Source organism: Dyella acidisoli, from assembly GCF_030160295.1.
GTDB classification, from domain to species: domain Bacteria; phylum Pseudomonadota; class Gammaproteobacteria; order Xanthomonadales; family Rhodanobacteraceae; genus Dyella_B; species Dyella_B acidisoli.
In genome coordinates this window covers 100655-152447 of the sequence record NZ_BSOB01000025.1, presented here as the reverse complement: position 1 = coordinate 152447, position 51793 = coordinate 100655, and the positions used below count along the sequence as shown (strand labels likewise).

At 59.4% G+C, this 51793-nt stretch carries 41 protein-coding genes and 1 riboswitch; of the genes, 24 read left to right on the top strand and 17 right to left on the bottom strand.

Features of this window, described 5'->3' with window-relative positions:
- Positions 1-41: 41 nt before the first annotated feature.
- Both QQJ86_RS14025 and QQJ86_RS14020 read right to left on the bottom strand, forming a co-directional pair.
- Positions 42-956: a class I SAM-dependent methyltransferase gene (locus QQJ86_RS14025; RefSeq protein WP_423372850.1), complete on the bottom strand. Its 915-nt coding sequence runs from the start codon at positions 954-956 to the stop codon at positions 42-44.
- A gap of 208 nt (positions 957-1164) precedes the next feature.
- Positions 1165-1827 carry an NYN domain-containing protein gene (locus QQJ86_RS14020; RefSeq protein WP_284321579.1) on the bottom strand — a complete coding sequence of 221 codons (663 nt, stop codon included), beginning with the start codon at positions 1825-1827 and terminating at the stop codon, positions 1165-1167.
- Positions 1828-2005: 178 nt separating this feature from the next.
- Here QQJ86_RS14020 and QQJ86_RS14015 point away from each other — a divergent pair, with 178 nt between their 5' ends.
- Positions 2006-2851, top strand: coding sequence for an energy transducer TonB (locus QQJ86_RS14015; protein WP_284321578.1), 846 nt, complete (start codon positions 2006-2008; stop codon positions 2849-2851).
- Between the two features lie 7 nt (positions 2852-2858).
- Here QQJ86_RS14015 and QQJ86_RS14010 read toward each other — a convergent pair whose 3' ends face one another.
- Positions 2859-3776, bottom strand: coding sequence for a LysR substrate-binding domain-containing protein (locus tag QQJ86_RS14010; RefSeq protein ID WP_284321577.1), 918 nt, complete (start codon positions 3774-3776; stop codon positions 2859-2861).
- A 101-nt stretch (positions 3777-3877) separates the two neighbouring features.
- On the opposite strand from QQJ86_RS14010, the gene QQJ86_RS14005 reads away from it, so the two are divergent.
- Together QQJ86_RS14005 and QQJ86_RS14000 are read left to right on the top strand one after the other, a co-directional pair.
- A complete protein-coding gene (locus tag QQJ86_RS14005; protein ID WP_284321576.1) occupies positions 3878-4057 on the top strand; it encodes a hypothetical protein in 180 nt (59 codons plus the stop codon).
- An 84-nt stretch (positions 4058-4141) separates the two neighbouring features.
- Entirely contained in the window at positions 4142-5092 is a 951-nt protein-coding gene (locus QQJ86_RS14000) for an aldo/keto reductase (protein ID WP_284321575.1), read from the top strand.
- Between the two features lie 156 nt (positions 5093-5248).
- On the opposite strand, the gene QQJ86_RS13995 is transcribed toward QQJ86_RS14000, so the two are convergent.
- The 5 genes from QQJ86_RS13995 to QQJ86_RS13975 form a co-directional block, all read right to left on the bottom strand.
- Positions 5249-5620, bottom strand: a complete 372-nt coding sequence (locus QQJ86_RS13995) for a J domain-containing protein (RefSeq protein WP_284321574.1) — start codon at positions 5618-5620, stop codon at positions 5249-5251.
- The gene (locus QQJ86_RS13990; protein ID WP_284321573.1) at positions 5617-6339 is read right to left on the bottom strand and encodes a hypothetical protein; all 723 of its coding nucleotides are present in this window, start codon (positions 6337-6339) and stop codon (positions 5617-5619) included. Before QQJ86_RS13990 ends, QQJ86_RS13995 begins: the two co-directional genes overlap by 4 nt.
- The gene (locus tag QQJ86_RS13985; protein ID WP_284321572.1) at positions 6339-7199 is read right to left on the bottom strand and encodes a DUF2167 domain-containing protein; all 861 of its coding nucleotides are present in this window, start codon (positions 7197-7199) and stop codon (positions 6339-6341) included. Before QQJ86_RS13985 ends, QQJ86_RS13990 begins: the two co-directional genes overlap by 1 nt.
- A gap of 75 nt (positions 7200-7274) precedes the next feature.
- Positions 7275-8312 carry a TraB/GumN family protein gene (locus QQJ86_RS13980; RefSeq protein ID WP_284321571.1) on the bottom strand — a complete coding sequence of 346 codons (1038 nt, stop codon included), beginning with the start codon at positions 8310-8312 and terminating at the stop codon, positions 7275-7277.
- Positions 8313-8438: 126 nt separating this feature from the next.
- Positions 8439-10664: an NADP-dependent isocitrate dehydrogenase gene (locus QQJ86_RS13975; protein WP_284321570.1), complete on the bottom strand. Its 2226-nt coding sequence runs from the start codon at positions 10662-10664 to the stop codon at positions 8439-8441.
- 308 nt (positions 10665-10972) lie between these two features.
- Here QQJ86_RS13975 and QQJ86_RS13970 point away from each other — a divergent pair, with 308 nt between their 5' ends.
- From QQJ86_RS13970 to QQJ86_RS13955, 4 genes are all read left to right on the top strand, one after another.
- Entirely contained in the window at positions 10973-11338 is a 366-nt protein-coding gene (locus tag QQJ86_RS13970) for a hypothetical protein (protein ID WP_284321569.1), read from the top strand.
- 573 nt (positions 11339-11911) lie between these two features.
- Positions 11912-15082 (top strand): TonB-dependent receptor domain-containing protein, encoded by a 3171-nt coding sequence (locus QQJ86_RS13965; protein WP_284321568.1) that lies wholly within the window; start codon positions 11912-11914, stop codon positions 15080-15082.
- A 163-nt stretch (positions 15083-15245) separates the two neighbouring features.
- Complete coding sequence (locus QQJ86_RS13960) at positions 15246-15737, top strand: hypothetical protein (protein ID WP_284321567.1); 492 nt, start codon at positions 15246-15248, stop codon at positions 15735-15737.
- A 111-nt stretch (positions 15738-15848) separates the two neighbouring features.
- Positions 15849-18938 (top strand): TonB-dependent receptor plug domain-containing protein, encoded by a 3090-nt coding sequence (locus tag QQJ86_RS13955; protein ID WP_284321566.1) that lies wholly within the window; start codon positions 15849-15851, stop codon positions 18936-18938.
- Between the two features lie 89 nt (positions 18939-19027).
- Here QQJ86_RS13955 and QQJ86_RS13950 read toward each other — a convergent pair whose 3' ends face one another.
- From QQJ86_RS13950 to QQJ86_RS13940, 3 genes are all read right to left on the bottom strand, one after another.
- Positions 19028-22171: an efflux RND transporter permease subunit gene (locus QQJ86_RS13950; RefSeq protein ID WP_284321565.1), complete on the bottom strand. Its 3144-nt coding sequence runs from the start codon at positions 22169-22171 to the stop codon at positions 19028-19030.
- A gap of 107 nt (positions 22172-22278) precedes the next feature.
- On the bottom strand, positions 22279-25518 hold the full coding sequence (locus QQJ86_RS13945; protein WP_284321564.1) for an efflux RND transporter permease subunit: 3240 nt from the start codon (positions 25516-25518) through the stop codon (positions 22279-22281).
- Positions 25519-25642: 124 nt separating this feature from the next.
- Entirely contained in the window at positions 25643-26902 is a 1260-nt protein-coding gene (locus QQJ86_RS13940) for an efflux RND transporter periplasmic adaptor subunit (protein ID WP_284321563.1), read from the bottom strand.
- A 726-nt stretch (positions 26903-27628) separates the two neighbouring features.
- On the opposite strand from QQJ86_RS13940, the gene QQJ86_RS13935 reads away from it, so the two are divergent.
- From QQJ86_RS13935 to QQJ86_RS13900, 8 genes are all read left to right on the top strand, one after another.
- Positions 27629-28150: a c-type cytochrome gene (locus QQJ86_RS13935; protein ID WP_284321562.1), complete on the top strand. Its 522-nt coding sequence runs from the start codon at positions 27629-27631 to the stop codon at positions 28148-28150.
- 135 nt (positions 28151-28285) lie between these two features.
- Complete coding sequence (locus QQJ86_RS13930; protein WP_284321561.1) at positions 28286-28972, top strand: alpha/beta hydrolase; 687 nt, start codon at positions 28286-28288, stop codon at positions 28970-28972.
- 165 nt (positions 28973-29137) lie between these two features.
- Entirely contained in the window at positions 29138-30244 is a 1107-nt protein-coding gene (gene zapE, locus QQJ86_RS13925; RefSeq protein ID WP_284321560.1) for a cell division protein ZapE, read from the top strand.
- Between the two features lie 87 nt (positions 30245-30331).
- Positions 30332-30718 (top strand): peptidase C13, encoded by a 387-nt coding sequence (locus tag QQJ86_RS13920; RefSeq protein ID WP_284321559.1) that lies wholly within the window; start codon positions 30332-30334, stop codon positions 30716-30718.
- Between the two features lie 159 nt (positions 30719-30877).
- Positions 30878-31198, top strand: coding sequence for a metalloregulator ArsR/SmtB family transcription factor (locus tag QQJ86_RS13915; protein WP_284321558.1), 321 nt, complete (start codon positions 30878-30880; stop codon positions 31196-31198).
- Between the two features lie 26 nt (positions 31199-31224).
- Positions 31225-32643 (top strand): DUF2867 domain-containing protein, encoded by a 1419-nt coding sequence (locus QQJ86_RS13910; protein WP_284321557.1) that lies wholly within the window; start codon positions 31225-31227, stop codon positions 32641-32643.
- Between the two features lie 51 nt (positions 32644-32694).
- Entirely contained in the window at positions 32695-32991 is a 297-nt protein-coding gene (locus QQJ86_RS13905) for a hypothetical protein (RefSeq protein ID WP_284321556.1), read from the top strand.
- Between the two features lie 104 nt (positions 32992-33095).
- A riboswitch (cobalamin riboswitch) is annotated at positions 33096-33309 on the top strand.
- Between the two features lie 195 nt (positions 33310-33504).
- The gene (locus QQJ86_RS13900; RefSeq protein WP_423372853.1) at positions 33505-36012 is read left to right on the top strand and encodes a ribonucleoside-diphosphate reductase subunit alpha; all 2508 of its coding nucleotides are present in this window, start codon (positions 33505-33507) and stop codon (positions 36010-36012) included.
- Between the two features lie 50 nt (positions 36013-36062).
- Here QQJ86_RS13900 and QQJ86_RS13895 read toward each other — a convergent pair whose 3' ends face one another.
- Positions 36063-36359 (bottom strand): GIY-YIG nuclease family protein, encoded by a 297-nt coding sequence (locus QQJ86_RS13895; RefSeq protein WP_284321707.1) that lies wholly within the window; start codon positions 36357-36359, stop codon positions 36063-36065.
- A 178-nt stretch (positions 36360-36537) separates the two neighbouring features.
- Here QQJ86_RS13895 and QQJ86_RS13890 point away from each other — a divergent pair, with 178 nt between their 5' ends.
- From QQJ86_RS13890 to QQJ86_RS13880, 3 genes are all read left to right on the top strand, one after another.
- Positions 36538-37554 (top strand): ribonucleotide-diphosphate reductase subunit beta, encoded by a 1017-nt coding sequence (locus tag QQJ86_RS13890; RefSeq protein ID WP_284321555.1) that lies wholly within the window; start codon positions 36538-36540, stop codon positions 37552-37554.
- 15 nt (positions 37555-37569) lie between these two features.
- A complete protein-coding gene (locus QQJ86_RS13885; RefSeq protein ID WP_284321554.1) occupies positions 37570-38007 on the top strand; it encodes a GNAT family N-acetyltransferase in 438 nt (145 codons plus the stop codon).
- 78 nt (positions 38008-38085) lie between these two features.
- Positions 38086-38949 (top strand): class I SAM-dependent methyltransferase, encoded by an 864-nt coding sequence (locus QQJ86_RS13880; protein ID WP_284321553.1) that lies wholly within the window; start codon positions 38086-38088, stop codon positions 38947-38949.
- A gap of 93 nt (positions 38950-39042) precedes the next feature.
- Here QQJ86_RS13880 and QQJ86_RS13875 read toward each other — a convergent pair whose 3' ends face one another.
- A complete protein-coding gene (locus tag QQJ86_RS13875; RefSeq protein ID WP_284321552.1) occupies positions 39043-39711 on the bottom strand; it encodes a DUF2076 family protein in 669 nt (222 codons plus the stop codon).
- A 191-nt stretch (positions 39712-39902) separates the two neighbouring features.
- Here QQJ86_RS13875 and QQJ86_RS13870 point away from each other — a divergent pair, with 191 nt between their 5' ends.
- The 4 genes from QQJ86_RS13870 (at position 39903) to QQJ86_RS13855 (ending at position 44756) form a co-directional block, all read left to right on the top strand.
- Positions 39903-40289 carry a BlaI/MecI/CopY family transcriptional regulator gene (locus QQJ86_RS13870; protein ID WP_284321551.1) on the top strand — a complete coding sequence of 129 codons (387 nt, stop codon included), beginning with the start codon at positions 39903-39905 and terminating at the stop codon, positions 40287-40289.
- A 1-nt stretch (position 40290) separates the two neighbouring features.
- Complete coding sequence (locus QQJ86_RS13865; protein ID WP_284321550.1) at positions 40291-42114, top strand: M56 family metallopeptidase; 1824 nt, start codon at positions 40291-40293, stop codon at positions 42112-42114.
- Positions 42115-42231: 117 nt separating this feature from the next.
- Complete coding sequence (locus QQJ86_RS13860; protein WP_284321549.1) at positions 42232-43533, top strand: ABC transporter permease; 1302 nt, start codon at positions 42232-42234, stop codon at positions 43531-43533.
- 8 nt (positions 43534-43541) lie between these two features.
- Positions 43542-44756, top strand: a complete 1215-nt coding sequence (locus tag QQJ86_RS13855; RefSeq protein WP_284321548.1) for an ABC transporter permease — start codon at positions 43542-43544, stop codon at positions 44754-44756.
- Here the strand turns inward: QQJ86_RS13855 and QQJ86_RS13850 are convergent.
- Both QQJ86_RS13850 and QQJ86_RS13845 read right to left on the bottom strand, forming a co-directional pair.
- Positions 44750-45757 (bottom strand): DUF2268 domain-containing putative Zn-dependent protease, encoded by a 1008-nt coding sequence (locus QQJ86_RS13850; RefSeq protein ID WP_284321547.1) that lies wholly within the window; start codon positions 45755-45757, stop codon positions 44750-44752. The two genes, QQJ86_RS13855 and QQJ86_RS13850, sit on opposite strands and share 7 nt — an antisense overlap.
- A 4-nt stretch (positions 45758-45761) precedes the next feature.
- Positions 45762-48110 carry a S9 family peptidase gene (locus tag QQJ86_RS13845; protein ID WP_284321546.1) on the bottom strand — a complete coding sequence of 783 codons (2349 nt, stop codon included), beginning with the start codon at positions 48108-48110 and terminating at the stop codon, positions 45762-45764.
- A gap of 288 nt (positions 48111-48398) precedes the next feature.
- Here QQJ86_RS13845 and QQJ86_RS13840 point away from each other — a divergent pair, with 288 nt between their 5' ends.
- Complete coding sequence (locus QQJ86_RS13840) at positions 48399-49148, top strand: glutathione S-transferase family protein (RefSeq protein ID WP_284321545.1); 750 nt, start codon at positions 48399-48401, stop codon at positions 49146-49148.
- A gap of 7 nt (positions 49149-49155) precedes the next feature.
- On the opposite strand, the gene QQJ86_RS13835 is transcribed toward QQJ86_RS13840, so the two are convergent.
- Together QQJ86_RS13835 and QQJ86_RS13830 are read right to left on the bottom strand one after the other, a co-directional pair.
- A complete protein-coding gene (locus QQJ86_RS13835) occupies positions 49156-49686 on the bottom strand; it encodes a papain-like cysteine protease family protein (protein WP_284321544.1) in 531 nt (176 codons plus the stop codon).
- Positions 49687-49728: 42 nt separating this feature from the next.
- The gene (locus QQJ86_RS13830; RefSeq protein ID WP_284321543.1) at positions 49729-50457 is read right to left on the bottom strand and encodes a hypothetical protein; all 729 of its coding nucleotides are present in this window, start codon (positions 50455-50457) and stop codon (positions 49729-49731) included.
- A 355-nt stretch (positions 50458-50812) separates the two neighbouring features.
- Here QQJ86_RS13830 and QQJ86_RS13825 point away from each other — a divergent pair, with 355 nt between their 5' ends.
- Positions 50813-51553, top strand: a complete 741-nt coding sequence (locus tag QQJ86_RS13825; protein ID WP_284321542.1) for a Crp/Fnr family transcriptional regulator — start codon at positions 50813-50815, stop codon at positions 51551-51553.
- Positions 51554-51793 lie beyond the last annotated feature (240 nt).

Below are 51793 nucleotides of genomic sequence, written 5' to 3'. Positions count from 1 at the left end.
TGCGTTGGGTTACGCTGCGCTAACCCAACCTACAAACAGCCTCAATGGCGAACGGTACCGGTCGGCGCAGTCGTCGACGCCGGCGCCTTGTTGGCACCGGTCTTTACGAATCGCAGCGTCATGCGATCCGATTCGCCGATGGCCAGATACTTGTCCTTATCCTTATCGCCCAGGGTCAGCGTAGGCGGCAGCGTCCACACGCCCTTGGGATAATTCTTGGTGTCCTTGGGATTGGCGTTGATCTCGCTCTGCCCGTCCAGCTTGAAGCCAGCATCGGTCGCGAGCTTGATCACATAATCGGTAGGTAGATAACCGCTGTCCTTGATGGCTTCGAGGTTGGCACCCTGCGCTGCGCGATGATCCACCACACCCAACGTGCCGCCGGTCTTCAGCACGGCATAGAACGCTTTGAACATCGCTTCCGCGTTGCCAGCCATCGTCCAGTTATGCACGTTGCGGAACGTCAGCACCATGTCAGCCGAGCCAGGAGCGCCCAATACCGGCGCCTTAGGATTGAATACGACGACGTTGGCCTTGCCGTACTCGGTCGGATCGGCCTTGAACTTGGTGCGTAACGCGTCGGCATCCTGCTGGTCTTCACCGCCTTTTCCACCGGACACCGCGGCAATGTAATGGCCGTTGTCGCGCAGCAGCGGCGCCAGAATTTCCGTATACCAGCCACCGCCTGGGGTGATTTCGATCACCGTCTTGTCGGGCTGCAAGCCAAAGAACTGCAGCGTAGCCTTGGGATGGCGGTAAACGTCGCGCGCCTTGTTGTGATCCGAACGCCAGGAACCGGCCAGCACAGCATCGAGTTGGCCTGCGGTGAAGTCGCTGGCGCTGGTTGGTGGCACCAGATCGCCTGCGGGCTGATCCTGCGCCGCCTGCTGCGCATACGCCATGCCGGTGGCGAGCAACAAGGCAACGGATAATCCGAAGGCGAAGGTGGGTCTCATGACGACTCCTTGGTGGGTTGCACGACAGCTTGCCGCAAGCGCTGTACAGCGAGCTTGGACATTTTACGATTAGTTTACGAATGGCGCACTGTCTGCAAGTGCACGCTTGGCGGCAAGGCATAGCCATTCGGGCAGCCCTGCTACCCGGCATGGTTTGGCTACGGGTTGCAGCCGCCCCTCCATACAGGATCGGCGCGGCTACCGTACGTCAGAAGGGGCGTGGGCAGACCGATTGCAATCCGTCGATATGCTCGTGCAGATCCGGCGCAATGCCCTGCCACATCGGATCGAGAATGAAGTCGATGCCCTCATAGCGAGCCAGCTTGGCCGCGGGAATGAAATCCGCATCACCGGCCACCAGGACGATCTGATCCACCTGCTTCTTGTAAGACAGCGCGGCGATGTCGATGCCGATCTTCATGTCGACCTGCGTCTGGCGCATGTCCGGCTCGAAGTGCTCGTCGCTCAGTTCGTCCCAATACAGTGATTCGTCGCGCAACTGCTGATAAGCCTGATACTTGAGTTTCCACTCACCGCGATCGGTGAGCCGCCCCAACCGCAGTGCCATCTTGCGCTGGCGGCGCAATTGATCATGCAGATCGCGACGGAAGCTCGCCGCGCCGGTACGTGAGTAGTCGATGCTCTCGCCACTGATCGGCTTGGTCAATACCTTTTCCAACGGCGGACAATCGTAGAAGAAGATGCGGTAAAGCGCTTCACGCGGACGATCCAGTGCTTTGAGGTGTTCCAACGCCATGCCGAACAGCGTTTTGGCGACGGTACGCGCGTCATTGGCGTCGCGGTCGCCCCACACTTTGCGATAGCGGGCAAGAAAGAAAGCGCCGTCGACAAGGATGGCGGTACTTGGCATAGGGAATCCTTATGAGTGCCACGAAGATGAGATGGAACGCCGAAACGATAATGTTCGGCGATCAATAGTTTACGGTAAGTGTAAGAGAGCCGTAACCCTTGGAGAGCGCGTGAGCAGGCAGGCATGCGGGCATTTATTTTGCTGGCTATACTCGCCGCACCTTGCAAGGAGGTGCCGTATGAAACGATGGATTGCAGTAGCGTTCTGTACGTTGATGGCCGGCGTAGCGTTGGCAGGCGCCAGCGATGTACGCAAGACCGCTGAAGCCACCATGTTGGTGACGGGATGGATCGAAGTGGCTCCTGATGGCGGCGTCTATAACTACACCCTCGACCGGCCCGAAAGGATTCCTCCTTCCGTTACCGATCTCATCAAGAACAGTGTGCCTGGCTGGAAATTCAATTTCGCCCAGCGCGCAGATGCCATTCAAAGGGCAAAGATGAGTTTGCGCATCGTCGCGAAACCGATCGATGACCAACACGATGCGCTGCGCATCAACAGCGCCAGCTTCGGTGATGCAAATGCCGACGCAACCGAGCACGTTACGTACAAGGACCGGCAACCACCCCGATATCCGCAAGAGGCCGTTCAAGCACGTGTGGATGGCACGGTCTTTCTGTTCATGCGCGTCAACCGGCAAGGCCAGGTTCAAGACGTTGCGGTGGAACAAGTGAACCTGGGTGCATACGGGCGCGAAGCACAAATGCACCATTTCCGCGAAGTGCTTGGCAATGCGGCATTGGAAGCCGCCAAGAAGTGGACATACAACCTGCCCACCACCGGCAAGCATGTGTTGGACTCTTACTGGGATGTACGCGTACCGGTGAATTTCAATTTGCGGGTGGCAGGCACGCCGCGGGAAGACACTTACGGCAAATGGGAACCCTACATTCCTGGCCCGCGTGAAGTCATACCGTGGCAGCAAAACAAGCTACAACAGTCCTCACCCGACGCCATTCCTGCTGGCAGCATCTCGTCAGCCGATCAGCCGCTGCAGTTGATGACCGCACTCGGCGGAGCCTGACTGCTCGCTACGCCGCAGCCTCGTCCCGTTGAGGCTGCGGCATCTCCCGGCAATACGCCTCAGCTTCTTCGTGCAACCACGCACGAAACGTAGCCATGCCGCGATGATCTTCCGAACGCGGCGGATAGACGAGGTGATACGCCTCGGGCACCGGCAAATAACGATCGCCAAGCACTACCAGTCGTCCCGCATCAATCCATGATTTGGATGTGACCATGCGGCCAAGCGCCACGCCCAAGCCTTCCAACGCCGCCTGGCGTAACGCGTCGATCGTATCCACGTGTGCCACGTAGCGTTGCGGTGGTTCGCCGCCGTAGTGCGCAAACCAATCGTTCCAGCGGTTGTTGCGGTTTGGATCGCCGATCAGCGGCCACTGCGAGAGATCGCATGGATCGGCACCCGCCATGCGCTCCACCAACGCGGGTGTCGCCACCGGCGCGATCCATTCGCCGAAAAGATATTCGCAACGCAACCCTTCCCATTCACCCTTGCCATAACGCACGGCAGCATCCACCGCTTCGCGTTCGAAGTTCACCAGCAAGTTGGTGGATTGCAGGTTGAGTTCCAGCTCCGGATGCTTGGCAAGCAATCGCGGCAGTCGTGGCATCAGCCAACTGGAAATGATGCCCGGGCTTGCACTGACGGTAAGCGCGTCGTGGCGTCGCTGACGGTAGCGCGATAGCGCATGCTCGATGCCGTCGAAATGCTCACCGACCGCTTCGAGCAGGTCGCAACCTTCCGTCGTCAACGTCACGCCACGCGGGCCGCGTTCGAACAGGCGTCGTTCCAGGCGCTCTTCCAGTTGCCGCATCTGATGACTCAGCGCGCTGACGGTGAGGTTGGCCTGCTCGGCAGCGCGAGAGAGATTGCCCAATCGCGCCACTTGCACGAACTGTTGAAGAAGACTGAGCGGGACCCGAGCCATCTTGAATTTCCCTCAAATCTGGCTTGCGAATATATCGCTTTTTCCTGCAGGGCTACGCCATTACCTTGTGCCTACACCGTCCCCACCAGGAACCCGCCGCGATGCGTTCGCCATGGGTCGATCTGTTGTTCCTTCACGGCCACATCACCCCGTCCAATCTGACCTGGCACGTCGATGCGCCGGCTTGCGATGGCAAGACTGAGTCCCCGAAAGTCGACGCGGATGTGGCAAAGCTCCCGTTGCCGGTGCAGCCTCGTGACCAATCCACCTGCTGCGCTTGATTAAAACGGGCTCGCACCCACCTCGGCAGAGATTGAACGCCGCCGCAAGACGGCCGGCTCGTCCACCCTGTCGAGGATCGCTTCATGCAACTGCGCCAACTGGGCCGTTCCACCCTTTCCGTCGCCCCACTTGCCTTCGGCGGCAACGTGTTCGGCTGGAGCGTGGATGAGCAGCGCTCATTCGAACTGCTCGATGCCTTCGTCGACGCCGGCTTCAATCTGGTCGACACCGCGGACGTCTATTCGGCCTGGGCGCCCGGCAACCGCGGTGGCGAATCGGAAACCATCATCGGCAAGTGGCTCAAGCGCAGCGGCAAGCGCGACAAGGTCCTGATTGCCACCAAGGTGGCCAAATGGGTGGAGCATCGCGGCCTGTCTCCCATGAATATCCGCCAGGCGATAGAGGGTTCATTGCAGCGACTGCAGACCGATTACATCGACCTCTATCAGGCTCATGCCGATGACGCCACTGTGCCGCTGAGCGAAACCCTAGGCGCTTTCGCAAAGCTGATCGAGGAAGGCAAAGTACGCGTGATCGGCGCATCCAATTACGGTGCCGACCGTTTTGCCGAAGCCCTGAAGGTATCGCAGGAACACAACTTGCCGCGCTACGAAAGCCTGCAACCCGAATACAACCTGGTCAGCCGCGCTGGTTACGAACGCGAACTCGAACCACTGATACGCGAGGAAAACGTCGGCGTCATCAACTACTACGCGCTGGCCAGCGGCTTCCTCAGCGGCAAATACCGTAGCGAAGCCGATCTGGCCAAGAGCAGCGTACGCGGCGGCTCAGTAAAGAAGTACCTCAATCCGCAAGGTTTAAAAGTGCTTGCTGTGTTGGACAAAATCGCCGCAGCACATAAAGCCAAGCCTTCGCAAGTTGCGCTGGCTTGGCTCATTGCGCGCCCAGGCATTACGGCACCCATCGCCAGTGCCACTTCGGTCGAACAGCTACGCGAATTGATTGGCGCGGCGGAACTGTCGCTGACTCAGGATGAGATTTCTGCGTTGAACGAGGCGAGCATCGGGTTCTGATGAGGGTTGCCATGGAGGTACATACGCCCTCATAGCCGTCATTCCCGCGAAAGCGGGAATCCATTTTCAACGGTGCATCGGAGCAAGATGGATTCCCGCTTTCGCGGGAATGACGGCCATCGGCGTTTGTAGGTAGTGCGCAAACCCCAGCCTATCTCAGCGCCTTCGCACCTTGGCGGCAGCCTCGTACGCCGCATTGACTTCCTTGGACTTGGTCTCGGCAATTCGTCGAATATCCTCGCCCATTTGCGCGACCTTGTCCGGATGATATTGGCTGATCTTCAGGCGATACGCGCGTTCGATGTCCGCCCACTCCGCATGTTCTGGCACACCGAGTACGTCGAACCAGTTCGGCTTTGGCGGCTCCCAATTGCGCTGCCATTCCTGTCGACGCGGCTCTTCATTCCTACGATCACTTTCAGGACGCGGACGCTGCTGCTCGCTCACCTTGGGTGACAGATAGTTACTGACGAGCCGATAGCCGAACAGCAATCCTGCCACGATGACGACCACATCGACCGCTGTCATTTGCACAAGCCCTCGAAGTGGTCCAGGTATGCCGTCAATGCGTGGGTTGCGGTGTCATCGGATTCGATAAAGCCAAGGCTGATACGGATACGCTGGCGGAGAATGGTTAGCAGTTGGCTCCGTGCCTTCTCTGACAGCATGCTGCTCGCCACGGCACGCAGATCTATATCGAAGTGTTGCCGCAGCGCTATTTTGCGCACGACGTTCAACGCGAACGGCGCGCACAGCAACGCATCCAATGCGACGGCAGCAACAGCACGACGCGACAGGTTCAACGCCTTTCGGTATCGATAGACGTGCATCAGCATGATCGCGATGACGGCATAGACTGCTGCGATCCACACCAGCAGCAGATGCACATCACGCGCCACGAGCAATACATATGGCAAACCGACGGCGAACAACGTCAAAAGCAAAAGCAGCCAGTACGCCATAGCCGCCAGCGCCACTTGTACTCGCCGCATGCGAAGCGATGGCACCTTATGTGCCGGCGCGCCATGTTCCGGCCAGCTCACGCGAAACAAAGGCTGATGCGGAAAGAAGGGCGAAGGCATGAATACATGTCGCCCACCGAGCTCGAACGCGGACCCGGCGGAAACGTCGTAGCTACGGCGCTTGCTCAGCAACACAAGCTCGTTATGAAACAACAACAGAGCGGAATCGTAGAGATACAGCACTACGACTCCGCCCAACAGCAGAAGCCCGTCGTGCAGGGTCATCAAGCCTGCTTTTTCTTGAACAGATTCTTGAACCAGGCGCCCACGGCGGCGAGTCCAACCAACAGGAACTTCCACGCTGCCACCAGGAAGCTGCCTATCACCGCAAACACGCCCTTCTTCGCAGCCACCGCAACTGCCCCACCGGTAATCAGTGCAGCAAGACCATATTCGGCCACGTGATCGCCAGCACGATATTCGGCATAGCTCTCACCCGGCACATATTGGAACCCGGGCAAGGCGCTCTTGAAGTCGGCAATCGAGGTGGCCAGTTCTTTGGGCGAAGTGACCACCACAACATCCATCACACCATGCCGGCCCAGCAAGCGCGTGTTGTAATTGATGATCTGGTGATGGGATTTCGTGTCTTCGGCGAGGATGGACCAGGCCAGCGACTTGATCTGCGTATCGTATTCCGGCTTGGCGCTCCAGCCGAGAATATTCAGCTCATCCCAACCGCGCGACCTGCGCTCCTTGTTGGTCTCTTCCGTACCTTTGCGATACGAATCGAGAATTGCATCGGCATCGAGCTTTTCGTCATCCTTGACGTAACCGATGTCCTCATAGGAGAAGAACGCGATCCAATCGAGGCTCTTCGGCGCAAGCGTGTATTCGTCCTCATCGACCGGCGGATTATGCAGTATCTCGTTCAGAGATCGGCTGCCAGCCGGATCCAGGAAGGCGTAACCATCCGGGACATTAAGCGTCGCCTTGTTGCCTAACTGCACCGTGGTGGGACCGATCTTCCATGGCAGCGAATCTATGGGATTCGGCTTTTTCTGCGCCGATTGCTCCTGCGCAATGGCCATGCCGCCGGACAACATCAGAACCAGTGCGATAAGCACCGTAAACAAGCGTTTCATTTCCTTCCCCTTGCCGAGTAGTTTCCGTACACCCCGTATAACTGTATCAGGGGGCGACATACGTGTCAGTTCGGCTTAAGGATCCGATTCGTCCGGCGCCTGAATCGTATAGCCCTTGGCTTTCAACTCGGCCAAAAAGCCGTCCGAGTCCAGCACTTGCTCCATCGGCAACACGGCAAACGTCTGTGTGTTGTGGTTCAGCGCATCCTGTGCCGCATCAAGCCACGTCTGTTCCATTCGCTTAGGCAGATCGTGCAAGCCGAGCTGCTCAGCAAAATCCGCATTGACGACTGCGATCAAGCAGGATTGCTGGCGGTCATTCGCGGCAGAGCTGCGCAACGTTTGAATATCCCCGGTCGACCAAGCATTGGCGCGCTCGGTCAAGTTGCCCATATCGTTCTGAACGGTATCAAGTGTCTGATTGAAGCAGCTGATGTCATGTAGCTGGGTTTGCTTGATGGTGGCCAATGCTTCGCGCGGATGCTCCACCACCAGTTTGTATTTCACCGGCACACGCTTGACGCTGTGCTGGTCGGCCAGCTTGAACACCGCCTTATTGATGTCGTTGCGACCGGTAAGCCCCGCTCTTTCCAACGCCCTTTGATAGAGCTTGAGTGCGACCACGATCGGCCGCCAATACTCAACACTGTGATCGTTGCCGAAATAGGGTTGCTTCACCGTTTCCCAGCGTGCATACATGCTTGGCGGCAGAATCTGCTGCAAGCTGGCGCCATTGGGGTTCTTGCGTGCGCTGTAGGCCGACGGCAGCAGTGCCAGTTTGCCGAAGAATCCGGCATCCACTTTTACTTCCGCCGAAGGTGCTTCCAATACTTCTTGCGAGTGCGCGATCGTCTGCTCCACTTCCGCAGAACGCCACTCCATACCTTTCGGCAAAGGCGTGATTGTGCCAAGCACCCACATCACGTGATCGCCCTTGCTCACTTTCCACAAGCCTGGCCCCGGCTGCTCGCCGGTGACGATGACGGGCGATAGCAAGGGAGCCTTGGCGGAAGACGGATTTGGCGCACTGCTGGATGGAGCCGGCGCCGATTGCGACCATGCAGGCCCTGCCAAAGCAAGAGCCAACAATACTGATACCAGCCAAACACGCATGGGGATCATTCCTGGATCGCGAGGGGATCGGCGACAGCGATTCTAATGACACCTTGCAACAAGCAACGTTCAACGGACAAAAAAATGGGGCCCGCAGGCCCCATTCTTCTCCATCCAGCTGCTGGCTTACAGCGCCGCCAACGCCTGATTGAACGTCTCGCTCGGCCGCATCGCCTTGCTCACCAGTGACAGGTCCGGGTGGTAGTAACCGTGGATGTCCACGGATTTGCCCTGTGCACCGTTGAGTTCGGCGACGATCTTCGCTTCGTTCTCGGTCAGTGCCTTGGCGAGCGGGGCGAACTTGGCCTTGAGTGAAGCATCATCGTTCTGTTCGGCCAAGGCCTGCGCCCAGTAAAGTGCCAAGTAGAAGTGGCTGCCACGGTTGTCGAGTTCGCCGACCTTGCGGGCGGGCGACTTGTTGTTGTCGAGGAACTTGCCGTTGGCCTGATCCAGCGTCTTGGCAAGCACACCAGCCGCCTTGTTGTGATAACGATTGCTGAGGTGTTCCAGCGACGCAGCCATGGCCAGGAATTCGCCCAGCGAATCCCAACGCAGGCAATTCTCTTCCAGGAACTGCTGCACGTGCTTGGGCGCGGAACCGCCGGCACCGGTTTCGAACAGGCCGCCGCCGGCCATCAGCGGCACGATGGAAAGCATCTTGGCGCTGGTGCCCAGTTCCATGATCGGGAACAGGTCGGTGAGGTAGTCGCGCAGCACGTTGCCGGTGACGGAAATAGTGTCCTGGCCCTTGCGGATGCGTTCCAGCGAGAACGTAGTGGCATCCACCGGTGAGAGCGTGCGGATGTCCAGGCCACTGAGGTCATGATCCTTGAGGTAACGCTCCACCTTCTTGATGAGCTGTGCATCGTGTGCGCGATTCGCATCCAGCCAGAACACGGCCGGCGTGTTGCTGAGGCGCGCACGGGTCACGGCCAGCTTCACCCAGTCTTGCACGGGCGCATCCTTGGTCTGGCACATGCGCCAGATATCACCCGCTTCCACGCTGTGCTCCAGCAGCACCTTGCCGTTCGTGTCGGTGACGCGCACCACGCCGTCGCCGGCAATCTGGAAGGTTTTGTCGTGCGAGCCGTATTCTTCTGCCGCCTGTGCCATCAGACCCACATTGGGCACGCTGCCCATGGTGGTGGGGTCGTACGCGCCGTGCGCCTTGCAGTCTTCGATCACGGCCTGGTACACGCCAGCGTAGCTGCGATCCGGAATCACCGCCTTGGTGTCCTGCAGCTTACCTTCGGTGTTCCACATCTTGCCGGAGTCACGGATCATCGCCGGCATCGAGGCGTCGATGATGACGTCGCTCGGTACGTGCAGGTTGGTGATGCCCTTGTCGGAGTTCACCATCGCCATAGCCGGACGCTTGGCGTATTCGGCATTCACATCTGCCGTAATCTCAGCCTGCTTGTCAGCTGGCAGCGAACCGATACGTGCATACAGATCGCCAATGCCATTGTTCGGATTGAAGCCGATGCTCTTGAGCGTGTCGGCGTGCTTGGCGAGCACATCCTTATAGAACTCGGTAACCACCTGGCCGAACATGATGGGGTCAGACACCTTCATCATGGTGGCCTTCAGATGCAGGGAGAACAGCACGCCCTGCTTCTTCGCATCTTCAATCTGCGCGTCGATGAAACTGGCCAGCGCCTTCTTGCTCATCAGAGCGGCATCAATGATCTCACCTGCAGTGAGGTTAGCCTTCTCTTTCAGGACCGTGGTGCTGCCGTCCTTGCCGATCCACTCGATCTTGGCCACCGTGGCCTGCTCGACCGTGGTGGATTTCTCGCTGCCGTAGAAATCGCCGCCGCTCATATGCGCTACGTGCGTCTTCGAGTCCGCGCTCCACGCACCCATCTTATGCGGATGCTTGCGCGCGTAGTTCTTCACCGAGAGCGGCGCACGGCGATCGGAGTTGCCTTCGCGCAGTACCGGGTTCACCGCACTGCCCTTCACCTTGTCGTAGCGAGCGCGGATATTCCAATCGCTCACGTCCTTCGGCTCTTCCGGATAGTCCGGCAGGGCATAGCCCTGGGACTGCAGCTCCTTGATCGCCGCCTTGAGCTGCGGCATGGAGGCGCTGATGTTGGGCAGCTTGATGATGTTGGCGTCCGGCGTGGTGGCCAGCTGGCCGAGTTCGGTGAGGTCGTCGGGGACCTTCTGGCCGTCTTTCAGAATGTCCGAGAACTGCGCCAGGATGCGTGCCGCGAGCGAGATATCGCGCGTCTCCACCTCGACGCCCGCGGTCGCGGTATACGCCTTGATAATAGGCAGCAGGGACTGCGTGGCAAGGTAAGGGGCTTCATCCGTCAGCGTGTAGATGATCTTCGGCGTCTGGGACATGGGTCTGGCAACCTCTCTGGCAACGGCGTGTGCGTGGAAGAAACGCCGCAGAGCCTAAGGACGGGACATGCGACGCGCTCCAGGCTAGTGGCGTCGGATCCGCCGAAATCAACCACCGCAGTGGCGGCCGGATCCTTCAAAGTCGCCCATTGTCGCGTTTTCCCGGGGCTTGCGGAAGCGCGCGCACTGTCCCTAATGACCGGCATCCTTGCCTATAACTACGATGCCCCGGACTGTCGCCGGGATCTCACATGCACGATCCTCTTGCCATTACCATTCGCCCCCTTCATGCCCACAGGGGAAGTCGCATGGCAGGACTAAGCCAACGCATCGTCGACTACATCGCCGAACTGACGCCGCTGTACACCTTCCAGTTTGCCGACGGCCACGACTGCGCGCTGTCGCTGACAGACGGCACGTTGTATATGCCGGTCGACGAATCGGATCATGAAATGGAAGAAGGCTGGGTGGCCGTGCTTTGGCAAGGCGATGCGCACAAGCGCTCGGAGCTGCCCGGTCCGCTGCTTGCGCATCAGGCCGCATTGCGTTGTGCGGAATTGCGCGGCGTGGGGCATCCGCTTTCTGAAGTGGCCGCGTATCGGGAGATATTGCTGACGCGCCTGCAGACGATATGCGGCAGCCTTGCGCACGCCGAAGTGATGTTGCGTTCCTGAAGAATAGTCAGCGAGGGCAGCGCACCGGATTGCCCGGTCAGCACGAATGGCACCCGAGGCTATTTACGCTGATGAATGGGCAGTTTTGGCGCTGAAAGATTCGACGAATTAGCACGCAGCGAAGCACTCAAAATCTTTCGCTTCCCACACTCAACGATCGCTGAAAACATGCGATCGCAGATGCTTTATGACAGGCGACAGATACCTTGTTCAGGCCTACTCCCGCGCCCGATGGCCACGCCCCATAACGCATTGATTTTTGTACTCGCCCCTTTTCGCACCCCAAACATCGGGGGCAGCTCGCGTGCATTGCATAGTTCGCTAACGCGTATAAATTTCACACGCGAAAATACTGTCTCGTTTTATAGAAAATGTGAGGTGCGCAATTTTTTGCAGTGGCTTTTTTATTCAATAAATCTGCAGACAAATTGGCTCTTTAGAAGTCGTCGATTTCTTCATAAAACCTTAATAGGTTGCGCATTCCCCCACATGGCGCAACCACGGTAGCTCTCAACGCCAGGGAAGGAGTAGGCGTGCGTGTCCATACACCCAAGCACGCAGGGAGGATTTGTCGTGAACGCTCGATATCTAAACCTGGCTATTGCCATACGCGTGGCATTAGCGCTGGGAAGCTGTGTATTGACGACGGTTGCCATGGCCCAAACGGCAAGCACCGCGACACAAGCCACAACCCAGACGTCCTCATCACCCAACGCAACGGCGCCGACAAGTACGTCCCCGCAGGCAGCGCCCGCGCAAACGGCAACCGGACAGGCCGCAGCGCCTCCGCCCAAAACGGTCACCTTGCAAGGCATCACCGTCACCGGCTCGATGATTCGCAGCGTGGACGTTGAAACCGCGCAACCGGTGACGGAACTCACTCATCAAGCACTGCAGGAACAAGGCTTCGTCAGCGTCGGCCAGATTCTTCAGAACGTTTCCTCGGTAGGTTCGCCGGGCACAAGTAACCAAAGTTCGCTGGGCAACATCGTGGGTCAGTACGTGAGTCTGCGCGGCCTCGGTGCGCCACGCACGCTGGTGCTGGTCGACGGTCATCGATGGACTACGGACATCTTTGGCCAAACCGATCTGAGCACGATCCCCAGCTCGATCATCGATCGCGTTGAAATCCTGCAGGACGGCGCGTCGGCCATCTACGGTTCCGATGCGATTTCCGGTGTGGTCAACATCATCACCAAAAAGGATTTCGATGGTGTGCAGCTGGATACCTACAACAGCATGTACGCACCCGGGAACGACGGAAGAACAGGGCAATTCAGCCTGACGGGTGGCAAGAAGTTCTCTCGGGGTTCGTTCCTGGTCAACATGACGATCCAGAATACCGATGGACTGAATGCGAACGACCGTGCCTACAGCAAGTATGGCTATTTCAGCTTTGGCCCGAACTATCCGCAGAGCATGCAGCAGTCACCGTATGGCACGATCACCGGCGCCCTCAACCCGGCCACCGGCATGCCGGTGAGTCTGCCGCAGTTGGCCAACGGTCCACTCACCGTCAACATGGGCCAGAACGGATTGGACATTGCCAATTACCACGTCAACACGTTTGGCGTGCAATATCCGTCACCGTATTTCAATAACGATTACGCCAACTCGGCGTTCCTCGAAACACTGATTCCGAATAACCGCCTGAAATCCTATCTTTTCAAAGGCGATTACAAGGTCACCGATCACATCACGGCCAGCCTCACTGGCACGTACAACAGCAACAACTCCACTCTGGGCATCGGCGGCTATCCGCTGAGTTCACTGACGCCGGCCAATGGTGCACATCTCGCGCAGGCGCTGGGTCTTCCGCCGGGAACGTTTGCCGCCACGTATTTCCCGACGTTGTCGGCAAACAGTTATTACAACCCGCTACCGGGAAACAACCTGCAGTTCAATCTTCCGCTGCAATATCCCAATCGCGTGGTGGTGAACAACATCAAGCAATACGGCTGGCGTGCGGGTCTCGACGGCGACTTCTCGATTGGCGAAAGGCAGTTCAGTTGGGACGTTGGCTATAGCGACTATCGTTATACCCAATCGAGCTTTGGGCCGGGCAATCTGAACATGGTTCACTTGTATAACGCCGTCGGTCCTTCTTTCCTGGGGCCGAACGGTGTCGTGGAGTGCGGCACACCAGGCAATGTGATCGCAGGCTGTGTACCGCTGAATCCGTTTTCTGGCGCGGGCGGACTCACCCCAGCGGAGATCAACTACCTCAACATCGTTGCGGGCACACGCTCATACAGCGAGATGAAGATCGCCAACGCTGATTTGACCGGCGACATGTTCACGTTCCCGGGATCAATGGGCAGCGGCGATGCAACGTTTGCGATTGGGGTGGATCACCGCGGCGTGTCCGGTGGCGCTACGCCGGATCAATATACCCAGCTTGGCCTCAACACCAATCTGCAGCAAAACCCCGGACGTGGTGCGTATGGCCTCAATGAAGCGTACTTGGAAATCAACTTGCCGGTCTTGAAGGATTTGCCGGGCGCACAACTGCTGAACATCGATCTCGCGCACCGCTTCTCGCGCTACACCAATTTCGGCAACACCAACAACAACCAGTTCAAACTGTCATGGCAGCCGATCAACGACATACTTGTTCGCGCCAGTTATGGCACAGGCTTCCGCGCGCCGGCGATCGCGAATCTGTACGGCGGCACGATGCAGAGCTTTACGACCTACACCGATCCCTGCGATGTGAATTTCGGCCTGACGGGCAATCCGACCGTGAAGCAGCGTTGCTTGAACGGCTTTGCCGGGTTGCCGGCATTACCGGCCGGCTTCACGCAACTCACCGCCAATGGTTCGCCCGTGCCGGCACCGAACTTCACGAGTACCACGCCGTATTTCACGGGTGCCAACGCCTCGCTGAAACCGGAAACCTCCAGAAGTTACACGGCGGGCGTCGTCTACAGCCCGCATTACCTGAGCGGACTCAACGTCACGGTGGACTGGTATCGCATCAGGATCGCCAACGTCATCACCTTGCCGACTGCCAGCAGTATCCTCGACAACTGCTACCTGCTGGGCGAAACACAGCAATGCTCGCAATTCCAACGTTCAACGGCGACCGGTCCGGCCTACGGACAAGTGGTCAATCTGCTGCAGTCACTGGTCAACCAAGGCTTCGTGGAAGAACGTGGCGAGGACCTTAATCTCAGCTATCTGTTTCCAGAAACGCCCATCGGCCAGTTCAAATTCGACTCGACCAGCACCTACATCAACTCGGTGAAGGAACAAATCACACCCAACGGTCCAGTCATCTCCAACACGCTAGGGGCTTACGACACAGTGCTAGGTCCGATCTGGCGCTTCCGCTCTACCGTCAATCTGAATTGGAAGTACAAGAGCTTCGGCGCGACCTGGACGATCCGCTACTACTCATCGCTGTCGGAGTCGTGCATTCCGCCTAATGTCGGATTGAGCGAAGTGTTCCCCTGCAACAATCCCAACAAGGATCTGACCAACTCACCGACTGGATTGAACACGCAAGGTGGCCTCGCCTTCAACGATTTGCAGGTGAATTGGGATGCACCGTGGCATGGACGCATTGCGATCGGCGCAACCGATATCTTCAATCGCAAGGCGCCGTTGTCGTACACCGGCGTATTCAGCATAGCCGGTCCGCTGGGACCGACTGGAACGGATGGCTACAGCCAGTTTCCGTACAACCCGCAATATGACATCGGCCGTGTGGTGTATTTGAAGTACGAGCAGAAATTCTTCTAGTGCCAGCAACACCACTTGCGCGACTGCACATCAACCCACCTCCACCTACGGAGGAGGGTTTTCTCTAGTTACATGCGACAGTCACGATTTTCTCGATGAAACATGGGAGCACCGCACCGCGAAATAAGCCTGCACAGGCAAAAGCGAATGGTCACTAAAGCGCATGGATATTCCGCGCTGCGATTTTCAATGCAATTTGAAGCGTAAAATTTCGCGCCATCGAATTAGATGCTCTATAAAACGGCGCCTCAAGGCGCCGTTTTTATCCGCACGCAGTTTTGTCCACACAGCGCCTTCGCATCGCAAATGGTCCACGGATGCATCAACACTTTCGCGATGCAACGGCCACGAACTGACGCATGGCTTACAAACAGTTGCGCACAACATCCAATTCATGCGCGACATCATTCCTGATGCTGCCGTTTACGGTCAATCAAGCCACTTTTTCAGAAAAATCGCGAAATTGGCACTCGATTTCTCATACCACCTTCGGTATTTGGCTATGTGTGCACGACGCTTCGTTGCGAAGTGCACGACCGGCGCGAAGCCAACGAATGAAATTGCGATGCTTTTCTGGTTCGCAACGAGACACGTCTCGGTTATTCGCGTCACCTGGCTACATGCAGGGCAAATGGTGTTCATCCAACCCCGATGAACCAAGCGCATGAATTCCCTCACTCATGCAGCTTGGCGGGAATGTTCTGGTACAGGCGAGGAAAAGCCTGCAGGCGCTGGGTCCACTCATAATGAAAAAGGGGATTAAAACGTGAATTTGCAGCATCAAAACATCGCATGGGCAATACGCACCGCTTTGGCCCTGGGAGGCGGCGTACTGGCAACAGTCGCCACCGCACAAACCACCACACCGCCAGCGGCAACCAGTCAGCTGCCACAAGACAACACACCGTCGCCATCGAACGCGACACCACAGCAGAGCAGTACAAAGACCTTGCAAACCGTTACCGTCACCGGCTCGTTGATTCGCAGCGTGGACGTGGAATCGGCGCAGCCGGTTACCGAAATCACGCATGAAGCGCTGCAGCAACAAGGCTTCGTCAGCATCGGGCAGATCCTGCAGAACGTTTCTTCGGTGGGTTCTCCCGGCACCAGCAATCAAAGCTCGCTGGGCAATATCGTAGGTAACTACGCCAGTTTGCGTGGCCTGGGCGCGCCGCGCACGCTGATCCTGGTCGACGGCGAGCGCTACACCACCGATATCTTCGGGCAAACGGACCTCAGCACGATCCCGAGCTCGCTGATCGACAGCGTGGAAATCCTGCAGGATGGCGCTTCGTCGATTTACGGCTCGGACGCGATTGCTGGCGTGATCAACCTCCACACCAGGAATGTGGATGGCCTGTACCTGGACACCTACAACAGCACCTATGCGCCGGGTAACTTCGGCAAGCAGAACCAGTTCAGCCTGACCGGCGGCCACAAATTCTCCCGTGGCTCGTTCACCTTCAACATGTCGATTCAGAACCAGAATCAGATCATGGCGCCACAGACGTGGCTCAGCAAATACGGTTACGGCAGTTTTCCGCAGTATCCGCAGTCCGTACAGCCGTCTGATTACGGCACGATTGTGAATGTCATCCCTCCGCTTGGCGTAACGGCTCCCAACCTGCCCTTTCCGCTTACGGTGAATGCGGGCCAGAACGGCATGAACATCGCCAACTATCACACCAATACGTTTGGTGTGGTTTATCCCACTCCCTATTTCACCAACGACTACGCCAATCAGGCAGCGTACGAAACGTTTGTTCCGAACAATCGTCTGAAGTCGTACACGCTGAAGGGTGATTACAAGATCACCGACAATATCAAGGCCGTGTTTACCGGCACCTATAACAGCAACAATGCCACCGACTACACCGGCGGCTATCCGCTGAGTCAGCAGACGCCAGCCAACGGTGCAAACCTGGCCAAAGCACTCGGCCTGCCTGCGGGTAGCCTCCCCGCCACATGGTTCCCGGTGCTTTCACCGAACGCCTACTACAACCCGCTTCCGGGTGACGGCGTGCAGTTCTCGCTACCGCTTTTTGAACCCAACCGCGTGGTGACAAACAACATCAAACAGTACGGGTTCCGTGCGGGCCTGGAAGGCGATTTCTCACTGGGCGAGAGAGAATTCAACTGGAACGTGGGCTACAGCGACTATCGCTACATCGAGGACTCGGGCGGCCCAGGCAATTTGAATATGGTGCATTTGTACAACGCGATCGGCCCTTCTTTCCTGGGAACGGATGGCGTCGTACATTGCGGTACGCCGGGTAACGTTATCGCAGGCTGTGTACCGCTCAACCCGTTCTCAGGCTCGGGGGGTCTGACACCGGCAGAGATCAATTATCTCAACTACAGCTATTTCACTCACGCCTGGAGCCAGACGCGGAACGTCGAGGCCAATGTGAGCGGCGACATGTTCACGCTGCCGAAGTTGATGGGCGAAGGTGACGTGACGTTCGCCGTAGGCGCCGATCACCGCGATGTCTCCGGTGGCGTAACGCCAGACCTCTATACGCAGGAAGGCATCAACACGAACCTGCAGCAGAATCCCGGCAAAGGCTCCTACGGCATCAACGAAGCCTATGCCGAAATCAACATACCCTTGCTCAAGGACCTGCCTGGTGCGCAGCTCTTCAATATCGACGTGTCACACCGCTTCTCGCGCTACACCAACTTCGGCACTACCAATAACAACTCCTACAAGATCTCCTACAAGCCAATCAACGACCTGCTGATCCGCGCCAGCTACGGCACCGGTTTCCGCGCGCCGTCGATCTCTGACTTGTACGGCGGCACGATGCAGAGCTTTACGGCCTACACCGATCCATGCGACGTCAACTACGGTCTAACGGGAAACTCAGTTGTAGCGCAGCGCTGCCTCAACGGCTTTGCCGGTCTGCCCGGCGTCGGCCCAGGCTTCACACAGCTCCAGACGACCGGCGTACCGGTTACCGGCCCCAACGGTAACAGCACCACCCCGTACTACACCGGCGCCAATGCGGCCTTGAAGCCGGAAACTTCCAAGAGTTACACCGCCGGCATCGTCTACAGCCCGAGTTGGCTGAGCGGACTCAACCTCACGTTGGACGCGTATCGTATCCGCGTCGATAACATCATCACGCTGCCGTCCGCCACCAGCATTTTGAACAACTGCTATCTGCTGGGTGAAACACAGCAGTGCACGCAGTTCCAGCGCTCATCCACCAATGGCCAGGTCATCAATTTGCTGCAAGCCCTGGTTAACGAGGGCTTTGTGGATGAACGCGGTGCCGATGTGTCGTTGAGCTATCTGTTCCCCGACACACCCGTCGGCAAGTTCAAGATCGATACCACGGGTACTTACATCGATTCCTTGAAGGAACAAGCGGTGACCGGCGGCCAGGTGGTCGGTTGGAATGTGGGCGCGTACGATTCGATCCTCGGCCCGGTGTGGCGTTTCCGCGATGTCACCAACATCAACTGGTCGTGGGGCAACTTCGGCGCAACATGGACCGTTCGCTACTTCTCGTCACTGAAGGAGCCCTGCCGCGGGAATAACACCAGCCAGCAAATGTACTTCCCGTGCAATGAACCCAACGCTTTCGTGCAGGGCTCGATCGGCGCGTATCGCCAGGGTGCGCTGGCCTTCAACGACTTGCAGTTCAGCTGGAAGGCTCCGTGGCACAGCCAGATTTCCGTCGGCGCCACCAACCTTCTCAACCGCCACGCCCCGCTTAGCTATAACGGCGTGCAAAACGTGATTGGGCCGTTGGGTCCGACCGGTACGGACGGCTTTACGCAGTATGCGTACAACCCGCAGTACGACTTCGGCCGCGTGGTGTATTTGAAGTACGACCAGAAGTTGTTTTAAGAGCAATGACACCCCTCCTCCCGTCACATAGGGAGGAGGGGTGATTGCGCGAGAGTCTGCGTAGATTGGAGCGCAAACCCCAACATGCATTAGGTCTCACGCACAAGCACACTCTGTCGACTACCTTTTCGTTCCCGCCTACGCAAACGCCACATGGCCCAGCGTTCGCTGAGACAGGAGAAAATCACATACAGCGCCGGAGTGCTGAGCAACGTCAGGCTCTGCGAAATCAGCAAGCCGCCGATCAATGCAATACCGAGCGGTCGACGCAGGTCGGAACCTTCACCAAGCCCGATCGCGATCGGCAGTGCTGCGAGAATCGCCACCATCGTGGTCATCATGATCGGCCGGAAACGCACCAGGCTCGCCTCGCGCGCAGCTTCAAGCGGCGTCTTGCCATGTTCGCGCTGCGCAACCAATGCGAAGTCGATCATCATGATCGCGTTCTTTTTCACGATGCCAATCAACAACACCAGCGCGATCTGCGCGATCACCGATAGATCCGTATTGGTGAACCACAGCGCCAGCAGCGCACCCACGCCAGCGGCAGGTAGTGTGGAAAGAATCGTGACGGGATGGATCAGGCTCTCGTAGAGGATGCCCAGCACGATATAGACGACAAGGATCGCACCGAAGATCAGCAACAAGCCGCCGCTCTGCGTTTGCTGGAAGCGACGGAAATCGCCGCCAATATCGAGCTTGATGTCACCCGGCATGCGCATATTGTTCGCCGTAGCCTGCACGATCTGCAGTGCTTCACCCATGCTTATGCCTGGCGCGAGGTTGAAGCTCAGGCTCATGGTGGTGTACTGGTTCATGTGCGTGACCTGGGTCGGCGCCAGGCCCGGCACTTGGCGCGCGAAAGCAGATAGCCTCACCATCTTGCCGCTGCTGGAACGCACCAGGATGTCGTCGATCGAGCGCGGTGTGGATGTCTGACCCGGCAGCGCATTCACCACCACCTTGTACTGGTTGAGGTCGGCGTAGATGTTGCTGACCTGACGCTGGCCAAAGGAATCGTAGATCGCCGAATCGATCGTGCCGACGCTGACCTCCAGCCGTGATGCCTTGTCGCGATCGATCACGATGTTTTGTTGCAAGCCGGCGTCATCCAGATCGCTACCCACGTCGCGCAACTTGGGATTCTTGCGTAATTCGTCGACCAGCTTGGGCAACCATTCGCTCAACGTAGCCGCGTTGTCGCCTTGCAACGACATCTGGTATTGCGCGCCCTGGCTGGTGCCGCCACCACCGAAGCTGGGCAGATCCTGGATCGCACGCAGGCGTACATTGAGGTCGGGATATTGCGCCGCTTTCTTGCTGAGCCGTGTCAATGCCGTGAAGGTGTCGTCCTTGCGGCCTTGCGCATGCGTCTTGAGTTCGATGTCGAACGTACCTGCCGTACCTGTGCGCGTGCTGCCCAGGCGCGAACCGACCACGGCGACGTCACGGTCGCGCAGCAGCATGTCGATCAGGCGCTGCTGGCGGCTGACCGCATCCTGGAAGGAGACCGTGGCACCGGAGGTAGCACGGCCGCGAATCAGGCCGGTGTCCTGCATAGGAAACAGGCTGGTCTTGATCTGGCCCGACATGACGATCACCAGCGTTATACCGATCAGTATCAGCGGCGTGAGCGACAGCAACAACGCGTGACGCAGCGAGAAATCCAGCGAGGCTTCGTAGAGCTTGAGCATGCCTTCGTGCATGCGATCGATCGCCCGACCGAGTCGCGATTCCGTTTGCTTAGTGGGGTGCCCACGCAGGAAGAGACCGCAAAGCGATGGCGTAAGCGTAAGCGAGACCAGCGCGGACACGACGATGGCGCCAACCAGCGTCAGCGTGAACTCCTGGAAGAACATGCCCACGATGCCCTGCATGAACAGCAGCGGGATGAACACCGCCACCAGCGACGCAGTAATGGAAACGATGGTGAAGCCGATCTCGCGCGCACCTTTCAGCGCTGCCTCCATGCGCGTCATGCCCTGGTCGATGTGACGCACGACGTTTTCGATCACCACGATGGCGTCATCCACCACGAAGCCGATCGCAATCACGGCGGCGAGCAGCGTGAGATTGTTCAACGTGAAGCCCGCCGCATACATGACGACGGCTGCACCAGCCAGCGACAGCGGCACGGCGGTGGCAGCGATCAACGTCGGCGCCAGCCGGCGCAGAAACAGCGCCATCACCAGCACGACCATCGCGAGGCTGATCAGCAGCGTCGCCTGCACTTCGTGCAGCGATGCGCGAATGGTCGGCGTGCCGTCGAAGTACGGCGTCAGTGTGGTGCCGGGTTGCAGATAATTGCGCAGCAATGGCACTTCCGCTTTCACGCGGTCGGTGACATCGATGATGTTGGCATTCGATTGTCGGTACACATACATCAACACCGCCGGCTTGCCCTGGAACCATGCGGCCTGATACGCATCCTGCTGGCCGTCGTACACCCGGGCGACATCCTTCAAGCGCACCGGCACGCCCTTGCCGCTGGTCGAAATGACCAAACTGGAAAAATCGGCGGCCGTATGCAGGGCATCGTTGGCCTCCACCGCCATGGTGGTCTTGCCATTGGAAAGAAAGCCTTTCGGCTGGAACACGTTGGCGGCCGTCAGTGCATTGCGCAATTGATCGGGAGAAAGCCCCATCGCATTGAGTGCGCGCAGATTGACGTCGATGCGCACAGCCGGTGTAGCGGCGCCAAGGATATCCACCTCCGACACCCCGGGCAGCTGACGCAATCGCTGCGCAAGCAGCGAGTCCGACACGTCATAGAGATCACGCGCGGACTGCGTTTCGGAGGTCAGCGCAAAGGCGATGATCGGGTCGTCGTTGGGATTGGCTTTTTCGTAGCTGGGCGGGCTGTTGAGACCAGTAGGCAGATCCGGCTGCGCCGCATTGATCGCAGCCTGCACATCGCGCGCCGCGTCGTCGATGTTGCGGCTACCGTCGAATATCAGGAACACCAAGGTGCTGCCCAATGAACTCACCGAGCGCATGGTGTCGATGCCTGGAATTTGCCCCAGATGGCGTTCCAGCGGCGCCGCCACCGTGGTTGCCATGTTATCCGCGCTCGCGCCGGCTTGATTGGCACTGACGAAGATCACTGGGAACTGCATGTTCGGCAAGGCGGCGATGCCAAGCAGCGAATAGCAGATGGCACCGATCACGAACACACCCATCGCCAGCAGGGAGGTACCGATAGGGCGACGGATGAAGGGAGCGGAGATATTCATGCTTGAAACAACGTGCAGCGGGCTGAAAGGTTGATGCCCTCACTCTCCCTTCCCCGTTTACCAGCTGGCTCACGGGCAAGAGGAGGTGAAAGCGAAAAGCGCATTACCTAAACTGCATCACGCGCAGCGTGACGCAGGGCCCGCTGCTCCCTGCGTGCCTGCAGCCACTCCGAGAACCGCTCCATGTACAGGTAGATCACCGGCGTGGTGTACAGCGTCACCAGCTGCGAAAGCAGCAAGCCGCCGACGATGGAGACACCCAGCGGACGACGCAATTCCGAACCGATGCCGTTGCCCAACGCCAACGGCAAGGCGCCGAGCATGGCGGCGGCGGTGGTCATCATGATCGGGCGGAAACGCAGCAGGCACGCACGACGAATCGCTTCGCGCGGCGTCATGCCGGTGCGCTGCGCCTCGATCGCGAAGTCGATCATCATGATCGCGTTCTTCTTCACGATACCGATCAGCAGCACGATACCGACGATGCCATCCACCGACAGGCTCATGTTGCACAGTATCAGCGCCAACAAGGCACCGACGCCTGCTGGCGGCAGCGTGGAGATGATTGTGATGGGATGGATGTAGCTCTCGTACAACACACCCAGCACGATGTAGATCACGATGATCGACGCAAGCAGCAGCAGTGCTTCGTTGCCCAGCGAGGATGAAAACTCCGCCGCCTTGCCGATGAATTGCCCGCGCACTTGCGGCGGGAAGTTGAGCTGCTGCTCCACTTGATGAATCGCCTCGACGGCTTCGGAGAGCGAATAGCCCGGCGCCAGGTTGAACGAGACCGTCACCGCTGGCAGTTGCTGCTGATGGCTGATCACCAGCGGCGCGGTGGTCACTTCCGCATTCACCAGCGAAGCCAGTGGAATGGTGCCGCCGCTGCCGAGAATGATGCCGGTGTTGGCCGTGGCGATGCCGGTGGTCGTGGACGAATTGCTCGATGCCGCCTGGCCGAACGTCGTGGCATTGCTGCCGGTGAGCGCACCGCTGCCGTTGCTCTTCACGGTGAGCTGGTTGAGCAGCGACGTGCTGGTGCGGAACTGCGGCTCTACCTCCAGCACCACGCGATACTGATTCAACTGCGTGAAGATGGTGGAGATCTGGCGCTGACCGAATGAGTCATACAGCGTGTCGTCGATGGTCTGCACCGGCACGCCCAGCGTGCTGGCCTTGTCACGATCGATGGTGAGTTTCAGCGCCGTGCCCTGGTCGGCGAGATTGTTATCCACGTCCGCCAGTTCAGGACGCTGGCGCAGCGCCTGGGTCATCTTCGTGGCGGCGTCGGCCAACTCTGGCGAACTCACGTCCGACATCGAGTATTGATACTCGGTGGCCGCCACGCGCGTATCCAGCGTCACGTCCTGCACGGGTTTCAAATACAGCGCCACGCCAGGAATGTTGGCCGCATCGTTCTGCAAGCTTGCCACCACGTCATCCAGGCTGCTGCGCTTGCTGCGATCCTTCAGCACAATGCTGATCTGGCCCTGGTTGAGCGTGGGATTGACCGAACCGGCACCGATGAACGCCGCTACTCCCGCCACGTTCGGGTTCTTCTGCAGCGCATCCGCCACGGCTTTGGTGCGTTGTTCCATCTGCGGAAACGCGACGTTCTGATCGGCTTGCACTACGCCGGTAATCAGGCCGGTGTCCTGCTCGGGCAGCAAGCCCTTCGGAATCGCGATGTAGAGGAACACCGTTACCGCGACAGCCGAGAAGGCCACGACAATCATCAGGCGCTGATGATTGAGCACCCAATCCAAGGTGCTTTCATACAACCCAACCGTGCGCGCCCACACCGTGCGTTTGCCGGCGGCCAGATGACGTTCGTGGGCATCCTCGCCTTCGGGCAGTGCATCGGGCTTGAGCAGATACGCGCACATCATCGGCGTCAGCGTCAGCGACACCAGCATGGAGATCACCACCGCCGTGGCGAGCACCCAGGCGAACTCATGGAACAGGCGGCCGGTAACGCCCGGCATCAGCAGCAGCGGCAGGAACACCGCGATCAGCGACACGGTCAGCGACAACACGGTGAAGCCGATTTCCTTCGCACCGACCTCCGCCGCTTCCTTGCCGTCCTTGCCCTGCTCGATGTAGCGCACGATGTTTTCGATCATCACGATCGCATCGTCCACCACGAAGCCGGTGGCCACCGTCAGCGCCATCAGCGAGAGGTTGTCCAGCGACATGCCGGCAAACGCCATCACGCCGAAGGTGCCCAGCAACGACAACGGCACCGCCACCGATGGAATCACCGTCGCCCACAAACGGCGCAGGAACACGAAGATCACTGCCACCACCAGCGCGATAGTGAGCAGCAGGGTGAACTGCACGTCTTCCACCGACGCGCGGATGGTGATGGTGCGGTCGGCGAATACATCCAGATGCACGTCCGCCGGCAGCACGCTGCGCAGCTGCGGCATGATGTCGCGGATGTGCTGCACTGTCTGCACGATGTTCGCGCCGGGCTGGCGGCGAATATCCAGCAGCACCGCCGGCTTGCCATTGGCCCACGCGGCAAGCTGGTCGTTCTCCACGCCATCAACCACCTTCGCTACGTCGGACAGGCGTACCGGTGCGTTGGTGGTGCTCTTGTAGGAAATGATGGTGTTCTTGTACTCGGCCGCCGTTTCGAGCTGATCGTTGGTGGAAATGGTGTACGACTGCGTGGCGCCGTTGAGCGTGCCCTTGGGCGCGTTCACGTTGGCCTGGGTGAGCGCGCTGCGCACGTCTTCCATGGTGAGGCCGAGATTGGCCAATTGCGCCGGATTCACCTGGATGCGCACGGCCGGGCGCACGTTGCCGGCGATCGACACCAGGCCCACGCCCTGCACCTGCGAGAGTTTTTGCGCGAGGATCGAATCCGCCAGGTTGTTCACATAACGCAGCTCGCGGCTGTCGGAAGTGAGCATCAGCGTCATGATCGGCGCGTCGGCCGGGTTCACGCGGTTGTACACCGGCGGATACGGCAGCGTGGTGGGCAGCGTGCCGCGCGCCTGGTTGATCATCGCCTGCACGTCCTGCGCGGCGATGTCGATATCGCGGTCCATGTTGAACTGCAGCACGATGGTGGACAGGCCCGCCGATGAATCGGACGTCATCATGTCCAGGCCGGAAATCTGGCCGAGCTGGCGTTCCAGCGGGGTCGTCACCAGCGAAGCCATGGTCGCAGCGCTTGCCCCCGGATACGTGGTGGTAACCACCAGGCTAGGGGCTTCGATTTCCGGCAACGCGGACACGGGCAGCTGGCGATAGCCGAGCACGCCGAGCAGCATCACCGCCACCATGAGCAGCGAGGTGGCGATGGGGCGGCGGATGAAGAGGGTAGAGAATCCCATGGGGAGTACCGTTTAAATGTGAGCCGTGCTCTCGTCCATGGAGAGCCCCGTCATAACTCCCTCTGCCTCATCTTTGATCACTAATGCTTTGATCACTAATGGGGCAGAGGGATAAGTGTTGGCATCAGCCAGCACTGGCGCTACGCCCACCTTGCTTGCCTTTCTTGCCATCCGAAGCCACCGGCGCCGGCGGCACTTCGCCAGGCTTGAGCGCATTCACTTTGCTGCCAGGCTTCAGGCGGAACTGGCCTTCCGTAACCACCTGATCGCCCTCGGCCAGACCGGTGCTAACCATCACATGGCTGTCGCCCACTTCGCTGGCCACTTTCACCGGCTGCATCGCAACGGTTTTATCCGATTGCAGCTTGTAGACGAAATCGCCGTCTGGACCACGCTGCACCGCCTGTGCCGGAATCACCAGGCCGCCGGAGACGGTGTTCACGCGCAGCCGCACGTTCACAAACTGGCCTGGCCACAGCGCGCTCTTGGGATTGTCGAAAATCGCGCGCAGCTTGAACGTGCCGGTGCCGGTGTCGATCTGGTTGTCGACCACCTGCAAGCCGCCCGTGGTATCGAGCGGATGCGCATCGGCGCGGTCCAGCGCGATCACTTCGAGCTTGTTCACGCCACCCTGGAACGAGTCGCGCACGGCTTCGAGATTCTGCTCAGGCAGGTTGAAGATCACGTAGACCGGCTGGATCTGCGTAAGTGTCACGATCGCCGTGCTGGTGGTCACCACGTTGCCCGGATCGACCTGGCGAATGCCGGCTACGCCGTCGATCGGCGAAATGATCTTGGTGAAGTCGAGCTGCACTTTGGTCGAGCGCACATTCGCCTCGTCCGCCACCACCGTCGCCTTGAGTTGGTTGACGTTGTTGCGATACGTATCGATGTTCAACGCAGCGACGTAACCGCTGGCGACCAGCTTCTGGTTGCGGTCCAGCGTGCTGATGGCGGTAGCCAGCGCGGCTTCATCCTGCTTCTGTTTCGCCACCGCCTGATCGTAGGCGGCCTGGTAGGTGCGCGGATCGATCTGGGCGATCACATCGCCCTTCTTCACCGTCTGACCTTCCTTGAAGTTGATCGTCCACAGCTGGCCGCCGACCTGCGGATTCACCGTTACGGTATTGAGTGCCGTTACCGTACCTAGCGCAGTCAGATACACGGGCACGTTCTGCCTGACGGTAGGCTCCACCGTTACCGGCACAGGTGCATTGTCCTTGTCCTGGCCGTCAGCGCCCGGCGGGCCGCCGTTCTGGCTGGCCTTGGCATGGTGACTGCCGGTACCCGGTGCTTCTCCTGGTTTGTGCATCAAGCGGAAGGCGACCCCGCCCACCACCAGCACGGCGACCACGATCAACGCGATCTTCCAAAAACGCGACATGTGAAACTCCTGGAATGAACGGCGGAACCACCCGACTCCGCCTGTGCAGACGACGCACTCTTGCTTATAGCTTGCGAACAAGCATAGGGGCTGCTGAACGACCTTGGACAATGCCAGTTGACACAGGTGCCTTATGACCGATGGCACGGTCCGGGGCGCTAAGCGTAGCAAGCAGGCATGACCGTACGCCTGCAGGCACCCGCTTATCTACTCTACTGAAGAATACGGACAAATCACCGCGGTGTGCGGCCGACAATCTGGCGAGACGGTGGCTTAAGGGCCCTCTGATCTATTCCACGCACCCGTCACCGCACTGTATGCGCGCAGCAATTTGTCGCAGCGGCGAAGGCAGACTGGCTGTCTGTCTAGACGCTGGGGCGAATTGCTGCGCGCATACAGTGCGGCCCCACAGGTTGAATATCGATGACGGGGTGACGTCCAGAAGGCCCGCAGGCTGTGCCACGCGGCTTGAACAGACGGCCAGTCTGCTCTGCGCCACGCAACACACCCTGCGGGCCTTCTGGACGTCATGCCGGGTACGTGGAATAGATCAGAGGGCCCTTAACTTATCGAAGGCTTCGTCTATACTCCGAGCCTTATTGTCCATGGCAGCCGTACGGTTCGCTGCGGCACGGTCGCCAGGGGCGCCAAGGTACGTCACGGGGGGAACGTGGCGGCTTTCCAGATTAATCATTCGATGACTGGAGTACTTGTGTGAGCGGTTCCATGAGCAAATCCGACCAGAGCTTCCTTCATCAGTTCTCGCTGCTTATCGCCGGTCTCGGTGTACTGACCCTGGTCCTGATCTTTACCGCCTGGACGATCTACGAGCACGAACCCAAGGAAACCGATCCGGGCACCGCGAAACAACTCTCCGCCAGTCTCGCTCCCAACGGCGCCGTCTACGCCGGCAACACCGGCCGCGCCGCCATGCTGGCCGCACAGGACGCCGCTGCCAAAGCCGCCGCCGCGCAAGTCGCCTATGGCGGCACCACCGACGGCAAGACCATCTACGACAACCTCTGCCACAGCTGCCATACCGCCGGCGTGGCGGGCGCGCCCGTGCTGGGCAACAAGTCGATGTGGGCACCTCGCATCGCGGAAGGCCTGGATACGCTGATCAAGCACGCCACCGACGGCTACAAGGGTCCGGATGGCAATTTCATGCCGGCGAAGGGCGGCAATCCTTCGCTGAACGACGCGCAGGTGAAAGCGGCGGTGACGTGGATCGTGGATCAGGCGAAATAATTTTCGATCCCGCTCTGCATGCAACGCCGCCTTCGGGCGGCGTTTTGTTTTAGCCCTCTCCCTATCGATAGAAGCGCGCTCATCATCAAGCGCATGTAGAAAACGCGCATCAAGCCGGGCAGCTATCATTACTGCATGACATCCGCTGCCCCTTCCTCCGACCCGTCCGCCTTCCCGGACCAACTCACCGAGTTCACTTTGCAAGGCCCCGTCGGCCCACTCGAGGCCATTAGCGACGTGGCTGAACATCCCTGTGCCCGTCGCGGCATTGCAGTGATCTGCCATCCCAACTCCAAGGATGGCGGCACCATGCGCAATAAAGTGGTGACCATGCTCGAACGCAGCCTGCGCGAATGCGGCCTGGACACGTTGCGCTTCAATTTCCGCAGCGCCGGGGAATCCGCCGGCGAGTACGACAACGGCAAAGGCGAAAGCGACGATCTTGCTGCCGTGATCGCGTGGGTGCGGGAGGTCCGTCCTGACGACGTGCTCTGGCTGGCCGGATTTTCCTTCGGCAGTTACGTGACGTTGCGCAACGCCGTGAAGCTGAAAGCTGAGGCGCTGATCAGCATCGCGCCGCCGGTGGGCCGCTGGTCTCTCGAAACACTCGCACTACCCACCTGCCCGTGGCTGGTGGTGATGGGTGAGGAAGACGAGGTGGTTGAACCACAAGCCGTGTTCGACTGGATCGACAGCCTCGAACATCCGCCGGAACTGGTGCGCATGCCGGAGACCGGGCATTTCTTCCATCGTCGTTTAATGGATCTGCGCGGAGCGGTGAAACATTGGATGCAGGATTATTTGCCGCCTGCGCGCGAGTGATGTGCCAGCTCGGACGCACCGAACGCTCAGCCTGCTCCAATGGCCGTCATTCCCGCGAAAGCGGGAATCCATCTTGCTCCTGCAAGAAAGGCAAAAGTGGATTCCCGCTTTCGCGGGAATGACGGCAGTTGGGGTTAACAATCAACGATCACGCAAGATTGCTTCATGACCGACCTATCCCCCAGCGCGCGTTACCAGGAAGGCGTTGCTGCACATCGCTGGTCCTCCGATCCCGCGCAACTTGCTGTGCTGCCAGAATTCGATCGCATGCAAGCGGCATTGTGTACCGCACGCGAAAACGGCAACGGCCTGTTTGGCCGTCTCAAATCGCTGCTCGGCGGTGAAGAGCGCGAGGCTGTGCCTGGCCTGTACCTATGGGGCAGCGTCGGACGAGGCAAAACCTTTCTGATGGATCTGTTCGCCGCCAGCCTTCCGCACGGCGTGGCGCTGCGGCGTCACTTCCACCGTTTCATGGGCGAAGTGCACGAACACCTGCGCGAACTCGGTGCGCGGCAAGATCCGCTGGTGGAAGTGGCCGCGAGCATTGCACAACGCTGTCGTGTGCTGTGCCTGGACGAATTCCTGGTCAACGACATCGGCGACGCGATGATCCTGTCCAATCTGCTGGACGCCTTGTTCGCCCGTGGCGTCACGCTGATAACCACCTCCAACACCGCACCCGACAATCTCTATAAGGATGGACTGCAGCGCGCACGCTTCCTTCCCGCGATTGCATCCATCAAACAGCACTGCCACGTCGTGGAAATGATTTCCGCGCATGACTGGCGCCTGCGCGCACTCACGCATGCGCCGGTGTACCACACACCACCAAGTGCCGAAGCAGAACGCGCATTGCAGCGAATTTTTTCCAGCCAGGCACAGGGCGAGATCATCGAAGGCGGTGAGATCATCATCAACGATCGCCCGATTCCGGTACGCAAGCACAGAAGCAACATTCTCTGGTTCGACTTCGCTGCGCTGTGCGACGGACCACGCGCGGTCGCCGACTACATCGCGCTCGCCAAGACAGCCCCGGCGATCATCATCTCCAATGTGCCGCAATTCACTATCTACAGCGAGGACCCGGCCAAACGCTTCGTGCAACTTGTCGACGAGTTCTACGACCGACACGTAAAACTGATTCTTTCTGCCGCAGCGCCGATTACCGAGTTGTACGACGGCGAGCGACTGCGTGCTGAGTTCGGACGCACGGAATCGCGATTGATCGAGATGCAGAGCGAGGAATACCTCGCGCTGGAGCACCGTCCGTAGGTTGGGGGCAAACCCTAACCTACGCACTTCACGCCGCACTGCACCTGCTGTACGGTGCCGCTTTCCGCCTCCCCATGGATCGCCGTCATGCTGACCATCATTGCCATCGCATTGCTTGCCGGCGCGCAACCCGCCACTTCAACGGACACCTTCATCGCACGCGTACAGCGCGCGAAGATGATCGAAGCCAGCTCCACCGGCCCGGCCTATCAGAAACAGTTCTGGGCCAAGACCGGCAATCCGATGACCGATGCGTTGAAAGCCTGCCTGACCAGCAATGCACCCGCGGACAAGTCACCCTTCACGCTGGTCGCCGATATCTCACCTGACGGGCATCCGCTCAATGTGGAAGTGCGCGCGCCGACGCCTGTTGCAAAGTGCCTTGCAGGCCAGTTTTCCGCATGGACGTTTCCGGCTCCGCCAAAGTTGCCGGATACAGTGAACTACCCAATCGAAATCGACGTAAGCATGTAGATCGCCCCATCTTTCGGTAGCTCGCAGGTTGGGTGTAAATCCCAACATCGCCATCTCCATGCATCGCCACGTTGGGGTTTGCACCCCAGCCTGCCTCTTGACACGCCGCCTCAATGCCAGTAAATAATTAACTAATTCGTTAATTGCTTAATTTACTCCATGGCTCTCGACCGCGTTTTCGAAGCGCTGGCTTCGCGCCCACGGCGCGAAATACTGGCCTACCTTTCCGCACAGGAACTGACAGCGGGGGAAATCGCCGGGCGATTCGCCATGAGCGCACCCGCCGTATCGCGCCACTTGTCGATATTGGAAACCGCCGGACTGGTCAGCAGCGAACGGCGCGGTCAATACGTCTACTACCGGCTCAATAGCGACAATCTCGTCAATACGCTGACCGGCTTTGCGTTCGAAATATGCCCACATGGCAGGCCATTGAAGCGTGAATCTCGCCAGCTGCGTTCCACTAAGCGGAATGCCTGATTCAGCGCGTTTACAGGGGGATAGTCATGTCAGTTGCACAAGCTGTTTCAGGCCCTGCATTCTCACCGCCGCCTCGTACCGTGAGAAGTTTTCCATCGGTACAACTACCTTCAGCCAACAGCGGCTTACCGATCGAAGTTTCCCTGATCGGGCAACTCGGTCACGGCGCCGGTACGTCGTTGTTCGTCGGCGTGCTGGGCAGGCAGCGCACCCACGACAACTTCCGCGATGAATTGGATGAGCCTTCTGCACGTATTGGCGATACCGACTTCCTGAAAGGTGATGCTACGTCGCTCTACACCTTTACGGTGGGCGCCAATGGCCATCCATTTCACCGGCATGCCGGGCATCGTGTTTTTACCGCCGTATCCGGCAGCGGCGGCGCGCGACTGCGCTTCTCTACCGCAACTGACGCCGAGATTGCACAGGACCCGGCCAACTTCATCGCCGAGATGCGTTGCGTGGAAATTCCACCCGACTGTCTTTTCACCGTCCGGTTCGGCGGTGGGACATGGCATCAGTTCACGCCATTGCAGGAGGATTCAAGGCATCCGGCCTTGTTCGCCATTTCATGCCATACCAATGAGCTTGGCGGTGCCCTGCCCGATGATCTTAAACAGCAAGTGCTGGCGAACCAGGCTACGCTTCCGGGCTTGACGGAATTGCCGCCGTCGAGCGTCGCGGACCTTTTGCGCGTTACGTCGCTCCGGCACGTACACATCCCCACGACTGCGTTGTCGCTGGAAGCACCCGCAGGCTCGTTGCAGAGCAGGCTGTGCGGCATCGCACGCCGCGCTATCGGCAGACTCAGGGGATTCGTCGCAAGGTGGGAAAAGCGAGGCGGTTATTGGTGGAACAGCGAACCGGCCGCCATCGCGCTGACCGCGGCCCCCGATGGCTCGCTGCTTCGCCTGCAATTGAATGATGGCCCTGTCCACCACGAAGACCATTGCCTGGTCACCCTCGTCGAACCTTTACTTGCACGCCGCGGTTCGCACGCGCTGCTCGCCGGATTGCTCGAAGCATTCATGCAGAGCCCGCCGCCAAGCGTGAGCTTTCTGATGGGACTGCGCAATCTGCTGGTGAAGCCGTTAGGTCTGCGAACTTCGCCGCTTGGATGTCCTGTGTCTTCGCTGCTGTCGCCACCGAACGATCATCTATTCGCCGGACGTTTTCCGGTGCGCGAGCAGGCATCCGATCTTTTCAACACGCGCAGCCAGGTCATCCTGGGCGCCAACGACAAACATCTGCTCTTTCGCTCATGCGCGGGCGTGGTCGTTCACGGCGATCGCATCGATTTCACCCTGGGCACCCGCGTGCGCTGCACGAATGTGTTCGGGCATGTCTACATGACGTTGATCAATCGCGTTCACCAACGCTACGTCACGCCCACCTTGCTGCGACAGGCAGTCGAGCACGTACTGCGCAAGCAGCGCCTCCGTTAAGGCACGCCTGCTGCGCTACGATCCACGCACCACTCCCACGGAGTCGCCCGCATGCGCGCACCCACCGGTTCGGTCGTCGGGCTCTGTTCGGCTTCCGCCACCATGTCGGCGATGGGCATGGCCTTTCTTGGTTATTGGGGCGTGCATGAACCAACGCCCTGGAACATGCGCGACGTCGTGGTGGTGTGCCTGGCCTTCCTCAGCTTCTTCGCGCTGGGCGCAACGATCTGGATTGCCACCACGCCAGTGCCGGAGGGTGCCATCGAGCGCATCGCGCCGGCACGGCGCAGTTTTGCCGCGGGCCTGGTGCTGATGTGGCTGGGAATCATCGTCGCCATCACGCGGTAGCCAAAAAATCTCGATGAGCCGGCAAGCCGCATGGCGGCTGGACTCGTGCCGCTTATCCACTGGCTTATCCACAAATTATTGGGTTGACCGACGGGGTCGACCCCGATATGTTGTGCCTCGTCGGTCGCCATGTCGGACTATTTCGAGATGGCTAGGGAATCCGGTGCGAATCCGGAACTGCCCCGCAGCGGTAAGCGGAGACGAAAGCTCAAGTCGCACTGGCCTTTAGGGCCGGGAAGCGGGGCGAGTAGGCGGGTCGGAGCATCCTCCAACCCACATCCGCAAAGTCCGAAGACCTGCCGACACGGCATGGCCGGAGTGCCCTGTCGCCAGTGACGGCCTCCGCGGGAGAGGCGTACGCACGACGTGGAAGTCACACGTATCGGGCGCACGACCACGGCAAGCCGCCACATCAGCCCTGCGCGCGGGAGCAGGTGGTTGAGTCCAAGGAGTCTGTCCGCACGAACCGGATCTTTCCGGACCGGACCGATTCCGCAGCCCGGAGCGTCCGACATGCAGCCTATCGATACCGAATCGCGCGAGCGCACTGACGTTCGCGCGGAGTCATCCGCTTTTTCCGCCGACGCTCACGCGCCAGCCACTGCCATTCCTGAAACGATGTCCGCTACCGCCGAAGCACCTTTCACTCTGACTCCCCCGCACAACCCCGGCCAGATGCGCGTGACCAAACGCAGCGGCCGACAAGAAGTGGTCGACGTCAACAAGATCGTCCGCGCGGTCACGCGCAGCGCCGAGGGCCTGCACGGGGTCGATCCGCTGCGCGTGGCGCTGAAGACCATCGGCGGCCTGTATGACGGCGCCACCACGCAAGAACTGGATCAGCTTTCCATCCGCACCGCTGCGGCACTCACTGCAGAAGAACCCGAATACGGCCAGCTTGCCGCACGCCTGCTCGGCGCGTTCATCGACAAGGAAGTGAGCGGGCAGGAAATCCAGAGCTTCTCGCAATCCATCGCGCGCGGTGCGGAGCTGGGCATCGTCAACGCGCGTCTGCGCGATTTCGTCGCCGCGAACTCGCGCAAGCTCAACGACGCGATCGATCCGCTCGCTACGCGCCGCTTCGAATACTTCGGCTTGCGTACGGTGTATGACCGTTATCTGCTGCGTCATCCGCAGCTGCGCAAGGTGATCGAGACGCCACAGTATTTCTTCATGCGCATCGCCTGCGCACTGGGTGGCAACGATATCGGCGAAGCGTTGGATCTGTACCGCCTCTTCTCTTCGCTGGAATACATCGCCAGCTCACCGACGCTGTTCAACGCGGGCACCTCGCATGAGCAACTGAGTTCCTGCTTCCTGCTGGATTCGCCGCTGGATTCGCTGGAATCGATCTATGAGAAGTACGGCGACGTGGCCAAACTCAGCAAGTTCGCCGGCGGCATTGGCCTGGCCTACTCGCGCGTGCGTTCGCGCGGCTCGTTGATCAAAGGCACCAATGGCCATTCCAACGGCCTGGTGCCGTGGTTGAAGACGCTGGATGCCTCCGTCGCCGCCGTGAATCAGGGCGGCAAGCGTAAAGGTGCAGCTTGCGTGTACCTGGAGCCGTGGCATGCGGACATCGAGGAGTTCCTCGAACTGCGCGACAACACGGGCGACGAAGCGCGCCGCACGCACAACCTCAACCTGGCCAACTGGATTCCCGACGAATTCATGCGCCGCGTGGAGCACGACGGCAACTGGTCGCTATTCGATCCAAAGGTCGTGCCGCACTTTGTCGACACGTGGGGCGAAACGTTCGAGCGCGCGTATCACCAGGCGGAAGCCGAAGGCTTGGCCGTGAAAACGGTGAAGGCACGTGAATTGTATGCACGCATGCTGCGCACGCTGGCGCAGACCGGCAACGGCTGGATGACCTTCAAGGATCGCAGCAACGCCACGAGCAATCAGACGGCCAAAACCGAGAACGTCATCCATCTCTCGAATCTGTGCACTGAGATCCTGGAAGTCACCAGCGCCGGCGAAACGGCGGTGTGCAATCTGGGTTCGATCAATCTTGCCCGTCACGTTGTCGATGGCGCCTTCGATTTCGCCAAACTCGCCACCACCGTGCGCACGGCAGTACGTCAGCTCGATCGCGTGATCGATCTGAACTTCTATCCGATCGACACCGCCGCCACCGCCAACCGCAAGTGGCGCCCGGTAGGCTTGGGCGTGATGGGCTTGCAAGATGTGTTCTTCAAACTGCGCCTGCCGTTCGATTCGGCCGAAGCGCTCGAGCTATCCACGCGCATCGCCGAAGAGATTTATTACAACGCGTTAGCGCAATCGAACGCGTTGGCTGAGCAACATGGCGCGCATCCGGGCTTTGACGAAAGCCGCGCGGCAAATGGCGAACTTCAATTCGATTACTGGCCGAATGCGAAACAGCACGACATCGCGCGTTGGGATGCGCTGCGCGAAGCCATCAAGGCGAAGGGCTTGCGTAACTCCCTGCTGATTGCGATCGCACCCACCGCGACGATCGCCTCCATCGCCGGTTGCTATGAGTGCATCGAGCCGCAGGTCAGCAACCTGTTCAAGCGCGAAACGCTGTCCGGCGACTTCCTGGTGGTGAATCGCCATCTGGTAGATGAGCTGAAATCGCTGGGCCTGTGGACATCTGAAGTCCGCGACGCGATCAAGCTGGCGGAAGGTTCGATCCAGGGTATTGCGGCGATCCCGGAACGCCTGCGCTTGATCTATCGCACCGTGTGGGAGCTGCCGCAGAAGGGGCTGATCGATCTTGCTGCTGCACGCGGTGCTTATATTGATCAGAGTCAGTCGCTGAATCTGTTCATGGAGAATCCGAACATCGGGCAGCTGAGTTCGATGTACATGTATGCATGGAAGTCGGGCGTGAAGACCACCTACTACTTGCGTTCGCGGCCGGCGACGAAGATCGCGAAGACGACGGTGACGGCCGCTGTTTCCGCAACACCTGCACCTGACGCACAGGAAGTGGCCACCGCTGCCGTGTTCTGCTCCTTGGAAAACCCAGAGTACTGCGAGGCTTGCCAGTAACCTCACACCCGTCATTCCAGCTTTCGCTGGGACGGCGGCAAAGAAACAAATCAGCCGCAGATTTCTAGGTAAAGATCGCGCCAGTACGGATTGGATTTCTCGACGAGCTCGATTTTCCAGGCTCGCTTCCATGCTTTGATCGCCTTTTCTCGGCCAATCGCAGACTCCATCAAGTCATGCAATTCAAACCAAACCAGATCATGCACACTGTAGCGTTCGGTAAAACCTTCGGCGATGCTCTGCTTGTGTTGCCAGACACGACCCGGCAAGTCCGACGTAACACCGATGTACAACGTCGCATTTCGTCGATTGGCAAGAATATAAACACATGGTTGTCGTTCACGCATAAAAGTCATCCGCTCGATCTCTGCTCGAGCTTGCCCGATCACACCAGCCCGCACGATCGTCATCCCAGCGAAAGCTGGGATCCAGAGCCTTTCACCGACGCAAATCATCGGCACAACGGAAGTCACTGGATTCCAGCTTTCGCTGGAATGACGGCCTAAGCAACCCTCCGAGGCTCTCATGTCCCCCCAACCCCAACACATCCTCGACCCCGGCTTCGAACTCACCCTGCGCCCCATGCGCTACCCCGAGTTCTACGAGATGTACCGCAACGCGATCAAGAACACCTGGACCGTCGAGGAAGTGGATTTCTCGCTCGATGTCACTGATCTGAAGTCGAAGATGACGGACGCGGATCGCCACCTGATCCATCGCCTGGTTGCCTTCTTCGCCACCGGCGACACCATCGTGGCGAACAATCTGGTGCTGAACCTTTACCAGCACATCAATGCACCGGAAGCGCGCATGTACTTGTCGCGACAGCTGTTCGAGGAAGCGCTGCATGTGCAGTTTTACCTCACGCTGCTCGACACCTATATCCCTGATCCGAACGAACGCAACAAAGCCTTTGCGGCGATCGAGAACATTCCTTCGATCCAGCAGAAGGGTGCGTTCTGCTTCAAGTGGATCGACTCCGTCCAGAACCTGCAAAGGCTGGAAACGCGCGAGCAGCGCCGGCAGTTCCTGCTGAATCTGATCTGCTTCGCCGCATGCATCGAGGGCTTGTTCTTCTTCGCCGCGTTCGCCTACGTGTACTTCTTGCGTTCACGCGGCCTTCTGCACGGCCTGGCCTCGGGTACCAACTGGGTATTCCGTGATGAATCGGGGCACATGGCGTTTGCTTTCGACGTAGTGCGCACCGTGCGCGCGCAGGAGCCCGATCTGTTCGACGAGGACATGCGCGCACAGATCGAGCAGATGCTGGAAGAAGCCATCGCCTGCGAAACGCAGTTCGCCGAGGACGTGCTTTCCGGCGGTGTGGCCGGCCTGTCGGTGAAGGACATGCGCCAGTATTTGGAATACTGCGCCGACCAGCGCCTGGTTCAGCTCGATCTGCCGAAGAAATACGGTGCGAAGAACCCATTCGACTTCATGGATCTGCAGGACGTGCAGGAAGTCACCAATTTCTTCGAGCGCCGCGTGTCGGCGTACCAGGTGGGCGTGGAAGGCGAGGTTGCCTTCGACATGTCGTTCTAACGGATAATCGGCGGCATGGACTCGCCACACATCGTTCTGACTGACACACCTGACTCCGTCGATTTGGCGATAATCCGACGCGAACTCGATCAATTCAACCGCACAGCAAGCGGGATCGACGATCAGCGACCGATTGCATTGCTGGTTAAGGATCCGATTGCACACGAAGTATTGGGTGGTCTGTATGGCCGCACCTCGCGCGGAGTGCTTTTTATCGACGTATTTTTTCTACCCGAATCCATGCGCGGCGCCGGGCTGGGTAGCAAGCTGCTGCAAATGGCCGAGGAGGAAGGTCGCCGACGCGGCTGCCACATCGGCCTGCTGCACACTAACAGTTTCCAGGCGCCCGGCTTTTATCGAAAATATGGTTGGCGCGAATACGGCTGCTTCCCAAGCGATCCGCCCGGCAATAGCCGTATTTTCTTCACCAAAGAACTGATGCCCACGATCTGAGCGCACGCCTTTGTGGTTCGAGGGACAGTCCGCACATGATTGGCTATGCTACCGCGACCTATCGACTGGTAGCCACGAATGACACCACGCAGATTTCTGGCCAAGGTTTTCCGTCGCATTGCCTATGAAATCGATCACTCCCTGTTCGAACAGGCAACCCTACCCGTTTCGAATGCTGCACCATCGTTGCCCCAAAACTTCGATCCCTATGACGTTCCGCTACGGGATAACAAACTTTCCGGTTGGTTCAACGAAGCAACACATGAGCTGTATCCTGGCTTCCCGATCGGTCCACACGATTTCGTCGCGGATATCGGATGCGGGAGGGGTACGCATGCCCGCTTCTGCGCGGACCACGGTGCGCACGTCATCCTTGTGGATGCGGATAAAGCATCACTGGATGCAGCCCGCGCACTTTGGGAGGCGAATGACCCACACGTAGAATCTTATTGCCAGAGGGCCACACCATTTCCTATTGCCGACGATCGCTGCACACGCGTCATCTGTAACGAAGTGCTAGAGCATGTCGAGGACACTTCGTTGTTCATGGCCGAATTGGCACGTATTGGTGCGCCGGGCGCACGCTACCTAATCTGTGTACCCGCACCCTTCAGCGAGGGCGTGCAAAAACACATAGCTCACCCGTCTTACTTCGAGCATCCTAATCACATTCGGATTATCGAACCGGAAGCATTTCAGCGAATGGTGGCAGATGCCGGTTTGGTGATCGACACCGTTTCCAGCCATGGCGCATATTGGGCCATCTGGTGGTGGCTGTGGTGGTGCGATCCACAACCCAGCCTCACCCCTCGTCATCCAGTGCTTGATCATCTGGCCTTTGCCTGGGGCAGTTTGCTGGAAAGCCAAAACGGGCTACTTATCAAGAAAGCACTGGATCGCTGCTTGCCTAAGAGTCAGATTATCGTGGCGCACAAACCATGATCTTGGAGTGCCACTGGGCTCCTTCTCTTCACAATCTGAATATCAAGACGCCCAGAGCCTGAAACCCCGGGCGCTTACAACCTACGCGAGTAGTCACGTCCAACTGTTGTCGTCGTCGAAGTTGCTGCTATCGAAATTGGCATCGTCGAAATTGTCGGAGGTGAAATCCTGATCGCCACCGTTCGGCAAATTGTTGTTGCCGTTATCGAAGAAGTTGTTCTCGGTGACGTTCTCAATCACTTCCGGCTGTCCACCACCGAAACCACCGCCGAAGAAACCACCGCCATGATGGCCGCCAAGCAGGTTTTCGATGCCATCAAACAGGAACATGCCACCAGCGACGCCGGCTGCGGTAGTGGCCGCGCTTGCGAGGAAGCTCGAACCACCGCTTTGCTGCGGAGCAGCCGGCGCGCCGCCAAACAGACGTTCGCGCCATGTCGGTGCCGCCGCTGGAGCTGCCTGCGGCGGGATCGGCGGCGGGTTCGCGCCCCATGCGGGCTGCTGGGGCTGGGCGCCGCCAAGGAAGCTGCCACCGCCCTGCTGACCCGCCTGTTGCGCCTGCAACTGCGCGATCTGTGCCTTTGCCGCATCCAGTGCGTGCTGCTGCAGCAGGCAGCGCTGTACAAGCAGATAAACCGCATCGGGCTGGTTGGCCAGACGCTGGTGGATCAGCGCATCGGCCTGCGCATCTTTAGCTACGCCGCTGACGGCGGCCAGGCGCTGAAGGAAATCGTCGAGGAGGGTTTGTTCCTGGGGAGTCATGGGTTCACCGATTAGCTTCTATGACGGCACGATGCCGGCAAGGACGGAAGTATGCGCGGGATGTGTGACCTCAAGGGTGCTGGTCGTCGTGGTTGACGTCCGCGATTCACGATTCCTTAGGCCTTTGGCCTATTGACTACAGATGTAGTCAGAGTTAGCGTGCCTACATCTGTAGTCACGAGCCGATTGCTATGCCCAAGCCATCCATCGGGGACCAGGAGCTGGCACTCCTGCACTATCTGGCCGAGCACGAGAACGCCACCGTGGGCGAAGTCGCCGCCGATTTCGGCGAAGCGCGTGGCCTGGCCCGCTCCACCGTGTTAACGATGATGGAGCGCTTGCGCGCCAAGTCCTATCTGAAGCGGCGTCACCTCAACGGTGTGTATCGCTACAGCATCACCACCGGCCCCAATGAGGCATTGAGCAACGCGGTCGGCCAGTTCGTCGAGAAGACCTTGTCCGGCTCACTTTCGCCCTTCGTGGCGTGGATGTCGCAGAAAGGGGAAGTGAGCGACAGCGAACTGGCCGAGCTGGAAGCCCTGGTGACGCAATTGCAGTCGCGGCGCAAGGAATCCTGACATGCATACCTTCAGCACGCTCGCTGATACCTTGCTCGCCCGCCTCGCCTGGACATCGGCGCAAGCGGCTTTGTTGATCGCGCTGCTGTGGCTGGTCATACGCCTGCTGCCGCGCCTCTCGCCCGCCGTGCGTTGCATGCTCTGGTGGCTGGTCGCAGCGCAGCTGGTGCTAGGCGTAGCCATCAGCACGCCGGTGCAATTGCGGTGGTTGACACCCAAAGCATCCATGCCTGTTGCGTCCATTGAGCACGCTGCCGCCCATGTGCATATACATACCGGCGCGGCAGCCACGCTTGCCACGCCTACTGCGTCCTTAGCAGTGGAGCAAGCGGCCTGGTCATGGCCGTTGGCGATCGTGATCGCTTGGTTTTGCGTTGTGCTGTTGCAGGCGTGCCTGGCGATACGGCAATGGCTTGAAAGCCGTGCCCTGGTGCGCCATGCCCAGCCGATCACCGATACCGCCTTGCATGCGCTGTGCATGCGACAGGCACAAGCATTGGGCATGCCTCGTGTGCCGGCGCTGCGCGTGTCGCAAGCCATCGTATCGCCACAAGTCTGCGGGTTGTGGCGGCCAGTAGTGCTGTTGCCCGCCGAGCAAACACTGTCCGCCGATGAGCTTGCGATGGCAATGGCGCATGAGCTGGCGCATATCCGGCGTGGCGACTTGTGGCTGGGCTGGATACCGGCAATCGCGCAACGCCTGTTCTTCTTCCATCCACTAGTGCGCTGGGCGGTGCGCGAATACGCGGTATATCGAGAAGCCGCATGCGATGCGCAGGTATTGCAGCGTCATGGCGCCGCGCCGCACTGCTATGGCCATCTGCTGGTGCGTCTGGGCGTAGTAGACCCCATGCACGCCAGTCTCGCCGGTGCTTCCTCGACCTTCCAAAATCTGAAAAGGCGCTTGCTCATGCTGCAACAAAGTGAAACGACGCCGCGCATGCGGAGCTGGTTGCTGGTCGCGGCGATTGCCTTGGTCGGTGTGCTGCCCTATCGCGTGACCACAGCCAATGCGGAGCAAACAAGCACAGTGTCCCAAGCTCCGGCTACAGCCGGCGCCAACACCTATGTGCCGCCTGCTCCGCCTCCGCCGCCTCCGCCGCCACCGGCAATGCCTCCGCTGCCGGCGCCACCTCCCCAGCCGCCTGCGCCTGCTGATTTCGGCCCTCATGCCCACCATGTGGATATCGACACTCGGGCCGGTGCAGAACGCGGCTTCGTCCTGCTGGATGGCGACACGATAGTGGTCGACGGTAGCGAGGCAGACCTTGCCGAGGCGCAGCGTCTGCATAAAACCGAAGGTTCGGTGCTGTTGCTGCGTCGGAACGACAAAACCTATGTGATCCACAATGCCGATGTGATCCGCCAAGCGAAGGACATCTACGCGCAATCCGCGCAACTCGCACAGGCACAAGGTGAGCTGGCTGGCCAGCAAGGTGCGCTTGCCGGACAACAGGCCGCGCTGGCCGCGCGGCGGGGCGCGCTTGCATCCCGCCAAGCAGACGTGGAGGGCCGCCGTGCCGCCATCGAGGCCCAAGGTGAAGCCCTGCGCTCAGCAACGAAATCGCAGAATAACGCCGGCAACGAAGCCAGCCTTGAGGGCCAATTACGCGGGATCGACGCCGAGCAGGCCGAAATACAACGCGAAAGCAAGGAGCTCGACCAGGAATCCGTTGCGCTGTCCAAGCAGGAAACAGCGCTTTCAAGGCGCGAAAAAGCCATGTCCAAGCAACAGCAGCTCAGCTCGCAAGACATGGACCGGCAGCTAGACACGTTGCTCGGCGAGGCTATCTCCAAGGATTTGCCAAAACCCACCGATCGGTAACACATCGGTGCGCAGCGAGATGCGCACCGACCATTCGGCAACACATCCAAACATGCATCCACCACCTACCTGGGTAGGCGGTTAGGGCACTGCGTCTTACGCACAGGGAAACTGACGATGCTTGGCTACTACTCCTTGCTCGCTCTATCTAGTTTCAAACGCAGCAGAATCATCACGGCGCTGATGGTGCTTGCCATCGGGCTCGGCATTGGCGCCAGCATGACCATGATCACCGTGCTACATGTGATGTCCGGCGATCCGCTGCCTGGCCACAGTGCACACCTATACGTGCCGGTGATCGATCCGCATCCGATCAGCCGCGTCAAAGCCAAAGACAGCGCAGCGGATGGCGCCATGACCTGGACGGATGCGATGTATCTGCTGCGCACAGCACGCGCAGATCGGCAAGCGGCGATGGCAGCGGGAACCCTGCCGATTCAACCAGCCCAGGCATCGCTGCGTCCCTTTTTCGAATCGGGGCATTACGTCACCGCCGATTTCTTTCCGATGTTCAGCACGCCATTTCGCGCCGGCGGCGGCTGGAATGTGCAGGACGATGCCCATCACGCACGCGTGGTCGTACTCAATGCTTCGTTGAATCGCAAGCTGTTCGGCGACGTAGCGAGTATCGGGCGCAGCGTGCGCTTGAAGAACACCGACTTTCGTGTCGTCGGTGTGCTCGACGACTGGCAGCCACAACCCACCTTCTACGCACAGATCGACAACGCCGCATTTGGCAGCGTCGACCAATTCTTCGTCCCGCTGCAAACCGCGCAGGAACTGAACTTCGCTACCAGTGGCCGCATGTGGTGCTGGGGTAGTGGCGGCGATGCGCGCAAGAGCGATCATTGCACCTGGCTGCAGTTCTGGGTGGAACTGGACAGCGCAGACAAGGCGCGCGCATATCAAGTTTTCCTCGCCGATTATTGGCGCGATCAGCAGGCACACGGCCGCTTCCCGCGCCCGGTGAATGCGCAGCTCTACAGCCTGATGGACTGGCTGAACAATCAACACGTAGTGCCTGGCGATCTGCACCTGCAGCTGTGGCTAGCGCTGGGCTTCCTCGGCGTGTGCATGCTCAACATCGTCGGCCTGCTGTTGGCCAAGTTTCTGCGCCGAAACGGAGAGATCAGCGTGAGGCGGGCGCTCGGTGCGCGGCGACGCGACGTCTTTCTGCAGTTAGGCATCGAAGCCGGCATGGTCGGACTGGCTGGCGGCTTACTCGGCTTGGCACTGGCTGAGTTCGGCTTGTGGAGCGTGCGGCGGCGACCGGATGGCTACGCGCATCTGGCTCATATGGACGGCGCCATGCTGCTAGGCACTTTTGCGCTGGCCGTGATCGCCGGCCTATTCGCCGGACTGCTGCCGGCATGGCGCGCCTGCAACATCACGCCCGCGCTGCAATTGAAAACTCAGTGAGGCTCATCATGTCATTGCCGCCCGTCGTCGCCACACTTTCACGCCACAAGCTAACCGCGCTGTTGTTGATGCTGCAGGTCGGCCTGACCTGCGCCATCGTGTGCAACGTCGCCTTCATGATCATCGACCGCGTACAACAAATGCGCCAGTCCAGCGGTATCGCAGAAAACGAGGTGGCGCTGATCGAGAGCACCGACCTGGATGACAACGCGCAACCATTGGTTCGCCATGCAGCGGATCTTGCGGCGCTACGCGCAATAGCCGGCGTGAAATCAGCGGCCGCCGTCGGTGCGCTACCGTTCAATCATCACGACTGGAGCAATGGCATTCAGTTGACGCCAGACGGAACGGCCCGCACGACGGCAAGCGTGTTCAGCGGCACACCCGGCGAGGCGGATACGCTGGGCGTGCACCTGATAGCGGGACGCGACTTTCTACCCGACGAATACGTACCGGAAGGCAGCGCGCGCGATTGGGATGGCCTTGACCAAGTATCTGCCACCATCGTGACGCGCGCGTTGGCGGAGAAGCTTTTCCCAGGCCAGGATCCACTCGGCAAATCGATCTACCCCAGCGATAAACCCGTGCGCATCGTCGGTGTCATCGATCATTTACAACGTCCGCAGGCACATGAAAGCACCGACAACGACTACGCCACTCTGTTGCCGATGCTGCCGGATGGCAACGATGTGACCTATGTGCTGCGTAGTGCCCCGCAGGATCGCGAGCGCATCTTGAAGCAGGCTGCGCAAGTGCTCGAACGCCTGTACGGCAACCGCATCCTTCGGCATGCCCAGACTTTCGAGCAATTGCGTATCGATTTCTTTCATCGCAACCGCACCATGATCGGTTTGCTGATCGCTGCTGCAGTGGGCTTGCTGATCGTTACCGCGTTGGGTATTTCGGGTCTGTCCAGTTTCTGGGTACAGCAACGCCGGCGCTCCATCGGCATTCGTCGTGCGGTGGGCGCAACGCAGCGGGACATCCTGCTCTATTTCCAGTGCGAGAATTTCTTGATCGTGAGCATCGGTGTGTTGCTGGGCTGTCTGCTTGCCTACGCATTGAACACCGTACTGATGCAGTACTACGAGCAATCACGCCTGCCCGCGCTCTATCTGGCGATCGGCGCACCGGTGTTGTGGCTGCTTGGGCAGCTTGCCGTGCTTGGCCCAGCGTTGCGCGCCTCGACGGTACCGCCCGTGGTAGCGGTGCGCGCTCAATGAGCTTCAGCACTTTTTGTTTGCCGGGATGGCAATTCCTGCGAACCGACCTGCTGCAATGCCGCCGTTATCTGTGCGTCGGCCTGCTCTGGCGACCACGCTGCGATGTGTGCCGGCGCATAGCTGCGGCGCAAGTGGCGGATCAATTGCAGGCCGAGCCAGTAGCCACTGCGATTGGGCAAGCCTTGCTGATAGGGCCTGGGTGCAGCATTGAACCAGCGCTTGAATATATCCGGATGTTCGGGATCGATCGCCTTGCTCCTCGCATCCGCGAGAAAGCGTCGAGCGATCTCCGGCAGCTGGTTCGCGGGAATGGCGCCAAGCTCGTCCTCAAGCAGCAGCTCACCATCCGTGTGTCCCGGCGAAAGCTCACCGCTCACATACGTGGCCAGCCCCTCTTCGAACAGCGGCAAGGTGAGCGGCGCATCTGGCATCACGCCATCATTGCGAATGCCCGCATGCTGCGCGTGATACAGATGGAACAGCTCATGCGGCACCACGATGTCGAGGTTGGCGTGTTCCAGCAGCAGCGTATCGACGGCGAATACCAGCACCGGCTTGCCATTACCAAGTACGCCACTCTTCGCGTCGAAGTTGGGTGCGAGCAGGATCGTTACAGGCGGATGCGCATCGGCATCCGGGAACAGCGTCTTGAAGCGCACCGACTGATGTGCAACAGCATCCTGCAAGGCGCGCACTTCGACGGGAATATCCGCCGCCAAGGCGGGATATCGCTCAAAGCGCTTCTGCAGCCATATCTGCCGGCGCGCCTGCCAGTACGGATCGTGTTGCTTTTCCCACACCACTGTGTCGTAGACGTCACGACGCAGTGATTCGATGCTGCGGTTCCAGGCGTGCTCCTGCTGCAGAAACGGCTTTCCCTTAGCTGCGGACCAGAATTCGGTAAACGACGTGGTGATCGATGGCGCCTCCCTACCGGACGCAGGCACCATGCATGCGAGCAGCAGTGTCAGACAGAATGCCTTGCTGCTGCTCGCCTTCATTCCATCACTTCCAAGGCCAGGGCTTCAGCGAGTATTCCTTCGGCGGCGTATCGCCAGCGAGGTACTGCACGAAGTAGTCCCAACGACGGCGCGTGATGTACGGGGTATCCGAGCCGTAACCATGGTGCTGGTTAGGCAAGAACAGCATGTCGAAATCCTTGTTCGCCTTGATCAGCGCGTCCACCACCAGCAACGTGCTGTAGGGCGGCACGTTGTCGTCAATCGAACCGTGCACCAGCATCAACTTGCCCTTGAGGTTCTTGGCGATGAGCTGGTTGGCCTGATTGTCGTAGTTGGTGCTGCCGTTCTTGTTCGTCACCAGCAGGCCCTGCCACTTTTCGGCCCAGTCATCCTCATACAGGCGATTGTCGTGGTTGCCGCTTTCGGCCCAACCCACCTTGAAGAAGTCTGGATAGCGGAACATTGCATCCGCCGTGGTATTGCCGCCACCGGAGTGGCCCCACATGCCCACGCGATCGAGATCGATCCACGGATAGCGCTGACCAAGCTGTTTGATGGCCGTCACCTGGTCCGGCAGCGTGTTGTCACCCATGTCGCCGAACCACGCATCGTGGAACGCCTTGGAGCGCCATGGCGTGCCCATGCCGTTGACCGCCACCACGATGAAGCCGAGTTCCGCCAGCGACTGGTTGTCACGATGCGACGACTGGAAATCGAATCCATCCACCGAACCGGTCTGCGGTCCGGGATAGACGTAATTGACGATCGGATACTTCTTCGTCGGATCGAAATGGGTCGGCTTGAACATCAGGCCGTACAGATCGGTCTTGCCGTCACGCGCCTTCACCACGATCTGTTCCGGCGGCTGCCAGCCGGTAGCGAGCAGACGCTTGATGTCGGTCTTGGCGACGGTAGTGATGACATGCCCGTCGTTCGCATCGCGCAGCACGGTCACCGGCGGTTGGGTGGTCGTGGAATAACTGTCGACGAAATACTTGCCATCATCAGACAAGGTAATGGTGTGATCGGAAGGCTCCGGCGTGAGCAGCACTGGTTGGCCACCATCCAGGCTCACTTTCCAGAACTGCTGATAATACGGATTGATGCCCGATGTGCGTCCCACGCCACGGAACCACACGGTGCGCGTCTTCGCATCCACTCGCAGCACTTCAGTGACGTTGCCTTGACCATCCGTGATGGCGCGCTTGAGCTGGCCGTTGCCAAGATCGTATAGATACAGATTGCCCCAGTTGTTGCGCTCACTGAACCAGATCGCTTCGTGCGTGTCGGGCAGGTAGCGCCAGTTCACCTCGCCATTGCCGCTCTCGTAATAGGTGGCAACGTCTTCATGGAACACCGTGCGCACTTCGCCGGTTTTCGGATCGGCAATGCGGAAGGTTTCGTGCTTGTGGTCGCGCGACGTGGAGACGAAGGCCACCGTCTTGCCGTCCGGCGCCCATTTCACATCATCCCAACCACCCTTCCGGCCGCAGCTCACGTCGTCGCACAGTGAAGAGCGATGCTGATCCGGCGGCATCTTCAAGCGCACCACCGCATGTGTCGGCACGTCGATGACCACTCGCTCGATCATGGTGATGTGCTCGTCACCCGCAAACGGATATTTCCATGACTGCAATTCCGGATGACCCAACTTGGTGGTCACCAGGTACATGTCGCCGGTCTTGCGCTGATCCTGCTGGAAGGTGGCGATCTGCTTGGAATCGGGCGACCACTCGAGGATGGCCCTGTCGGTGTGCTGCCAGCCGGCGTTGTCGGTGGCATAACCGAAATTCTCGATGCCATCCGTGGTGAGCTGGATTTCCTTGCCAGTGGCAACGTCGCGCACCCACAGATTCCAATTGCGGATGAAGGCTTCCTGCTTACGGTCGGGCGACAGCACGCCGGGTTCCTTGCCGGTTTTCACCAGCGTGCTCTTGTCCACGCATTCGCCGGCTGCTTGCAGATTGCACAAGTAATGCGCGTCGCCGATCTGGATATCGTCACGCCCGTCGGCGGCAACGCGGAATTCGGTGATACCCAGCTTGTCGGCCTTGATGTCTTTCTTGCCGGCCTTGACCAGCGCCGCGGCAAGCTTCGCCTGGTCGAGCAGCGGCGCGGCTTTGCCGTTCGTCGCGTCCATGCGCAGATAATGATCGCCGCTGGCGTCGTGGTCTTCATACCAGAAGTGCGTGTCATCCAGCCAATGCACGGTACGCACCAGGTGATCCACCAGTGGCATCGTGGTGTACGGCATATAACGCTCGGCCTGCGCATAATCCTGCGCCGTGAGCGTGCCTCCCGCGGCCATCGCGCCACCCGGGATCAACCCCAAGGTCAGCAGTCCACACACCAGTGCGCCGTGCAAGCGCGACGTGCCGATTATCGAACGCATGTTTGCTCCCATTGAAAACGAATGGCCGCCGAGGCGGCCGCCCCCCAATCTTGTCACGACCTTTCATCGTAGTGGCTGTGGTCGGGTTTCGACCCCTGCCAAAGGTCTCGACGTGTTGCTCCCTCCTCTGCCGCTGCAGGGGAGGGTTGGGGCGGGGTTGCTTGAGCTTGCGATACAGTTTGAATTCAACGCGAGATTGCTTCACCCCACCCTACCCTCCCCTACTACACGTAGGGGAGGGGACAATAAACAACGTCGTGGTGCCCCACGCCTATCCGGAGTCACGGCATGTCCCAGCCATACACCATCATCGGCAACTACATTTCGCCCTACGTACGCAAAGTACTCGTATGCATGGATCTGAAAGGGCTCGATTACCAGATCGACCCGATTACGCCGTTCATTGGCAACGACGATTTCAGCCGCCTGAGTCCCTTGCGCCGCATACCGGTGCTGATCGACGGCGAGCTGGTGCTCAACGATTCCTCGGTGATCTGCCAATACCTGGAAGACAAGCATCCACAGCCTGCGCTTTATCCATCCGATATTGCACAGCGCGCCAAGGCACGCTGGCTGGAGGAATATGCCGATACGCATCTGGCAGATCTGTTGATCTGGCGGCTGTTCTATCAGCTCGCCGTTCGCCGCTACGTTTTCCAGGAGCCCACCGACGAGACCATCGTGCAGCACGCACGCGAGGTGCAGATTCCCGCCGCGCTGGATTACCTGGAAACGCAGCTACCGGTGGATGGATTCATCTTCGGCGAGCTTTCCATTGCCGACATCGCCATTGCCTGCTACTTCCGCACGGCTTCGTTCGTGCGCTACGTAGTGGACGCGCAGCGATGGACGCGCACTGCTGCGTTCGTGCAGCGGATGCTTGCGTTGCCTTCGTTCCAGAAACTGGGGCGATTGGAAGACAGCATCCTGCGGCTTCCGCTGGCGCAGCAGCGCGACGCACTGGCCGCAGCAGGAGCGCCGCTTACGCGCGAAACCATGGCAACCCATACCCCGCGGCACGGTTTGCCGCGGGGCTGACGTCTCGTCACGGATACGGGTCTACGTACGAGGTGTTCTGCCAATACATGCCGTGGCGATAGAGCGCAGCATCGTAATCCACGTGATGGATCATTCCGTCATCCGGATCGAACACATGCAACTTGTAAGTCTGACCAAGCTGCACGATGCCTACGATCACCACCCAATGGCCATTCTGGTAGTCCGGATTGGGGCTGGGCACCGGCAACGTATGACCGACGATCGCGAGCAAGGGCCGGCCTCGATTGATCCACGCGATGATTTCATCCCTCGTAGGAAGGGGGTAATCGTCGATGTTGTTGGTAAATCCCAGGTCCTCCAGCGCCGCAGCGGCCGATTGCTGCATGTGGATGTCCGCGTGCACGTTGTTGTGCGAGGCGACAGCCCAGGCGTCCGCCAACGCTTTGTCACTCACATAGGATTGCCCGCCCGAAAGTCCGAGCTGGTTGTACCAGTTGATGATTTCGCGCGCGGCGCAGGCCCAGCATGAATTGGGATCAGCTTGCTGCGCGGTGGGAAAATGCTGCAACACGGGCATGTTTCGTAGCCTCTGTAAGGGTGGATGGACAGGTGTTTGTGCTCAACCGCCAACGGCAACCTTCTTGCCGTTCTTGTTCGCCGCCACCCACATTTGCAGGCAGCTGCTGACGTCGTTATCGGGAACCTGATCAACTGCGGTGATCGCACTGCTGCCGCCCGTCGCCGTGTTGTCCGGCGAGTGGCTGTGCCACGCCCAATAGTAGCCCGGGCCGAGCAAATAACTGCCGTCCGTGCGGGTGCCGAGAAGGTGCACTTTGAATTCCAGCGACACGCCCTGCGGCTGCATGGGCGTATCCCACAGGTACACGTAGGTCTGTGCACCGTTGCCGACAGGCAGGCAGTGATTCTGCGCATTCACCCAGGTGTCAAAATCGGCTGGCCATCCACCGATATGAAACCAGTGGTCGACGAACTCCGTCTGTCCGAGATCGCGGTTGATGATCTGCGTTTGTCCTTCCAGTACACCCTCACCGAAACTCTCTTCGTAGTAAGGGCTCTGCTGCACGCCGACGCGAAAGAAGTTGTCGACGAACCACCCATTGGCGTTGATGGTGTTCCTCTTGGTGTCGTTCTCGCGACCTTGCCCGATCCAATCGGCGGACAGCACTTCCACCTTGTCGGTGACTGGAATGCCGTTCCATTTGAATCGGCAGATCTGAAACAGGCCGATCTTCTCGACGTTGTCGCCCTGCACGAACGTACCGCCGACATCGACGACATAACGGGCACTGATAGTGGAGCCCTGCTCCTGATACTTGATCACACGCATGGGTTCTTCTCCTTGGACATCCGAAGGGACGGTTTGAGCAACCGGGGATTCGCCTTTGCCGGAGGGGCTGCGCGAGCCGACCAACCGCATGAGCGCAAGCAACGTTGAAGAATTCATGTCCACCATGGACGTCGGCGAACGCCGCGTGTGAAAAACCTCGCGCGCAAGAAATGGTGGCGCGTAGAGCACTTTGCTGCTGGAACAGCGTGAAGGTTATGTCGAGACGTCAGGCACGGTTGATGCTTCCAGCCAATGTCCATCTCGCAGCAGACGGGCTATTTCATCCGGACCATTCACGAGAAGGCCCGGGAAACGTCCAAGGACGTTGCAAGATCATTGATCCGGGGGGAGCACGGTGGAAGCGAAGGAATGTTCCACCGAGGATGATCGAGCATCCTCGGTACAGGCGCAGCGCGCCGTCAGCGTCAAGCGAGCACGATTGTTCCGCGACATGCCTGACCTATTGATCCAGCATGTGGCCACGCATGCCGGCGAACGCCGCCTGCAAGGCGGTGATGTGCTTTTCTTGAAGAACGACCCGCAGGATTTCATCGCCATCGTGGTCGCCGGTTGCATTCACACCATCGTGCATGGTCCCGACGGACGCCAATTGATCGTCGACAGTTTCCCGGCCGGTGATGTTGTCGGCGAAACGGCGCTGATCGACAACAAACGCCGCGACACAGCCGCTTTGGCCGGCGCACCGACGCACGTGTTGATACTGCGTCGGCATCACTTCGCTGTACTGATGGCCGAGCCATTGTTTCTCAATCGCTTGCTCGCCCTACTGTCATCGAGGCTGCGCGACGTGGCCGCGCTGATCGAGTCGCTGGGCCTGCACCGTCTCGAATCAAGGCTGGCGCGCTATTTCCTTTCCGCTGTGGACGAATGCGGGCGGCAGGTGCCGGACGGCATTGTGATACCCATGCCCTCAAGCCAAAGTCTGCTTGCTTCCATGGTGAATGCCAGTCGCCCCAAGCTCAATGCACAACTGCAAGCCTGGCGCCGCAGCGGCCTGGTGAGCTGGACGCAGGATTCCCTGCTGATCACCGATGTGGCTCTGATGCGCAGCATGGCGCATGCTGCTGCTTCTTGAGGTCGATTCCGAACTTCTGACGCATCGAGCTGCGTGAGTTGGGGTGCAAATCCCAACGTTGCCATGCACGCATACATCGCGATGTTGGGGTTTGCCCCCAACCAACGCCACTTAAGCCCTTCTCCCCTCGGGACCTGATTAGCGTCTTGCCTCAGCTGGGTATGTTGTGGTGTTGGGGCATTGCCTGCGGCGCTTTCGGAGCTTTCGGACCCTAAAGGGCCCGAGTCACTTTTCTTTGCG

What these genes read in the sequence shown, in the direction of transcription:
- QQJ86_RS13845 (WP_284321546.1), bottom strand. Translation starts at nt 48,110, where the DNA reads ATGCGTTCGATAATCGGCACGTCGCGCTTGCACGGCGCACTGGTGTGT.
- QQJ86_RS13895 (WP_284321707.1), bottom strand. Translation starts at nt 36,359, where the DNA reads ATGCGTGAACGACAACCATGTGTTTATATTCTTGCCAATCGACGAAAT.
- QQJ86_RS13960 (WP_284321567.1), top strand. Translation starts at nt 15,246, where the DNA reads ATGGATATTCCGCGCTGCGATTTTCAATGCAATTTGAAGCGTAAAATT.
- QQJ86_RS13885 (WP_284321554.1), top strand. Translation starts at nt 37,570, where the DNA reads ATGGACTCGCCACACATCGTTCTGACTGACACACCTGACTCCGTCGAT.
- QQJ86_RS13910 (WP_284321557.1), top strand. Translation starts at nt 31,225, where the DNA reads ATGTCAGTTGCACAAGCTGTTTCAGGCCCTGCATTCTCACCGCCGCCT.
- QQJ86_RS13850 (WP_284321547.1), bottom strand. Translation starts at nt 45,757, where the DNA reads ATGAAGGCGAGCAGCAGCAAGGCATTCTGTCTGACACTGCTGCTCGCA.
- QQJ86_RS13935 (WP_284321562.1), top strand. Translation starts at nt 27,629, where the DNA reads ATGAGCAAATCCGACCAGAGCTTCCTTCATCAGTTCTCGCTGCTTATC.
- QQJ86_RS13945 (WP_284321564.1), bottom strand. Translation starts at nt 25,518, where the DNA reads ATGGGATTCTCTACCCTCTTCATCCGCCGCCCCATCGCCACCTCGCTG.
- QQJ86_RS14000 (WP_284321575.1), top strand. Translation starts at nt 4,142, where the DNA reads ATGCAACTGCGCCAACTGGGCCGTTCCACCCTTTCCGTCGCCCCACTT.
- QQJ86_RS13870 (WP_284321551.1), top strand. Translation starts at nt 39,903, where the DNA reads ATGCCCAAGCCATCCATCGGGGACCAGGAGCTGGCACTCCTGCACTAT.
- QQJ86_RS13920 (WP_284321559.1), top strand. Translation starts at nt 30,332, where the DNA reads ATGCTGACCATCATTGCCATCGCATTGCTTGCCGGCGCGCAACCCGCC.
- QQJ86_RS13940 (WP_284321563.1), bottom strand. Translation starts at nt 26,902, where the DNA reads ATGTCGCGTTTTTGGAAGATCGCGTTGATCGTGGTCGCCGTGCTGGTG.
- QQJ86_RS13840 (WP_284321545.1), top strand. Translation starts at nt 48,399, where the DNA reads ATGTCCCAGCCATACACCATCATCGGCAACTACATTTCGCCCTACGTA.
- QQJ86_RS13830 (WP_284321543.1), bottom strand. Translation starts at nt 50,457, where the DNA reads ATGCGTGTGATCAAGTATCAGGAGCAGGGCTCCACTATCAGTGCCCGT.
- QQJ86_RS13900 (WP_423372853.1), top strand. Translation starts at nt 33,505, where the DNA reads ATGCAGCCTATCGATACCGAATCGCGCGAGCGCACTGACGTTCGCGCG.
- QQJ86_RS13890 (WP_284321555.1), top strand. Translation starts at nt 36,538, where the DNA reads ATGTCCCCCCAACCCCAACACATCCTCGACCCCGGCTTCGAACTCACC.
- QQJ86_RS13930 (WP_284321561.1), top strand. Translation starts at nt 28,286, where the DNA reads ATGACATCCGCTGCCCCTTCCTCCGACCCGTCCGCCTTCCCGGACCAA.
- QQJ86_RS14005 (WP_284321576.1), top strand. Translation starts at nt 3,878, where the DNA reads ATGCGTTCGCCATGGGTCGATCTGTTGTTCCTTCACGGCCACATCACC.
- QQJ86_RS13875 (WP_284321552.1), bottom strand. Translation starts at nt 39,711, where the DNA reads ATGACTCCCCAGGAACAAACCCTCCTCGACGATTTCCTTCAGCGCCTG.
- QQJ86_RS13855 (WP_284321548.1), top strand. Translation starts at nt 43,542, where the DNA reads ATGTCATTGCCGCCCGTCGTCGCCACACTTTCACGCCACAAGCTAACC.
- QQJ86_RS13995 (WP_284321574.1), bottom strand. Translation starts at nt 5,620, where the DNA reads ATGACAGCGGTCGATGTGGTCGTCATCGTGGCAGGATTGCTGTTCGGC.
- QQJ86_RS13905 (WP_284321556.1), top strand. Translation starts at nt 32,695, where the DNA reads ATGCGCGCACCCACCGGTTCGGTCGTCGGGCTCTGTTCGGCTTCCGCC.
- QQJ86_RS13990 (WP_284321573.1), bottom strand. Translation starts at nt 6,339, where the DNA reads ATGACCCTGCACGACGGGCTTCTGCTGTTGGGCGGAGTCGTAGTGCTG.
- QQJ86_RS14010 (WP_284321577.1), bottom strand. Translation starts at nt 3,776, where the DNA reads ATGGCTCGGGTCCCGCTCAGTCTTCTTCAACAGTTCGTGCAAGTGGCG.
- QQJ86_RS13980 (WP_284321571.1), bottom strand. Translation starts at nt 8,312, where the DNA reads ATGCGTGTTTGGCTGGTATCAGTATTGTTGGCTCTTGCTTTGGCAGGG.
- QQJ86_RS13975 (WP_284321570.1), bottom strand. Translation starts at nt 10,664, where the DNA reads ATGTCCCAGACGCCGAAGATCATCTACACGCTGACGGATGAAGCCCCT.
- QQJ86_RS14015 (WP_284321578.1), top strand. Translation starts at nt 2,006, where the DNA reads ATGAAACGATGGATTGCAGTAGCGTTCTGTACGTTGATGGCCGGCGTA.
- QQJ86_RS13970 (WP_284321569.1), top strand. Translation starts at nt 10,973, where the DNA reads ATGGCAGGACTAAGCCAACGCATCGTCGACTACATCGCCGAACTGACG.
- QQJ86_RS13880 (WP_284321553.1), top strand. Translation starts at nt 38,086, where the DNA reads ATGACACCACGCAGATTTCTGGCCAAGGTTTTCCGTCGCATTGCCTAT.
- QQJ86_RS13950 (WP_284321565.1), bottom strand. Translation starts at nt 22,171, where the DNA reads ATGAATATCTCCGCTCCCTTCATCCGTCGCCCTATCGGTACCTCCCTG.
- QQJ86_RS14025 (WP_423372850.1), bottom strand. Translation starts at nt 956, where the DNA reads ATGAGACCCACCTTCGCCTTCGGATTATCCGTTGCCTTGTTGCTCGCC.
- QQJ86_RS13915 (WP_284321558.1), top strand. Translation starts at nt 30,878, where the DNA reads ATGGCTCTCGACCGCGTTTTCGAAGCGCTGGCTTCGCGCCCACGGCGC.
- zapE (WP_284321560.1), top strand. Translation starts at nt 29,138, where the DNA reads ATGACCGACCTATCCCCCAGCGCGCGTTACCAGGAAGGCGTTGCTGCA.
- QQJ86_RS14020 (WP_284321579.1), bottom strand. Translation starts at nt 1,827, where the DNA reads ATGCCAAGTACCGCCATCCTTGTCGACGGCGCTTTCTTTCTTGCCCGC.
- QQJ86_RS13985 (WP_284321572.1), bottom strand. Translation starts at nt 7,199, where the DNA reads ATGAAACGCTTGTTTACGGTGCTTATCGCACTGGTTCTGATGTTGTCC.
- QQJ86_RS13860 (WP_284321549.1), top strand. Translation starts at nt 42,232, where the DNA reads ATGCTTGGCTACTACTCCTTGCTCGCTCTATCTAGTTTCAAACGCAGC.
- QQJ86_RS13865 (WP_284321550.1), top strand. Translation starts at nt 40,291, where the DNA reads ATGCATACCTTCAGCACGCTCGCTGATACCTTGCTCGCCCGCCTCGCC.
- QQJ86_RS13835 (WP_284321544.1), bottom strand. Translation starts at nt 49,686, where the DNA reads ATGCCCGTGTTGCAGCATTTTCCCACCGCGCAGCAAGCTGATCCCAAT.